The organism is Massilia sp. UYP32, assembly GCF_050434365.1.
Lineage (GTDB): Bacteria > Pseudomonadota > Gammaproteobacteria > Burkholderiales > Burkholderiaceae_D > Telluria > Telluria timonae.
Genome location: NZ_JBNDIK010000035.1, coordinates 1 through 57,671, shown reverse-complemented (window position 1 = coordinate 57,671; position 57,671 = coordinate 1). Strand labels below are relative to the sequence as shown.

Annotated in this window: 42 protein-coding genes (1 of these 42 running past the window's edge); 31 read left to right on the top strand and 11 right to left on the bottom strand. The window is 68.0% G+C overall.

Translation table 11 applies throughout. From position 1 onward, the window contains the following. Both ABIB42_RS23580 and ABIB42_RS23575 read left to right on the top strand, forming a co-directional pair. Positions 1 to 862, top strand: the 3' portion of a protein-coding gene (locus ABIB42_RS23580) for a hypothetical protein (protein ID WP_429249070.1). The gene continues 443 nt to the left of window position 1, outside the view; the window shows 862 of its 1,305 coding nt (coding positions 444-1,305); its start codon lies beyond the left edge, outside the window; the stop codon is at positions 860 to 862. Positions 863 to 983: 121 nt separating this feature from the next. Further along, on the top strand, positions 984 to 3,176 hold the full coding sequence (locus ABIB42_RS23575) for a TonB-dependent receptor (RefSeq protein WP_429249069.1): 2,193 nt from the start codon (positions 984 to 986) through the stop codon (positions 3,174 to 3,176). A 13-nt stretch (positions 3,177 to 3,189) separates the two neighbouring features. Here the strand turns inward: ABIB42_RS23575 and ABIB42_RS23570 are convergent, their stop codons facing one another. Both ABIB42_RS23570 and ABIB42_RS23565 read right to left on the bottom strand, forming a co-directional pair. Further along, on the bottom strand, positions 3,190 to 4,857 hold the full coding sequence (locus tag ABIB42_RS23570; RefSeq protein WP_051205080.1) for a response regulator: 1,668 nt from the start codon (positions 4,855 to 4,857) through the stop codon (positions 3,190 to 3,192). Positions 4,858 to 4,873: 16 nt separating this feature from the next. Then, entirely contained in the window at positions 4,874 to 6,361 is a 1,488-nt protein-coding gene (locus ABIB42_RS23565; protein ID WP_429249068.1) for an ATPase domain-containing protein, read from the bottom strand. A 224-nt stretch (positions 6,362 to 6,585) separates the two neighbouring features. Here ABIB42_RS23565 and ABIB42_RS23560 point away from each other — a divergent pair, with 224 nt between their 5' ends. Next, a complete protein-coding gene (locus tag ABIB42_RS23560; protein WP_429249067.1) occupies positions 6,586 to 6,825 on the top strand; it encodes a hypothetical protein in 240 nt (79 codons plus the stop codon). A gap of 96 nt (positions 6,826 to 6,921) precedes the next feature. Next, a complete protein-coding gene (locus ABIB42_RS23555) occupies positions 6,922 to 8,280 on the top strand; it encodes an FG-GAP repeat domain-containing protein (protein ID WP_184238857.1) in 1,359 nt (452 codons plus the stop codon). Between the two features lie 3 nt (positions 8,281 to 8,283). Here ABIB42_RS23555 and ABIB42_RS23550 read toward each other — a convergent pair whose 3' ends face one another. Then, positions 8,284 to 9,411 carry a metallophosphoesterase gene (locus ABIB42_RS23550; protein WP_429249066.1) on the bottom strand — a complete coding sequence of 376 codons (1,128 nt, stop codon included), beginning with the start codon at positions 9,409 to 9,411 and terminating at the stop codon, positions 8,284 to 8,286. Between the two features lie 343 nt (positions 9,412 to 9,754). Between ABIB42_RS23550 and ABIB42_RS23545 the strand changes: the two genes are divergently transcribed. The 8 genes from ABIB42_RS23545 (at position 9,755) to ABIB42_RS23510 (ending at position 26,203) form a co-directional block, all read left to right on the top strand. Next, positions 9,755 to 12,940: a TonB-dependent receptor gene (locus ABIB42_RS23545; RefSeq protein ID WP_005667100.1), complete on the top strand. Its 3,186-nt coding sequence runs from the start codon at positions 9,755 to 9,757 to the stop codon at positions 12,938 to 12,940. 125 nt (positions 12,941 to 13,065) lie between these two features. Next, positions 13,066 to 15,699 carry a beta-mannosidase gene (locus tag ABIB42_RS23540; RefSeq protein WP_429249065.1) on the top strand — a complete coding sequence of 878 codons (2,634 nt, stop codon included), beginning with the start codon at positions 13,066 to 13,068 and terminating at the stop codon, positions 15,697 to 15,699. Positions 15,700 to 15,713: 14 nt separating this feature from the next. Further along, positions 15,714 to 19,052, top strand: coding sequence for a GH92 family glycosyl hydrolase (locus ABIB42_RS23535; protein ID WP_429249064.1), 3,339 nt, complete (start codon positions 15,714 to 15,716; stop codon positions 19,050 to 19,052). A gap of 230 nt (positions 19,053 to 19,282) precedes the next feature. Further along, positions 19,283 to 20,269: a LacI family DNA-binding transcriptional regulator gene (locus ABIB42_RS23530; protein WP_040776233.1), complete on the top strand. Its 987-nt coding sequence runs from the start codon at positions 19,283 to 19,285 to the stop codon at positions 20,267 to 20,269. 21 nt (positions 20,270 to 20,290) lie between these two features. Further along, positions 20,291 to 21,508 carry an AGE family epimerase/isomerase gene (locus ABIB42_RS23525; protein ID WP_005667108.1) on the top strand — a complete coding sequence of 406 codons (1,218 nt, stop codon included), beginning with the start codon at positions 20,291 to 20,293 and terminating at the stop codon, positions 21,506 to 21,508. A gap of 10 nt (positions 21,509 to 21,518) precedes the next feature. Further along, positions 21,519 to 22,427, top strand: a complete 909-nt coding sequence (locus ABIB42_RS23520; protein WP_005667110.1) for a carbohydrate kinase family protein — start codon at positions 21,519 to 21,521, stop codon at positions 22,425 to 22,427. Next, on the top strand, positions 22,424 to 24,895 hold the full coding sequence (locus ABIB42_RS23515; protein WP_429249063.1) for a GH92 family glycosyl hydrolase: 2,472 nt from the start codon (positions 22,424 to 22,426) through the stop codon (positions 24,893 to 24,895). The genes ABIB42_RS23520 and ABIB42_RS23515 overlap by 4 nt, the downstream gene beginning before the upstream one ends. Positions 24,896 to 24,937: 42 nt before the next feature. Further along, positions 24,938 to 26,203: a sugar MFS transporter gene (locus ABIB42_RS23510; RefSeq protein ID WP_218918206.1), complete on the top strand. Its 1,266-nt coding sequence runs from the start codon at positions 24,938 to 24,940 to the stop codon at positions 26,201 to 26,203. 27 nt (positions 26,204 to 26,230) lie between these two features. Here the strand turns inward: ABIB42_RS23510 and ABIB42_RS23505 are convergent, their stop codons facing one another. Both ABIB42_RS23505 and ABIB42_RS23500 read right to left on the bottom strand, forming a co-directional pair. Then, a complete protein-coding gene (locus ABIB42_RS23505; RefSeq protein ID WP_005667116.1) occupies positions 26,231 to 26,593 on the bottom strand; it encodes a hypothetical protein in 363 nt (120 codons plus the stop codon). A 19-nt stretch (positions 26,594 to 26,612) separates the two neighbouring features. Further along, complete coding sequence (locus ABIB42_RS23500; protein ID WP_429249062.1) at positions 26,613 to 29,381, bottom strand: TonB-dependent receptor; 2,769 nt, start codon at positions 29,379 to 29,381, stop codon at positions 26,613 to 26,615. Positions 29,382 to 29,629: 248 nt separating this feature from the next. Here ABIB42_RS23500 and ABIB42_RS23495 point away from each other — a divergent pair, with 248 nt between their 5' ends. The 5 genes from ABIB42_RS23495 to ABIB42_RS23475 all read left to right on the top strand — a co-directional run bounded on the left by ABIB42_RS23495 (position 29,630) and on the right by ABIB42_RS23475 (position 34,551). Then, positions 29,630 to 30,556: a pyridoxamine 5'-phosphate oxidase family protein gene (locus ABIB42_RS23495; protein ID WP_312486752.1), complete on the top strand. Its 927-nt coding sequence runs from the start codon at positions 29,630 to 29,632 to the stop codon at positions 30,554 to 30,556. 3 nt (positions 30,557 to 30,559) lie between these two features. Beyond that, a complete protein-coding gene (locus tag ABIB42_RS23490; RefSeq protein ID WP_429249061.1) occupies positions 30,560 to 31,507 on the top strand; it encodes a PDR/VanB family oxidoreductase in 948 nt (315 codons plus the stop codon). A gap of 36 nt (positions 31,508 to 31,543) precedes the next feature. Next, on the top strand, positions 31,544 to 32,023 hold the full coding sequence (locus ABIB42_RS23485) for a DUF1348 family protein (RefSeq protein ID WP_429249060.1): 480 nt from the start codon (positions 31,544 to 31,546) through the stop codon (positions 32,021 to 32,023). A 46-nt stretch (positions 32,024 to 32,069) separates the two neighbouring features. Then, complete coding sequence (locus tag ABIB42_RS23480; RefSeq protein ID WP_071362288.1) at positions 32,070 to 32,969, top strand: LysR family transcriptional regulator; 900 nt, start codon at positions 32,070 to 32,072, stop codon at positions 32,967 to 32,969. Positions 32,970 to 33,216: 247 nt separating this feature from the next. After that, a complete protein-coding gene (locus tag ABIB42_RS23475; RefSeq protein WP_229410158.1) occupies positions 33,217 to 34,551 on the top strand; it encodes an MFS transporter in 1,335 nt (444 codons plus the stop codon). A gap of 11 nt (positions 34,552 to 34,562) precedes the next feature. Here the strand turns inward: ABIB42_RS23475 and ABIB42_RS23470 are convergent, their stop codons facing one another. Then, positions 34,563 to 35,717 (bottom strand): sugar diacid recognition domain-containing protein, encoded by a 1,155-nt coding sequence (locus tag ABIB42_RS23470; protein WP_429249059.1) that lies wholly within the window; start codon positions 35,715 to 35,717, stop codon positions 34,563 to 34,565. Between the two features lie 214 nt (positions 35,718 to 35,931). Between ABIB42_RS23470 and ABIB42_RS23465 the strand changes: the two genes are divergently transcribed. Continuing rightward, positions 35,932 to 37,266 (top strand): MFS transporter, encoded by a 1,335-nt coding sequence (locus ABIB42_RS23465; protein WP_429249058.1) that lies wholly within the window; start codon positions 35,932 to 35,934, stop codon positions 37,264 to 37,266. A gap of 11 nt (positions 37,267 to 37,277) precedes the next feature. Then, positions 37,278 to 38,423 carry a glycerate kinase gene (locus tag ABIB42_RS23460; RefSeq protein WP_005667128.1) on the top strand — a complete coding sequence of 382 codons (1,146 nt, stop codon included), beginning with the start codon at positions 37,278 to 37,280 and terminating at the stop codon, positions 38,421 to 38,423. Here ABIB42_RS23460 and ABIB42_RS23455 read toward each other — a convergent pair. Beyond that, positions 38,420 to 38,896, bottom strand: coding sequence for an Lrp/AsnC family transcriptional regulator (locus ABIB42_RS23455; RefSeq protein WP_071362292.1), 477 nt, complete (start codon positions 38,894 to 38,896; stop codon positions 38,420 to 38,422). The genes ABIB42_RS23460 and ABIB42_RS23455 overlap by 4 nt on opposite strands. A gap of 86 nt (positions 38,897 to 38,982) precedes the next feature. On the opposite strand from ABIB42_RS23455, the gene ilvB reads away from it, so the two are divergent. From ilvB to ABIB42_RS23410, 9 genes are all read left to right on the top strand, one after another. After that, a complete protein-coding gene (ilvB, locus tag ABIB42_RS23450; protein ID WP_219864457.1) occupies positions 38,983 to 40,749 on the top strand; it encodes a biosynthetic-type acetolactate synthase large subunit in 1,767 nt (588 codons plus the stop codon). 127 nt (positions 40,750 to 40,876) lie between these two features. Then, the gene (locus ABIB42_RS23445) at positions 40,877 to 41,527 is read left to right on the top strand and encodes a TonB-dependent siderophore receptor (RefSeq protein ID WP_429249057.1); all 651 of its coding nucleotides are present in this window, start codon (positions 40,877 to 40,879) and stop codon (positions 41,525 to 41,527) included. Then, on the top strand, positions 41,524 to 42,918 hold the full coding sequence (locus ABIB42_RS23440; protein ID WP_313634254.1) for a TonB-dependent siderophore receptor: 1,395 nt from the start codon (positions 41,524 to 41,526) through the stop codon (positions 42,916 to 42,918). The genes ABIB42_RS23445 and ABIB42_RS23440 overlap by 4 nt, the downstream gene beginning before the upstream one ends. Beyond that, a complete protein-coding gene (locus tag ABIB42_RS23435; RefSeq protein WP_313634253.1) occupies positions 42,915 to 45,317 on the top strand; it encodes a sulfite reductase flavoprotein subunit alpha in 2,403 nt (800 codons plus the stop codon). Before ABIB42_RS23440 ends, ABIB42_RS23435 begins: the two co-directional genes overlap by 4 nt. Before the next feature lie 62 nt (positions 45,318 to 45,379). Continuing rightward, on the top strand, positions 45,380 to 45,970 hold the full coding sequence (locus ABIB42_RS23430; protein WP_429249056.1) for a nitroreductase family protein: 591 nt from the start codon (positions 45,380 to 45,382) through the stop codon (positions 45,968 to 45,970). Positions 45,971 to 46,242: 272 nt separating this feature from the next. Beyond that, positions 46,243 to 46,923 (top strand): Crp/Fnr family transcriptional regulator, encoded by a 681-nt coding sequence (locus ABIB42_RS23425; RefSeq protein WP_051205115.1) that lies wholly within the window; start codon positions 46,243 to 46,245, stop codon positions 46,921 to 46,923. A 36-nt stretch (positions 46,924 to 46,959) separates the two neighbouring features. Next, positions 46,960 to 47,454, top strand: coding sequence for an RrF2 family transcriptional regulator (locus ABIB42_RS23420; protein ID WP_273035883.1), 495 nt, complete (start codon positions 46,960 to 46,962; stop codon positions 47,452 to 47,454). Positions 47,455 to 47,603: 149 nt separating this feature from the next. Further along, on the top strand, positions 47,604 to 49,805 hold the full coding sequence (locus ABIB42_RS23415; protein WP_429249055.1) for an NADP-dependent malic enzyme: 2,202 nt from the start codon (positions 47,604 to 47,606) through the stop codon (positions 49,803 to 49,805). Positions 49,806 to 49,868: 63 nt separating this feature from the next. Then, a complete protein-coding gene (locus ABIB42_RS23410) occupies positions 49,869 to 50,645 on the top strand; it encodes a sulfite exporter TauE/SafE family protein (protein ID WP_005667142.1) in 777 nt (258 codons plus the stop codon). Here ABIB42_RS23410 and ABIB42_RS23405 read toward each other — a convergent pair. Further along, positions 50,642 to 51,271, bottom strand: coding sequence for a PEP-CTERM sorting domain-containing protein (locus ABIB42_RS23405; protein WP_005667143.1), 630 nt, complete (start codon positions 51,269 to 51,271; stop codon positions 50,642 to 50,644). The genes ABIB42_RS23410 and ABIB42_RS23405 overlap by 4 nt on opposite strands. A gap of 139 nt (positions 51,272 to 51,410) precedes the next feature. Beyond that, a complete protein-coding gene (locus tag ABIB42_RS23400; RefSeq protein ID WP_005667144.1) occupies positions 51,411 to 52,322 on the bottom strand; it encodes a LysR substrate-binding domain-containing protein in 912 nt (303 codons plus the stop codon). Between the two features lie 95 nt (positions 52,323 to 52,417). On the opposite strand from ABIB42_RS23400, the gene ABIB42_RS23395 reads away from it, so the two are divergent. After that, entirely contained in the window at positions 52,418 to 53,584 is a 1,167-nt protein-coding gene (locus ABIB42_RS23395; RefSeq protein ID WP_005667145.1) for a mandelate racemase/muconate lactonizing enzyme family protein, read from the top strand. A 3-nt stretch (positions 53,585 to 53,587) separates the two neighbouring features. On the opposite strand, the gene ABIB42_RS23390 is transcribed toward ABIB42_RS23395, so the two are convergent. Both ABIB42_RS23390 and ABIB42_RS23385 read right to left on the bottom strand, forming a co-directional pair. Then, complete coding sequence (locus tag ABIB42_RS23390) at positions 53,588 to 54,409, bottom strand: SDR family NAD(P)-dependent oxidoreductase (protein WP_005667146.1); 822 nt, start codon at positions 54,407 to 54,409, stop codon at positions 53,588 to 53,590. A 79-nt stretch (positions 54,410 to 54,488) separates the two neighbouring features. Further along, positions 54,489 to 55,571: a tartrate dehydrogenase gene (locus ABIB42_RS23385; RefSeq protein WP_005667147.1), complete on the bottom strand. Its 1,083-nt coding sequence runs from the start codon at positions 55,569 to 55,571 to the stop codon at positions 54,489 to 54,491. Between the two features lie 96 nt (positions 55,572 to 55,667). Between ABIB42_RS23385 and ABIB42_RS23380 the strand changes: the two genes are divergently transcribed. Then, a complete protein-coding gene (locus ABIB42_RS23380) occupies positions 55,668 to 56,573 on the top strand; it encodes a LysR substrate-binding domain-containing protein (RefSeq protein ID WP_005667149.1) in 906 nt (301 codons plus the stop codon). A 344-nt stretch (positions 56,574 to 56,917) separates the two neighbouring features. Beyond that, positions 56,918 to 57,568: a YitT family protein gene (locus ABIB42_RS23375; protein WP_229409792.1), complete on the top strand. Its 651-nt coding sequence runs from the start codon at positions 56,918 to 56,920 to the stop codon at positions 57,566 to 57,568. Positions 57,569 to 57,671 lie beyond the last annotated feature (103 nt).

Sequence of the window (57,671 nt, the reverse complement as noted above, 5' to 3'; positions counted from 1 at the left end):
GGACAGCAATCCCTTCGGCCTCCTGCCGTTCGCCTCGAACAACTTCTACGAGTCGATCGCCTTCTACGCCGGCTTCGAAGACAAGTACGACCTCGGCGTGAAATACATCAGCCGTCCCGGTCCGGTCGAATGGCAGCTGGCCTTCTTCCCGCGCGATGGCGGTTCCTACGGCGGCGGCAGCAATACGGCCGGCGCCTCGAACCGGTATTCCTACAATATCGTCAAGGATGACGACGAGCAAGGCTACGGCACCGGCCAGACCGACAGCGAGCGCAACACCCTGGTCGGACGCGTGGTATGGAACCTGGGGCCGGAGGGCCGCCACGAGTTCGGCTTTTCCGGCCTGACCGGCGAGATCGACAACGGCCGCGGAACTGACACCCGCCGGTACGCCGGGGCGGTCCACTATCGCGGCAACTATGGCCGCGTCAACGTGATGCTGCAATCGATGCGCTACCGCTACCGCACCGCGCACGGCCCCGAACAGACGTATGGCGGACTGGACCCGAACAGCTTCGTCCTGGTCGGCGGCTTCGGTTATCCATTCCCCGTCGCCTCCGCGGGCGACATCCATATCGCCAACGTCAGCTACGACATCCCCGGCAGGATCGGCCCGTTCAGCCAGTTCAAGGTCTACAACGACTACAGCGTGCTGAAAAAGCGCAGTGGCGCCTACCGCGACTCGGTGCAGAACGTGACCGGGATGAGCTTCGCGGCAGGGAAGTGGTCGTTCTATGCCGACCTGATGATCGGCAAGCACCACCCTTACATCTCGCCCGATCTCGGCGGCCTGGCCGCGACCTCGTCCGAGCATCAGGGCTTCACGCGCCGAATCAACCTGCAGGCTGGCTATTATTTCTAACGCCATCGGCTGAGGGTGACCCACGGCGCGACCCGCGCGGCATCCAGTCGTTGTGAGCATTAATGCAAATGAGTATAATTCTCATTTGCATCTACTGAACTCACACTGACTGGACCCGCTCATGACCAAGCTGCGCCGCTCGCCTTCCATCCTGACCACCCGCCAACCGACCCTGTCGCTGCTGTCCAGGCGCGCCTGGGGCGCCGCGTTCGCGGCGGCGCCCGTCGCCCTGCTGGCCGGCGCCGTGCACGCCCAGGACAGCGGGGCGCCGCAGATCGAGCAGGTGCTGGTGACCGGCGCCCGCACGCTCGACGAGGCGCCGTACATGAACGGCGGGGTGGCGCGTCGCGGCGGCCTCGGCGTGCTGGGCGCGGGCGACATCATGGACACGCCGTTCAGCACCACCAACTACACCTCGCAGCTGCTGGAAGACCAGCAGGCGCGCACGCTGGCCGACGCGGTCGTCAACGAAGCCTCGGTGCGCGTGCAGACCTCGACCTCGGGCTTCAGCGAAGACTTCCAGATCCGCGGTTTCAGCGTGGCCAGCGGCGACGTCGGCGTGAACGGCCTGTACGGGCTCAGTTCCGGCAACCGCATGCCGGCCGCGATGATGGAACGCGTCGAAGTGCTGAAAGGCCCGGGCACGCTCATGTATGGCATCAGCCCTGGCGGCAGCATCGGCGGCAACATCAATATCGTCACCAAGCGCGCGGGCGACGCGCCGCTGACCCGCGTCACCGGCACTTTCGAGAGCAAGTCGATCTTCGGCGCCCACGTGGACGTCGGCCGCCGCTTCGGCGACGCCGGCGAATGGGGCGTGCGCTTCAATGGCGTCTACCGCAAGGGCGACAACACGCTCGACGCCAGCCAGACCGAATTCGGCCTGGCCGCGCTGGCGCTCGACTACCGTTCCTCGACGCTGCGCTGGGTGGTCGACGCCTATGCCCAGCGCGAGGACACCGACGGCTTTCGCGGCCAGTCCAGCTTCCGGCCCAACGTGACGCGCATTCCGGCCGCGCCGTCGGGCCGGCGCGCGATGTATCCGGGCGTCGAACTCACGATGCGCGATTCGACCGTCTCGTCGCGGATCGAATACGACCTCGCCCCGAACCTGATGCTGTACGCCGCCGCCGGCTACCACTACGGCGCCAGCGAGCAGGACTTTCCATCCGCGCGCGGCCAGGATGCGATCGACATGGCGGGCAATCTGCGCATCAGCAACGCCTGGTACGATGCCGCCACCCGCAACAAGACCGCCGAGGTGGGCGCCCGCGCCACCGTCGAAGGGCTGGGCGTGAAGCACCTGTTCACCGTCTCGGCCTCGCGCCTGGAGCAGGAAACCGGCAGCTTCTACTTGTCGGCGCCGGCCGCCACGGCGGTGAATTCGAACATCTATCATCCGGTTGCGCTGCCGGTCATGCGCGGCGAACGCCAGTCGCCCACCAAGACCTCGGGCACCGAGCTGTCCAGCGTCGCGCTCACCGATACCTTGTCCTTCCTCGACGACCGCCTGCTCGTGACCGGCGGCGTGCGCAAGCAGAAGGTGGTCGCCAGGAACTTCACGCCGGCCGGCGTCGGCACCACCTCGTACGACGAGAGCGCGACCTCGTCGCTGGTCGGCATCGTCGTCAAGCCCATGGCCAACGTGTCGGTGTACGGCAACTTCACCTCGGGGCTGACCCGCGGCAGCACGGCGCCGCTCGGCACGGCGAACGTGGGCGAGGTGTTCGCTCCGTATAAATCGAAGCAGTACGAGGCCGGCGTGAAGCTCGAGCAGGGCAAGCTCCTGAGCGGCATCTCCGTGTTCCAGATCGATCGTCCGAACGCCGTCACCGATCCGGTCACCACGATCTACAGCATGGACGGCAACCAGCGTAACCGCGGCCTGGAACTGTCGGTCATGGGCGAGGTCGTGCGCAACCTGCGCCTGATGGCCAGCGCGACCTTCTATGACGCCGAACTGCAGAAAACCGCGGGCGGCGTAAACGAGGGCAACGACGCCAACGGCGTGCCGAAGCGCGCCCTCAGCGCCGGCCTCGACTGGGATCTGGACGGGGTGCCGGGCCTGAGCTTCAATGCCCGCGCCATCCATACCTCGGACATCCCGTTCAATGCCGCCAACACGCTGCACCTGCCGTCGTGGACCCGCTTCGATATCGGCGCGCGCTATCGCACCAGCGTGATGGGCAAGCCGGCCATCCTGCGCGCCAGCGTCGAGAACGTCGCCGACAAGGCGTACTGGCTGGCCAACGGCACCTTCGCCACCGCGGCCGCGGCGCGCACGGCGCTGGTGTCGGCGCAGTTCGATTTCTAGGCGCGTCAGCGGGTCAGCGCCGCTGGCGCTCCCCGCGGCGGCCGTCGTCGCTGAAATTGCGCTTGCGCAGCGCGGTGACGAAGGCGTCATTGATGGCGCCGAGCGAAGAAGGCTTGCGCACGAACTGCACCTTCAGGTCCTGCAGCCGTTCGGGCGACAGCATGTAGCCGCTGGTGAGCACCACCGGCAGCGCCGGATGGCGCTCGGCCAGCCAGCGCGCCAGCTCGATGCCGTCCATCTCTCCCGGCATCATCACGTCCGAGAACACCAGGTCGACCTCCGCCAGGTCGCAAGCGATCGCGGCAGCGGCGCCCGTGACCAGGCGCACTTCGACGCCCAGCGACTGCAGCAGCGCGCCGGTCGCGTCGGCCACGTCGGGGTCATCCTCGACGTACAGCACGCGCAGGCCGCTCAGGCCGTCGGCGCGCAGGGCGGATGGATCGATGCCGGGGGGCGCGGCCTGCTCCTCGCTGCGCGGCAGCAGGATGCCGATCGTGGTGCCGACCGGATCGCGCCGGATGAAGGCCAGGCCCTGGCTCTGGATGGCGAAGCCGTAGACCTGCGACAGTCCGAGCCCGGTGCCCTTGCCCATCGGCTTGGTGGTGAAGAAGGGCTCGAAGGCCTGGCGCGCCGTCTCCTCGCTCATGCCGTGGCCGTCGTCGCTGACGAGCAGGCCGACGAAGTCGCCGGCCAGGTGGCCGCCTTCCGGCAGCGCGGGGTCGGGCAGGGTCCAGTTGCGCGCCGCCAGCGTCAGCACGCCGCCGTCCGGCATGGCGTCGCGCGCATTGCCGGCGACGTTCAGCACTGCCGCGTCGAGTTGGGCCGGATCGACCACCACGCGCCACAGGCCGGGCGCGACGTCGCTGCGCAGCTCGATGCCAGGGCCCAGCGTGCGCAGGATCATGTCCGAGGTGGCGCGCAGCTGCGCGCGCAGGTCGACCGCGACGCTGGCCAGCGGCTGGCGGCGGGCATAGGCCAGCAGCTGCTGGGTCAGCGACGAGCCGTGGCCGGCGGCGCGCCGGATGCCGTCCAGCGCGCGCGTCACGCGCGCGTCGAGGCTGTTCGCCAGCAGCATGCGCAGCAGGGTTTCGCTGCCGGCCACCACCTGCAGGATGTTGTTGAAGTCATGGGCGATGCCGCCCGTGAGCTTGCCGAGCGATTCCAGCCGGCGCGCCTCGGCCAGCGCCTGTTCGACCCGGCGCCGCTCGAGCACCTCGCGCTCGAGCGAAGCGGTGCGCCGCGCCACCGTCGCCTCGAGTTCGCCGGCATGGCCGGCCAGCTGCGCCAGCTGGTCGCGCACGGCGAACTGCAGGCGCCGCGTGCGCAGCGCCGAACGCAGCGCCATCGCCAGCGCCAGGCGCGCGGTGGGACGGATGAGCAAGGTCACGTTGCCGAGTTCGCCGAGGCGCCGGAAGCGGCCGTCGTCGACCTCGCGGCTGTCGGCGTCGGCCAGCACCAGGATCGGCAGGTCGGACCACGCCGGCTGGCGGCGCAGCCGGTCCGCCAGGTCCTGCAGCGCGCAGCGCGCCAGGCCTTCTTCGGTGATGACGACGGCGAGCGCGCCGTCGCCCAGCGCGGCGTAGAATTCAAGAGCGTCGGCGCAGGTCCTGGCCGCCACGCCCTCGTGCTCGACGATCGCGCGCAGGGCGGCGGCGTCGCCCGCCAGCGGGGCGAACACCACGACCGCTTGTGTCGCCTCAGGCGCCAAGGGCCGCCACCCCGATGTCGTCGTCCTTGCTCTGCACCCGATCACCGATGCGGATGCCGTCGTCGGTCAGCTCGAGCTCGCGGATCTCGTGCACGTGCGGTCCCTGGCGCTTCTTGAGCACGCACAGCGCCTTGCACACCACGTGGTCGCGCTCGTAGTAGCGCAGCGAGATGATGTTGTCGGTGATGATGCTGACAGCGTCCGGCTCCTTCGAGGTGTCCAGCCGCTGCGAATGGGCGCCGACGACGATCGACGACACGCTCATATTGCTCAGGTAAGAGAACAGCTCGTTCATCTGCGGCAGCAGCGACTTCTCTTGCCGGATCACGTCCAGGTAGGAATTGATGCTGTCGATGATCACCAGCTTGACGTCGTGGTCTTCGACCAGGCGCCGCACGCTCCAGATGAATTCGCCGGGCGAGATGCGCGATGGATTGACGCGGCGCAGGAAGAAGCGGCGGTTGTCGTCCGGATCCGCGGCATCGCCGGCGCCGGCGTCGCCGGTGTCGAGGTCGCGCACCGGCCCTTCGCCCATGTCCGCGACCAGGCGCGAACGCAGCGTCGATTCGGATTCGTCGAAATTGAAGTAGGCGACCCGCAGGCCCGACCTGACCGCCGACCGCGCATACTGCAGCGCCAGCGTGGTCTTGCCCACGCCGGACGGCCCCAGCACCATCGTCGAGCTGCCGGTGACCAGCGGGCCGCCGGCCAGTTCGTCGAGGGTCGCGATGCCGCTCACGATGTCGTTGCGCTGCGGCGGCCGGTGATGTTCCTGCGCGATCAGGCTGGGAAAGACCAGGATCTCGCCGGGAAGGATCTTGTAGTCGTGCCAGCCGCTCTGGAAGCTGCCGCCCCGCATCTTGACGACGTGCAGGCGGCGGCGCGCGGCGCCGAAGCTGCGTTCGACGTATTCCAGCGAAATCACGCCATGCACGGCGCTTTGCAGCTCGTATTCGCGGCCATCCGAAGTGATGTCGTCGAGCAGCAGAACAGTCGCGCCGATGCGGCTGAGGCGCTCGCGCAGGGCGATGATCTGGCGCCGGTAGTGGGCGCTGTCGCGCGCCAGCAGCCGGATCTCGACCATCGAATCGATCACCACGCGCGCGGGACGCGCCTGCTCGACGCGGTCGGCGATGCGGTTGACCAGCTCGGCCAGCTCGCTGTCGGTCGGCAGCAGGATGCTCTGCGGCGCCGGCTGCGGCGGCAGCGGGATCATGTCGACGATCTCGACCCCGTCCAGGTTCCAGCCGTGGTTGGCCGCGGTGGCGCGCAGTTCGTCCTCCGCTTCGGACAGGCTCAAATACAGGCCGGCGTCGTCGCTGGCCACGCCCTCGATCAGGTAGCGCAGGCCGAGCGTGGTCTTGCCGGTGCCCGGCCGGCCTTCGATCAGGTGGATGCGGTTGCGCAGCAGGCCGCCGTGCAGCACTGCATCGAGTTCCGGGATTCCAGTGACAACGCGTTGCGGGCAATGGGTCATGTCGGTTTCGTTGATGGCTCAAAGGCCTGCCACGTCGCGGGCAGGACCGGGATTATGATGAAAATATGATAACAATCTTGACTGAACAGCGGCGCAAGATTGGAACTCCCTGGCGTTTATTGGCGTGAGGCAATGTTCTCTGATGATGGCGGGACTACCATCGGGTAGCGGCCGGGGCGCCGCGCCGGTCCCATCGAGGAGGTGACACTGCCATGGTTCATGACATGAAATCCGTCAGGGAAGTCGCGGCCGAACTGCGGCAAGTGTGGCGCGCGGCGTCCGGACTCCTGCTCAGCATCGAGCTGTGGCTGATGGTGCTGGTGGCTGCCAGCATGGTCGCCGGGTTCTGGCTGGCCTTCATGGGCCAGCCTTGCTGCCTGCTGGCTTTCGGCGTCGCGCTCGGCTACCCGGCGCTGCGCATCGTGCTGCACCTCAAGGGGCGTCTCGCCTGGCCGTTCTTCTGAGGCTCTCGGCGGGCGTCCGGCTGGATTGCCAGGTCTGCTATGCTGCCCGCTTGCCGCTCAATCGCCGCTCAATCGCCGCTCATGGAGAACACATCGATGACGTTTGACCCTTGCGCCAAGCCGCGCAGCGCCTGTTCGATCCGGCTCGCCACGGCCGTCGCGCTGGCCCTCGGGACGGTGGGCGGCAGCGCCGCCCAATCCGTCCGCGACCCCGCCTATGACGCCTTTGCGTTGATCCCCGAGGCGCCGGGTTCCGCCTGGATCGACGCGACCCTGCCCAAGGTCCCGGTCGCGCCGGCCCTGCACGCGACCGACTCCGTGTTCATCGACGTCGACCACGACGGTGACCTGGATGTCGTGGTCTCGGTGGAACACGGCGTCAACCGTCTGTACCGCAACGACGGCGGCGGCAAGCTGACCTACGTCCCGGACGCATTCGGCGCCCGCATGCACGACAGCGAACACGTGCGCGCCGCCGATGTCGACCGCGACGGCCATATGGACGTGGTGTTCGTGGCCGAGGCCGACGAAGTTCACCAGCTCTACCTGGGCGACGGCAAGGGCGGCTTCGTCGACGCCAGCGCGCGCCTGCCGGCCCACAGCCAGGGCAATGCTCTGGCGCTCGGCGACGTCGATGGCGACGGCCTGCCCGACATCTTCATCGGCAGCACCGGCGAGGCGGGCGGCGGCAAGGAGGTGGCGGCGAAGAACCTGCTGTTCCTCGGTGACCCCAAGCGGCCCGGCTACTTCGTCGATGCCTCCGCCACCCACCTGCCGCAGGGGAACGACCAGACCGAGGGCGCGGCGCTGGCCGACATGGATGGCGACGGTGACCTCGACCTGCTGCTGGCCAGTCCCAGCCAGCCGAACCGGCTCCTGATCAACGACGGCAAGGGCCGGTTCAAGGACGAGTCGCACCGGCTCGAGCTGAAGGCGCCGATGGAAACGCGCGAAGTGCAGGTGCTGGACGCGAACGGCGACGGCAAGCTCGACATCGTGTTCTTCAACATCACCAGCAACAACGCCGGCTGGGACAAGGATCCGCAAACCCGCTTGCTGGTCAACGACGGCAAGGGACGCTACCGCGACGAGACTGCAAAGCGCCTGCCGGCCCACACCTTCTCGAGCTGGGCCGGCACGGTGGTCGATTTCAACGGCGACGGCGCGCCGGACCTGCTGGTGGGCGCGATCCAGGTGCCGGGCTTCGTGCCGCTGCAGCCGCGCGCCTGGCAGAACGACGGCAAGGGCCATTTCAAGGACGTGACCCTGGCGGTGCTGCCGGGCGTGACCGTCGGCCGCAGCTGGAGCATGGGCAAGGGCGACCTCGATGGCGACGGCAAGACCGACGTCTTCATCGGCGGCTGGGGCACCCAGGCGCGACTGCTGCTGAGCGACATCGAGAAGCACCGGGCGTCGCTGCCGCCGGTGCCGAAGCTCGAGAAGAAGGCGCGCTGAGGGTCAGCGCGCCGGCCTGAGGATGAATTCCGTGATTTCGGCCGGCACCCCGAGCCGGATCGGGAAGCCGTTCCACAGGCCGGTGCCGTTGCTGACGTACAGCTGCATGCCGCCAATGCGGTAGCTGCCCGAGACGTAGCCGCCATTCGCGCGTTTCACGACCTGGTCGACGCCCCGGATCATGCCGCCATGGGTATGGCCCGACAACTGCACGTCGATCCCCGCCCCGGCATTGGCATCGACGCCGATCGGCTGGTGGCTGAGCAGCACGACCGGCGCGTCCGGCGCGGCGCCTTCGAGCGCGCGGCGCGTGCTTGGTCCCTCCATGCCGAAGCGCGGCGCCACCCGGTCGGTGACGCCGGCGATCGTCAGGCGGCCGCCCTCGTGGTCGATCGTGGCGTGGCGGTTGACCAGCACGCGCATCCCCAGCCCTTCGAAGGTGCGCGTCCAGCGCTCGGCGCCGAAATAATATTCGTGGTTGCCGAGGCTGGCGATCACGCCGTGCCGGGCCGCCAGGTCGGCCAGCGGCCGCACGTCGCCCGCGCGCGCCTGCGGCGAACCGTCGATCAGGTCACCGGTGATGACGACCAGGTCGGGGCGCAGCGCATTGCTGCGCTCGACCACCTCGCGCACCCAGTCGCCGTGCATCAGGCGGCTGATGTGCAGGTCGGTCAGCTGCACCATCCGGAAGCCATCCAGGGCCGGGGGCAGGTCGCGGATCGCCAGCTCGACCCGGCGCACTTCGGGCGCCTGGATCGCCTGGCCCACGCCGACGGCCGACAGCAGCGTGCCGACCGTGACGACGGCATAGCGCAGGCGCTTTGTGACGCGCGCATCGATGGCGCGCCCGCGGCGCAGCGCCCAGGCGGCCAGCAGGGCCAGGTCAGCCAGCAACTGCAGCAGGAGCACCAGCAGGAAGCTGCAGTACAGCCAGCCCAGCAGGACGATGAAGACGCGCGGGATCTCGGGCGAGAACATCGTGCCGAACACCCATTTCTGGATCATGTGGTGCTGGCAGACCAGCAGCAGGGCCAGGCCCAGGCCGATCCGGGTGAAGCGGTGCAGGGGGAGGGGAACGATCAGGCGCAGTACGAGGTACAGATAGGCTAGATACACATAGGGGAAAAACACAGCGGCAACACTCTTGTCTCTGGTTAAGTTGTCGCGATCATATCGCACCCGGCGCCAGGAAACGGGGCTGCGCACGGTTTATCGGCGTTTACTAAACTTCGCTAAACTTCGCCCTTTCGGCGAAAGACTGTTGAGTGCAAGTTCTTTCCTTTGTATAAATTCGCTTGTTGTTACACGAAGACCTCTGCTATGCACGCGGCATCACTGTCGTTTAGTAAATCCCTGTGAACGCTATCATTCCCGCGTTCCGAACCCCGGGGAGAGCACGGCACGCCGCTCGATGGAGCCCGCAAGGTTCCGCCTAAAAGAAAGCCCGCCACAGGGCACGACCAGGAGACACACGATGACTTCAAGAACCCAAGCCGCTTCCCGGCAGCTGCGCTGCCGCGTCACGCCCATCGCCACGGCGGTCGGGATTGCGCTGCTGTCCCTTTCCAACGCCTATGCGCAGAGCGAGGCCGCGCCGGCGCCATCGGCCGACCAGCCGGTCCAGCCCGCGGCGCAGTCGCCGGCAGGCTCGGCGCTGCCGACGCCGGCCCAGCAAAACGCCGCCAGCCCGGCGGCAACGGTCAAGGTGACCGGCTTCCGCTACGCGATCGAGAAAAGCCTCGACCAGAAACGCGACGCCAACTCGATCGTCGAGGTGGTCACCGCCGAAGACGTCGGCAAGTTCCCGGACAAGAACGTGGCCGACGCGCTGCAGCGCGTGCCGGGCGTGGTCGTCACCCGCAGCGGCGGCGAGGGCAAGAACGTCAGCGTGCGCGGCCTGTCGTCCGACCTGACCCTGACCCAGCTGAACGGCAACTACGTCGCCACCGCCGAATCGAACGGCGATCCGACCCGCTCGTTCAACTACATGCTGATGCCGTCGAATATGCTGGCCAGCGCGGAGCTGTACAAGACGTCCGAGGCGCGCTTCGACGAGGGCGGCATCGGCGGCACCGTGATCCTGCGCACCCGCCGTCCGCTGGACGTCAAGTCGGGTTCCGGCTTCGTCAACGTCGAAGGCACCTGGGCCGACACCACCAAGAAGACCGACCCGCAATATTCGGGCCAGTACGCCTGGCACGACGAGAGCAACCGCTTCGGCGTCCTGGTCGGCTTCACCAAGCAGAAGCGCACCACCCGCACCATGGGCGCCAGCACCGAGAACTGGCAGTGGTATGCCGACGACTACGACGCGCAGCCGCCGGTCGACGTTAACGGCAATCCATCGGGCCTGAATTCGTTCTGGTGGGGCGAGTCGGGTTTCTACGACCAGTCGGGCAAGTACTACAGCAAGTTCGCGATGCCGACCTCGGTCAATATGGACGTGCGCGAGACCGAGCGCGAACGCAAGGGCGGCCAGATCACCCTGCAGTTCAAGCCGCTGCGCAACCTGAACATGACGGCCAACTACTTCCGCTTCGACCTGCAGCAGAACTCCCAGCTGAACCAGCTGAAGGTCCCGGAATGGAATATCGCGCGCTATGACGGCGACGGCAACTGGCCGGGCGGACGCCTGCTCGACGGCCTCACCTTCGACCCGAGCGGCACGGTCGTCACCGGCGCCCAGTACAGCGCGCATCCTGGCAAGGCCTATTACTGCAACAGCGCCCAGGCCGGCGCGGGCGGCCTGGCCAACACCGGCGGCTTCGGTCCGGACGACTGCACCATCCCGACCCCGCAGATCACCGGCAGCTACAGCCGCGAGAAGGCGCTGTCGCAGACCGCCGACTTCGAAGTCGAATGGAAGGGCGATGCGGTCGACGCCAGCTTCAAGGCCGGCCGCACCTGGGCCAAGGGCGGTCCCGAGCTGCAGTTCGGGATGCCGATCAAGCCGCGCGTGCAGAACGCCGACGGCAGCTGGACCCTCGGCAACACCGCGACCTCGTGGGACGTGTCGGGCACGCCGACCATGACCTTCGCGCCGGAACTGATGCAGAACCTGCGCAATGGCATCGGCGAGATCGACCTCGGCTCGACCTCGTCCTCGTGGACCCGCAACAGCACCGAGCAGAATTACGCCCAGACCGACCTGACCTGGCACGCCGACAGCAGCTGGCTCGATTCGATCCAGTTCGGCGCCAAGTACCGCGACGGCGGCACCAGCCGCAGCACCGGCAACAACTACTGGGTGTGCCAGGGCACCGACCCGGGCGACTACGACAACCGCTACCAGAACGGCTGCGACGCCAACGCCAACAAGTTCCGCCCTGAGTTCCTGTACAACGAATCGCTGGGCAACCTGACCAACGGCCTCAAGGCCAGCGCCTTCCCCGGCATTAACTATCCGGCCTACATCGCGTACCTGAACCAGACCTACGGCGACATGCAGACCCGTAACGAGGACAACTTCATCTACAACGTGGACGAGAAGATCACCTCGATGTACCTGCAGGCCAACATCAAGACCGACCGCCTGCGCGGCAACTTCGGCGTGCGCGTGGTGCGCACCAGGCAGCATGCCGATTCGACCGACAAGGTCGACTACTACAACGACTACTTCTTCGACGGTCCTGACGGCACGCCGGCGCCATGCCAGGCCGGCGGCCTGCCGGCGGCCGGCGCGCCCGCGGGTTCGGGCTGCACCAGCGGCTTCACCGTGGTGCCGGACAGCCAGACCAATCCGGCCACCGGCCACGTGTCGACCTATGTGGTCAGCTCGCTCGACCGCAAGTACACCGACGTGCTGCCGAGCCTGAACATCGCGTATGACCTGACCGACACCCTGCTGCTGCGCGCGGCGGCCTCGAAGGTGGTGGCGCGTCCAAGCTACAACGACATCGGCGCGCCGGGCGCACTGAACTACTACAGCCAGGAATACGTCGAGGACCGCCGCCTGATCGGCGGCGGCGACCGCCAGGGCTGGTATGGTTCGGGCAGCAACAAGGACCTGGAACCGTACCAGGCGACCCAGTACGACGTCGGCCTGGAGTGGTACTTCCACCGTGGCTCGGTGCTCGGCATGGGCCTGTTCCGCAAGAATGTGCAGAACTTCGCGGTGCCGGTGGTGCGCGACGTGACCCTGAACATCGGCGGCGACGCGATCGCGGTCCAGAACTACGCGACCAGCGCCGGCGGACGCGATGCGGTGTCGAAGGGGATCGAGCTGTATGGCCAGCACACCTTCGACAACGGTTTCGGCATCCAGGCCAACTACACGTACAACAAGACCAACCAGGCCGCGATCACGCTGGCGGACGGCACCGAGATCGGCACCTCGCCGCTGGTCGGCAGCGCGAAGAACCAGGCCAACCTGACGGTGTTCTACTCGAACGACAAGCTGATGCTGCGCGCCTCGTACAACCGCCGCGGCGAAGTGGTCAACGGCCTGATGAACGGCTTGAACGTGTACGAGGAACCGTACAGCCAGGTCGACCTGAACGCTTCCTACAACTTCACGCCGGAGCTGAGCCTGACGGCGTCGGTGCTGAACCTGACCGAGGAAGAGTCGCGCTCGCACCTGGGTAACGACACCAAGCAGCGCTTCTACTCCAACAACTACGCCGGCCGTGTCGCGTACATGGGCCTGAACTACAAGTTCTGAGCCCCGTTCCGTCCTCCCCGCGCCGCTCGGCCCGGGGAGGATTTTCTCATTCTGGACAAGCCATGAACATGCACGAACATGCCCGCGCTGCCGGGCCTTGGCCGGGGCGGTGGAGCGCGCGCTTTGTGTCGGGATTGATCCTGGCCCTGGCCGCGGGCATGGCGGCGACGCCGGCTGCGGCCTCCCGGCTCGTGATCGACAAGGATTGGACCTTCCGTTTGCTGCCCGGCCATGCCCAGGGCAACACCCATGTGGAAGCGCTGCCGTCGCGCGCCGCGACCGTCCCGGGCACCGTGCATACCGACCTGCTCGCGCACGGCGTGATCCCGGACCCTTATGTCGGCGCGCCCGAAGGCGGCCTGCAGTGGATCGGCCTGGCCGACTGGGAATACCGCACCAGCTTCGACGTCCCGGCCGCCACCGTGCGCGCCGCGCGCAGCGACCTGGTGTTCGCGGGCCTCGACACCTTCGCCGAGGTCTGGCTCAACGGCGTCAGGTTGTTCGAGGCCGACAATGCCTTCCGCACCTGGCGCGTGCCGGTCGAGGGCCGGCTGCGCGCGGAGGGCAACATCCTGCGCGTCGTGCTGCGCTCGCCGATCGCGAAGATGCTGCCGCAGGTGGCCGCGATGCCGCACAAGATCGCCGGCAACTATCCGTCTCCGTACGGCGACGAGCCGCAGGACGCCATGACCGGAAACTTCGTGCGCAAGCCAGGCTACTACTACGGCTGGGACTGGGGTCCGCGCTACGTCAGCGCCGGGATCACGAAACCGGTGGTGCTGCAAAGCTGGGATGTGGTGCGCATCGACGACCTGCAGCTGCGGCAGGACCGCGTGGATGCCGCGCGCGCCGAGGTCAGCGCGATCGCCGCGCTCGACGTCGTGCGCGCCAAACGCGCCGAGTTGCGCCTGTGGCAGACGGCCCCCGACGGCAAGCGCACACTGGCCGCTTCCAGGCGCGTCGACCTGGCCGCCGGCGCCAACCGGATCGCGCTGCCGGTGCGGGTCGATTATCCGCAGCGCTGGTTCCCCAACGGGTATGGCGCGCAGCCGCTGTACCGCTACGAGCTCGAGGTCCGCGACGGCAGGGAGACCCTGGCCACGCATGCCGCGCGCACCGGCCTGCGCAGCGTCGAGCTGCGGCGCGACCCGGATGCGCGCGGCAGCAGCTTCCACTTCGTCGTCAACGGCATCCCGGTGTTCGCCAAGGGCGCCAACTCCATCCCCTTCGACATGTTCCAGCCGCGCGTGAGCCGCGAACAGCTGCGCCGCGTGCTTGAGTCGGCCAGGAACGCCAATATGAACATGCTGCGCAGCTGGGGCGGCGGTTATTACGAGGGCGAGGATTACTACGACCTGGCCGACGAGCTGGGATTGATGGTGTGGCAGGACTTCATGTTCGGCGGCGGCATGCAGCCGGCCTACGACGAGGCCTTCCGCGCCAGCGTGGTGCACGAGGCGCGCGACCAGGTGCGGCGCCTGCGCAACCGCCCCAGCGTCGTCCTCTGGTGCGGCAATAACGAGGAAGAGATCGCGTGGAAGTACTGGGGCCACCGCAAGACCCTGGAAAAGGCCGACCCGGCGTTCGCCGACCGGGTGTGGAAGGGCTATGTGCAGCTGTTCGGCGTCGACCTGCGCAAGGTGGTGGAGCAAGAGGGCGGCGGCATCGGCTACTGGTCCAGCTCTCCCGGCAACGACCTGCAGGAAGTCGCCAACACCCCGGCCGCCGGCGACATGCACTACTGGGAAGTGTGGGGCAATCCGGCCCATCCGGTGTCGACCTACTTGGACGTCACGCCGCGCTTCATGTCCGAGTACGGCCTGCAGGCCTGGCCGGACCAGCGCACCATCGACGCTTTTGCCCGCCGTGACCAGCAGCGCATCGACCATCCGGTGATCGAGGCGCACCAGAAGTTCATGGCCGGCAAGGGCAATGCGCGCCTGCTGAAATACGTGCGCGACGAATTCGGCGAACCGGCCGATTTTGCGGGCTTCGCCTACCTGAGCCAGGCGATGCAGGCCGAGGGCATCGAACTGGCCGCGCTGCACCACCGGCGCAGCCGTCCGAACACGATGGGTTCGCTGTACTGGCAACTCAACGACGTGTGGCCGGGGGCGTCATGGTCGGGCATCGACTGGTTCGGCCGGCCCAAGGCGCTGCAGTTCCATGCGCGGCGCTTCTTCGCGCCGGTCGCGCTGGCGGCGCTGCGCGACGCCGCCGGCAATACGAAAGTCAGCCTGCTCAACGACCGCACGCACGCCGTGCAAGGCGAACTGCGCACACGCGTCATGACATTGGACGGCAAGCTGCTGCGCGACGAGCGCAAGGCGGTCGAGATCGCGCCGCTGTCGGCGTTCGAGGCAGCTGGCTACGTCGACGCCGACCTGCTCGGCGGCGCGGATCCGGCGTCCACCGTCGCCGTGTTCGAGTTGCACGCTGAAGGTGAAGCGCCATCACGCGGCGTCGTGTACTTCAAGCCGGCGAAGGAGATCACCTGGCATCAGGCCGGTCTGCGCGCCGAACTGCGCCGCGACGGCGATGGCTACGTCGTCGAGATCGAGGCCGCCCGGCTCGCACGCGCGGTCTCGATCGATTTCGGCGCGCTGGACGCCGAGCTGTCGGACAACGCCCTGACGGTGCTGCCGGGCGAGCGCGTCCAGCTGCGCTTGAACTCCACCGCCAATGAAGACGCCCTGCGCGCCGCCATGAACATCCGCTCGCTGTCTGACGCCGTGCGGGCCATTACAACAACACCATAGGAGACCGTCTTTACATGAAGAAGACGCACACCATATCCGCTGCTGTGACTCTGCTGCTGGCGGCCAGCGCTGCCGGCGCCGCCGAGCCCCGCTTCTCGACTTCCTTCGAATCCGGCCAGCCGGCGCCGGCCACGTTGACGGGCGAGGGCGTGAAGGTGGCGCTGGGCGCCGGCCCGGAACGCCCGTACGCCGCCAGGAAGAAGGCCGGCTATACCGGCGCCCAGGCCTTGCACTACCATGCCGAAGGCCAGGGCGGCCGCCTGCAGCTGTACGCGATCGATATCGAGGTCAAGCCCGATACCGTGCTGTCGTGGATGGTCTTGCCCGAGATCGTCGACGGCGACATCGACACGTCGACCCACGTCTCGCTCGACCTGGTGCTGGATGACGGCCGCCGCGTGTCGAGCCTCGACTTGCGCGATCACCATGGCGTGCGCCTGGGCGCCAGCGCCCAGGGCCAGTCGAAGACCTTGTATCCGCAGCAATGGGCGCACAAGGCGGTACGGCTGGGCAGCCTGAAAGGACGCCGCATCAAGGCGATCGAACTGGAGCTGCGCCCCACCGCCAAGGGCGGCGCCAGCGGCTGGATCGACGACGTCGCGGTGGGTGAACAGGCAATCGCGCAGGTCGCGCGCCTGTCCGACCACGTGCTGACCACGCGCGGCACCCAGGCCAACGGCACTTTCTCGCGCGGTAACAACATCCCGGCCGCCGCCGTGCCGCACGGCTTCAATTTCTGGACCCCGGCCACCGACGCCGGCACCCTGAGCTGGCTGTATCGCTGGAACGAGCAGAACGACGCGAATAATCGCCCGCGCCTGCAGGCGTTGTCGCTCAGCCACCAGCCCAGCCCGTGGATGGCCGACCGCCAGACCTTCCAGATCATGCCCTCGGCCGCACAGGGCCGTCCCGACGCCGACCGCCAGCGCCGCGCGCTGCCGTTCGCGCACGACGGGGAACTCGCGCGTCCCTACACCTACCGCGTCGATTTCGACAACGGCATCCGCGCCGAGCTGGCGCCGACCTCGCGCGCCGCGATCTTCCGTTTCCGCTTCCCGGAGAACGGCGACGCCAACCTGCTGTTCGATAACGTCGACGACCGCGGCGGCTTAACCCTGGACGCGGCGACCCAGACCCTGCGCGGCTATACCGACACCCGCAGCGGCCTGTCGAACGGCGCCACGCGCATGTTCGTGTTCGCGCGCTTCGACCAGCGCTGGCAGGACAGCGGCGCGATCGAGACCGGCCGTCCGACCGGTTTCATCAAGTTCGCGGCGGACAAGGGCGAGGTGCGGATGCGCATCGCCACCTCGCTGATCTCGGTCGAGCAGGCGCAGCGCAACCTGGACCTGGAGATCGGCGACGCCGGCTTCGATGCCGTGCGCGAACGCGCGCAGGCGGCGTGGGATGCGGAACTGGGCCGGGTCAAGGTCGATGGCGCCAGCGAAGACCAGCTGACCACCGTCTATTCGAACCTGTATCGCCTGTTCCTGTATCCGAACGTCGCCCACGAGAACGTCGGCACCGCCGCCAAGCCCGACTGGCGCCACGCCGACCAGAGCGGCTGGTCGAAGGACAAGACCGGCGGCGATGCGCTGCGCACGTCGGCGCCGGTGGTTCCCGGCCAGGTCTATGTCAACAACGGCTTCTGGGACACCTTCCGCACCACCTGGCCGGCGTATGCGCTGTTTGCGCCGAAGCGCGCCGGCGAGATGGTCGACGGCTTCCTGCAGCAGTACCGCGACGGCGGCTGGGTGGCGCGCTGGTCGTCGCCGGGCTACGCCGACCTGATGGTCGGCACCAGCTCCGACGTGGCCTTCACCGACGCCTGGCTCAAGGGCGTGCGCGGCTTCGACGCGCACCAGGCCTACGAGGCGGCGCTGAAGAACGCGACCGCCGTCCCGCCGGTCTCGAACGTCGGCCGCAAGGGCCTGGCGCAGTCGATGTACCGCGGCTATGCCGACACCTCGGTCCACGAAGGCATGTCGTGGACGCTGGAAGGCGCGCTGAACGATTTCGGCCTGGCGCAGCTGGCCGCCGCCCTGGGCGCTGAAGAAGGCGAGGGTGGCAACGACAGCGCGCGCGGCCGCCGCTACCGCGAGGAGGCCGCCTACTTCCGCGCCCGGGCCGCCGATTATCCCCATGTCTACGACCCGGCGACCAGGTTCTTCCGCGGCCGCGACGCCAAGGGCGGGTGGCGCGTGCCGGCGAAGGACTTCGATCCGCGCCGCTGGGGCGGCGATTACACCGAGGCCAACGCCTGGACCTTCGCCTTCACCGCGCCGCACGACGCGGAAGGGCTGGCGAGCCTGATGGGCGGCCGCCAGGTGCTGGCCAGCCGTCTCGACGAATTCTTCGCCACGCAAGAGACGGCGGAAGCGAAGTATTCCGGCAGCTACCGCCAGGTGATCCACGAGATGACCGAGGCGCGCGACGTCCGCATGGGCATGTACGCCCACAGTAACCAGCCTGCCCACCACATCCCCTGGATGTACGTCGCCGCCGGCCAGCCGTGGAAGACGCAGCAGATCACCCGCGAGATCATGCGCCGCCTGTACCTCGGCAGCGAGATCGGCCAGGGCTATGCGGGCGACGAGGACAATGGCGAGATGTCGGCCTGGTACACCTTCGCCATGCTGGGCATGTATCCGCTGCGGATGGGCTCTCCCGAGTACGTGATCGGCTCGCCGGCCTTCGCGCGCAGCGAGGTCACGCTCGAGAACGGCCGCACGCTCACCGTGATCGCCCATGGCAACAGCCAGGACAACGTCTACGTGCAGTCGCTGAAGGTCAACGGCAAGCCGTGGAACCAGCCCTGGATCCGCCACGCCGACATCGCCGCCGGCGCTACGCTGGAGTTCGCGATGGGCAGCAAGCCCTCGACCTGGGGCAGCGATCCGGACACCTTGCCGGCATCGATGACCGCCGCCGGGCAGCGTCCCGCCGGCCTGGTCGACCGCGGCAAGGGCGCCACTGTCACGCTGGATGGCAAGCGTGTCGACGCCGCGCTGGTCGACGACGATGCGATGACGGCCACGGAAGTCCCGGCCAGGGCCGCCATCGGCTTCGCTTTCGCCAAGCCGACGACGATCAGCCACTACACCATCACCGGCGGCAAGGCGGCGCTGGGCAAGGTGACGTGGACGCTCGAAGGGCGCGACGGCAAGGGCGCGTGGGTGGCGCTGGACGCACGCGAGGACGAGGTGTTTGCCTGGGAGCGCCAGCTGCGGCCGTTCGGCATCGCCAAGCCGGGCGCCTACCGCGAGTATCGCCTGCGCTTCGCCCAGGGCGCGACGTTCGAGCTGGCCGAGCTGGAGCTGCTGCAGGCCGGCGCGGTGGCGGCGCCGAAATAAGGATGCGCGACGAGGCAGGTAAATACCCGTGTTTACAGTGAGCAACCGTTGTTTACTAAAAAAAGCTAAAACACACCGTGTGCTACCTGCCTTTGTTGACGCTGCCGAAACGCGGCTGCTATAAATTCAAGTACAAGACGCGACAACAAGCGTTTATTAAACCAATCAATGGAGACGATCATGTATATGGTCACGCAGATGAGTCCGATGGCGGGACGGAGGGCTGCGCCGTGAGCCAGGTCACGCTGCGCGACATCGCGAGCGAGACCGGGCTGTCGATCGGCACCGTCTCGCGCGCGCTCAAGAACCAGGGCGGCATGACCGAGGCGACCCGCGGCGTGGTGCGCGAGGCCGCCATCCGCCTGGGCTACGATTTCTCCCTGCTGAAGAAGGGCCGCATCCGCCGCATCGCCTTCCTGCTGCACAGCCAGCACAACACGCTCACCTCCAGTCCGTTCTTCACGCCGGTGCTGCACGGCGCCGAGGAAGCCTGCCGGCGCGAGGGCATCGCGCTGTCGCTGATCGTGGTCGGCCCGGCCGAGCCGGTGCTGGAACAGATCCGCCTGCACCAGCCCGACGCGATCCTGTGCGCCGGCTTCTTCGAGCCCGAAGTCCTGAGCGCGCTGCGGCAGACCGGCAAGCCGATGGTGCTGGTGGACATGCACCGGCGCGGCTTCACCTCGATCAATCCGGACAATATGAGCGGCGGCTACCTCGCCACCCAGCACCTGCTGCGCTGCGGCCGCAAGCGCATCGCCATGCTGTCCGGCTCCCTGGCCCACTACAGCATCCAGCAGCGCAACCGGGGCTTCCGGCAGGCGCTGTTCGACGCCAAGGTGCATGCCGATCCCAGCCTGGAAGTCATCGTGCCCACCATGGGCGAGGGCGAGGAGGGCGTGATCGAGGCGATGCGCAGCCTGCTGGCCCTGCCGAAACGCCCGGACGCGCTGTTCTGCTACAACGACAGCACCGCCCTGGTCGCCATGAAGACCTGCCTGGCCGAAGGGCTCAAGATCCCCTACGACCTCGCGATCGTCGGTTTCGACGATATCGCCGCCTCGGCCGCCGCCATCCCACCGCTGTCCACCGTCCATGTGGACAAGGAAGCGCTGGGGCGGACCGGAGTCGACTCCCTGCTGCACAAACCCGACGAAAACCCATCCCAGATAACCCTGCCAGTCGAGATGATCGTGCGCGAGAGCAGCTACGACGACTAGCGCACACCACCCCTAGCCACCATGACCACTTTCCCGAACTTTCGCAGCCCGGACGTGCTGCTCGACCACGCGCGCCACACGATGCGCTTCTACCACCCGCGCGCGATCGATCCCGCCGGCGGCATGTACCACTATTTCAAGGACGATGGCGAGGTCTACGACGCAAGCCACCGTCACCTGGTCAGCAGCACTCGCTTCGTGTTCACCTATGCCATGGCTTACCGCCACTTCGAGGATCCGGCCTATCGCGAAGGCCTGGAGCACGCGGTGCGCTTCCTGCGCGAGGCGCACCGCGCGCCGGATGGCGACGGCTATGCCTGGATGCTGGACGGCCGCGCGATCGAGGACGGCACCCAGCACGCGTATGGCGAGGCCTTCGTGCTGCTGGCCTATGCGCATGCGACGATGGCCGGCATGGAGGAAGCGCGGCCCTGGATCGGCGAAGCCTTCGACCTGATGGAAAAGCGCTTCTGGAACGCGGCGGATGGGCTGTATGCCGACGAGGCGAGCCAGGACTGGAGGGAGCTGTCGACCTACCGCGGCCAGAACGCGAACATGCACGCCTGCGAGGCGCTGCTGGCGGCGCATGCCGCGACCGGCGAGCGGCGCTACATCGAGCGCGCGTACACGGTGGCCTACAACGTCACCCAGCGCCAGGCCGAGCGCTGCGGTGGCCTGATCTGGGAACACTACGACACGCACTGGCAACCCGACTGGAAGTTCAATATCGACGACCCGGAAAACCTGTTCCGTCCCTGGGGCTACCAGCCGGGCCATTTCACGGAGTGGGCCAAGCTGCTGTTGCAGCTGGAAGCGCGCGGCAAGGACGTGCTGGAGCACGACCTGGGCTGGCTGCTGCCGACCGCCGAAATGCTGTTCAAGGTGGCGGTGCAGAAGGGCTGGGATCCGGAACATGGCGGCCTGTGCTACTCGCTGGCGCCGGACCTGAGCGTGTGCGACTTCCACAAGTATTTCTGGGTCCAGGCCGAGAGCGCCGCGGCGGCGGCCATGCTGGCCGCGCGCACCGGCAATGCCGACTACTGGACCTGGTACGACCGCCTGTGGCAATACAGCTGGACCCATTTCGTCGACCACGAGCACGGCGCCTGGTACCGCATCCTCGACCGCGAGAACCGCAAGCTCAGCGACGAGAAGAGCCCGGCCGGCAAGGTCGACTACCACACCATGGGCGCCGTCTACGACATCGTGGCGGTGCTGAAGGGCGGCGCGCGTGCTTAATCCTCCCCGCATGCTGTGCGCCGGCGAGGCGCTGACCGACATGATCCACCAGGGCGACGAACAGTGGGTGAGCCGCGTGGGCGGCTCGACCTGGAACGTGGCGCGCGCGCTGGCGGCGCTGGGCGAACCGACCGCCTTCGCCGGCGCCATCAGCCTGGACAGCTTCGGCGACGCGCTGTGGAGCGCGAGCGAAGCCGTCGGCCTGGACACGCGGCTGCTGCAGCGGGTCGACCGTTCGCCGCTGCTGGCCGTGGTGGAACAGGGCGAGCCGCCGCGCTACTTCTTCATCGGTGACGACTCCGCCGACCTGCACTTCGAGCCGGCGCTGTTCCCGGCCGGCTGGGCCGAGGGCCTGCGCTGGGCCCACTTCGGCGGCATCAGCCTGGCGCGCGAGCCGCTTGCCTCCAAGCTGACCGCGCTGGCGCGTGAGCTCAAGGCGCAGGGCGTGGCGATCAGCTACGACCCCAACTACCGCAACCTGATGGACGAGCGCTATGCGCCGACCCTGGCGGCGATGGCCTCGATCGCCGACCTGGTGAAAGTGTCGGACGACGACTTGCGCGGCCTGTTCCCCGGCGTCGCGCTGGACGAAGCGCTGGCGCGCCTGCGCGCCTTCAATCCGGCGGCGTATTGCCTGCTGACGCGCGGCGGTGAGGGCGCGAGCCTGTTTCACGGCGCCGAGCGCTGCGATGCGCGGGCGCCGAAAGTCACGGTGGTGGACACGGTCGGCGCCGGCGACGCCAGCGCCGCCGGCCTCTTGACCAGCCTGACGCGCCACCCGCAGCGCCGCCTGCAATCGCACCTGCACGCGGCGCTGGCCGCCGGTTCCGCCGCCTGCCTGCAGGCCGGCGCCACGCCGCCGCCGCCCGCGGCCATGCAACAACTATTCGAACAGCTCGAAGGAGACGCAGCGCGATGAATCAAGCCCGCACCAACCCGTTCCAGCCCGCGATCCGAGGAATCTGCTTCGCACTGGCCGCCTGCCTGCTGCCGCTGTCCGCGCTTGACGCGACCGCGGCGGGCGCAGCAGCCAAGGCGACGATCGCGGCCGGCGCCATGCCGGTCAACACCTTCATCGGCACCCAGGACGAAGGCAATACCTTCCCCGGCGCCTCGGCCCCCTTCGGCATGATCCAGGTCAGCCCGATCGCCGACCACTACGCCGGCTACCGCTACACCGACAAGAAGATCCGCGGCTTCGGCCACTCCTTCATTTCCGGCGCCGGCTGCTGGGAGCAGGGCGGACAGCTGTCGGTGCTGCCGGTGACGGGCGCCATCGGCCCCGGCGGCGACTTCGACACCAGCAAGAAGGGCGCGTTCGACCACAAGAAATACGCCGCCGACTACACGCATGACGGCGAAGTCGGCGAGGCCGGCTACTACAAGGTCAAGCTGACCAGCTATGGCGGCATCACGGCCGAGGCCACCGCGCTGACGCGCGCCGCCGCCGAGCGCTATACCTACGCGCCGGGGACCAAGACCGGCCACGTGCTGCTCAACCTCGGCCAGGCCAACGAGCGCCATTCCGTCATCGGCAGCGAAGTGAAGATCGTGGGCGACCGCAGCGTCGAGGGCCGGATCGTCACCCGCAGCTTCTGCGGCGGCGCCAAGTACACGACCTGGTTCCGCATGGAGTTCGACCAGCCCTTCGCCAGGCGCGGCATCTGGGACGACCGCGCCGGCTGGCCGGACGTCGACGGCCCGAGCCAGCAGGGCGAGGCCAAGCCGCACGGCGTGTGGCTGAGCTTTGACCTCGAGGCTGGCCAGGCGGTGACCGCGGTCAGCGCGATCTCGCACGTCGACGCCGAAGGGGCCCGCATCAACCTGAAGGCCGAGGGCATGGAAGGCGGCAAGCCAATGAGCTTCGACGCCATGAAGGCCAAAGCGCAAGCGAACTGGCAGCGCGAGCTGGCCAGCGTGCGCATCGAGGGCGGCAACAAGGACGACCGTACCGTGTTCTATACCGCGCTCTACCACACCCTGCTGCAGCCGCTGACCGGCAACGACGCCGATGGCCGCTACCGCGGCTACGACGACGCGATCCACACGGCGAAGGACTGGACCTATTACGAATTCTTCTCGCTGTGGGACACCTACCGCGCCCAGAACCAGATGCTGGCGCTGCTGCGCCCGGAACGCGCGAGCGACATCGCGACCTCGGTGCTCAGGATCCGCGAACAGGGCGGCTGGCTGCCGCGCTGGGGCTATGCCAACTTCGAGACCAACATCATGACCGGCGACCCGGTGACGCCGTTCCTGGTCGACCTGTGGCGCTTCGGCGCATTGAAGGGGCGCGAGGCCGAGGCCTATGCCGCGCTGCGCGAGAACGCCTTCGGCGTGCCGGCCCACGGCATCCGTCCGCAAGGCCGTTCGGGCAACCCGAGCTACCTCAAGCAAGGCTTTGTGCAGTACGACCGCAGCTTCGTCTCGAAGGGCATGGACACCGACCCGCACCACGGCGCGTCGGCGACGCTCGAATACGCGGCGGCCGACGGCGCGCTGGCCGGCATGGCCCAGGCGCTCGGCCATCCAGATGATGCGAAGGCGCTGGCGCAGCGCGCCCTGAACTGGAAGGCGATCTGGGACCCGAGCGTGGTCGACGCCGAGACCGGCCAGAAAGGTTTCCCGCGTCCGCGCCTGCTGGACGGCAGCTGGTTCGGCGACGTCGGCAGCGGCTACGATCCGCGCGGCGACCACGGCTTCCATGAAGGCACGGCGTGGCAATACCAGTGGCTGGTGCCACAGGACGTGCCGGGCCTGGCCGCCGCGATGGGCGGCGTAGCGCCGGCGCTGGGTCGCCTGGACCAGTTCTTCGACTATCCGGCCGTGCTGGCGGACCCGAACGCGGTGCGCAAGTCGTGGGTGGTGGGGCCGTACAGCTACTACGCCCAGTTCCGCTACAACCCGAACAACGAGCCCGACCTGCACGCGCCATGGATGTACACCCTGATGGGCCAGCCGTGGAAGACCACCACCGTGGTGCGCGCGGCCGAGACGCTGTTCACCAACGGTCCCGGCGGCGTGACCGGCAACGACGACCTGGGCACGATGTCGTCCTGGTACCTGTTCAGCGCGCTGGGCATCTACCCGGACATGCCGGGCAGCGGCCGCTTCCTGCTGCATGCGCCGCGCTTCGCCAGGGCCGAGATCGACCTGCCGCAAGGCCGCATCCTGCGCATCGAGGCGCCGGGCGCCAGGCCGGGCGAGCGCCGCTTCGTCAAGTCGGTGAACCATGGCGGCCGCGCGGTCGAGCGCGTGTGGCTGGACTGGGAACAGCTGCAGTCGGGCGGCGCCCTGAAGTACCAGCTGACGACCCAGCCGGACACGCAAGGCTGGGGCACGCGCGGGCGTGACCTGCCGCGCCCGCCGGCCGGCCTGGCGCACTAAGCGCCGCATAAAAAAACGATATCAGGAGACAGCATGGCCAATATGCCATACAAGGCGGCGCCTGCCGCCCACAACGGGGGCGCGGCGACGCAGCTCGACAGCAATACGAGCGCGCTCGTCATCGTGACGATCCTGTTCTTCATGTGGGGCCTGATCACGTCGCTCAACGACGTCCTGATCCCGCACCTGAAGGCGGTGTATACCCTGACCTATGTGCAGGCCATGCTGGTGCAGTTCTGCTTCTTCGGGGCGTATGCCATCGTGTCGCTGCCGGCCGGCGCGTTGATCCGCCGCATCGGCTACCAGAAGGGGGCGGTGGCCGGCCTGCTGGTGGCCGCCGCCGGCTGCACGCTGTTCTATCCGGCCTCGTTCGGCGGTTATGGCCTGTTCCTGCTGGCGCTGTTCGTGCTGGCCTCGGGCATCACGGTGCTGCAGGTGGCGGCCAATCCCTACGTCGCGGTGCTCGGCCCGGCGCGCACGGCCTCGAGCCGCCTGACCCTGACCCAGGCCTTCAATTCGCTCGGCACCACGATCGGGCCGGCCGTCGGCGGCCTCTTGATCCTGTCGGCCGCGGGGGCGGTCGCAGTGGCGGGAACCGATGCCGCGGCCGAAGCGGCATCGGTGCGCGGCCCCTACCTGGTGCTGGCCGGCGTGCTGGTCGCGCTGGCGGTGCTGTTCCGGCTGGCGCGCCTGCCGGCGATCGCCGACAGCGACGACGCGCCGCTGGCGGGAGAAAGCCAAGGATCGGCGCTGGCGTACCGCCACCTGGTGCTGGGCGCGATCGGCATCTTCCTGTACGTGGGGGCGGAAGTGAGCATCGGCAGCTTCCTGATCAACTTCATCGGCGAGCCGCACATCGCCGGCCTGTCGCATGCCGACGCCGCCCACTACGTCAGCATCTACTGGGGCGGGGCGATGGTGGGGCGCTTCATCGGCTTCGCCGTGATGCGCGTCGTCAGCCCCGGCAAGACGCTGGCCTTCAACTCGCTGGCGGCGATCGCGCTGGTGCTGGTAGGGACGTTTGCCCAGGGCGGCCTGGCGATGTGGGCGATCCTGGCCGTCGGCCTGTGCAATTCCATCATGTTCCCGACCATCTTCAGCATGGCGCTGCATGGGCTGGGCCGGCATACGGGCCAGGCGTCGGGGATCCTGTGCATGGCGATCGTGGGTGGCGCGCTGGTGCCGTTCGCGCAAGGAGCGCTGGCGGATGCCTTCAATGTGCAGGTGTCGTTCCTGCTGCCGGCGGCATGCTATGGCTTCGTCCTGTATTTCGGCGCGAGGTACGCGTCGATGTACACGGCTAAATAAACATTCAGCCGTGCCGGTTGCCGACTGCTAGTCGACGATCGGCACGACGATGTCGTTCCTCGGGATGGCGACCCATTTGCCCTTGATCTCGATCCAGGCTTCTTCGTAGTCCAGCCGTATCCGGACCTTGCTGCCGGGGCAACCCGCTCCGGCATTCAGGACGGCCTCGGTCTTGCGGCCCTTGACACCCGTGAGCGTGCCGAATTCCGGCTTGCCGTCGGTGAAGCACTGAAAGAAGAATTGCTGACCCTCCGCCGTCGCCGTCACGATCAGGTTGAACATGCCGTCCGGCGACGCGCTGCGGGCGCTGCTGAACGTCCCCGAGACCGGCGGGTCGGAGGCCTGGGCCAGGGACGACATGAACAATATGAGCAATCCCAGCTGTTTCATGCGTCCTCCATCAGGCGGTCTAGTTGAACGAATAGTTCACGCTGGCATAGAACCGCCGCCCGCGCGGATCGGTATAGCTCGGATCGTACCCGGACAGGAAGAAATAGGCCTGGTTCGAATACGGCGGGCTCTCGTCGAACAGGTTCTGCATGCCGGCGCGCAGCTTCAGGCGCGGCGTCGCCTGATACGCCGCCGACAGGTCCCACAGCGAGTACGACTTGACCTTGTTGGCCGCCACCACCGAACCGTCGTCGATATTGATCGCCGTGTTCTGGTCGTCGTAGCCGCTCGACCAGGTGTTCTGCAGGCTGGCCGAGACCGGCCCGCGCTCCCAGTCGAAGCTCACCGTATGGCGCCAGCGCTGCACCACGCCGTCGGTCACGAACTTGTTCAGGTTGCTCACAAAAGCATCGCCCGGCGCGTTCTGGATTTCCGACGACAGCACATAGGTGCCGTTCAGGCGTCCGCCAAAGCGACCGATGGCGGTGTCGACGCCGCGCACCGTGACCGCCAGGTCCAGGCCCTTGGCTACCTGGGCGCCGCGGTTTTCCTTGCGCAGCTCGATGTAGTCGATCACGTCGTCTTCATCGCGGTGCACCAGGTCGCCGTACTTGGCCAGGTTGCCCAGGATGATGTCGTCGCCGATCTCGCTGATCAAGTCGGTGCGCTTGATGTTCCAGTAGTCGAGCGAGGCGCTCACGTTGCGGCCGGCCGCGAACACGGCGCCGAACGAGAACTGGCGGCTGCGCTCCGGCTGCAGGTCGGCATTGCTGTAGCGGCGCGTATCCCAGTTGTCGGCGCAGTCGGCGTAGTTGTTGTCGACGGTGGCGCAATACACCGGATCGGGCAGGGTCGCGGTGCTGCTGTAGACGGTGGGGCGGAACAGCTCCGTCATGGTCGGCGCGCGGAAGCCGCGGCCGGCCGAGGCGCGCAGCAGCAGCGCATCCGTCGGACGGTAGGAGAGGCCGATCTTGGGGCTGGCCGCGCCGCCGACCTGCTCGTAATGGTCGTAGCGGGCCGACAGCTGCGCCTCCCACTGCTGCGCGAACGGCACCAGCAGTTCGCCGTACAGGCCGGCGACGTCGCGCTTGTCGCTGGTGGTGCGGCCGCCTTCCGGCGCCGCGTCGTTGTTGATGTTGTCGGAGAGGAGCAGGGCGGAAGGCGTGAAATTGTTCTTCTCGCGCCGCACCTCGCCGCCGATGGCGACGGCCAGCTCGCCGCCCGCCAGCGGCATGAGCGCGCGCGAGAACTTGAAGTCGACCGAGTCGAGCGTGCCGCGCGCGCGGCGCACGACGTCGTCGACCTGGATGCTGTCGAGCAGGGCAAGGCCCTCCGGGCTGGACGGACCGAACGGGTTGATGCGGCCGTCCAGGATCCCTTCCATCAGCTCGTTGTACAGCACGTAGCCGTTGGTGTCGCGGTCCTTGACCGTGTTGACGCTGTGGTTATACGCGGTGTCGTAGTCCCAGCCGCCCACGGTGCCGCTCACGCCGACCACGAAGCGCATGCCTTCGCTGGTCAGTTCGCTGGTGCGCTGGCCGGCCTCGGACAGGCGCATGCGCAGCTCCAGTTCGCCCGGATAGTCGTCGTCCAGTTCTTCCAGGCCGGTGCCCACCAGTTGCGGCACCAGTCGGTAGTCGATATAGCCGGTGACGCGCGCCGACGAGCCGGTGTAGTACGACTTCGAGCGGCTGAGCGCGACTTCGGCATAGGCCTGGTGGCCGCCGCCGAGCTTCAACACGCCGCGGCTGAGCAGGCTGGCTTTCTCGGTCTTCGGATAGAGCTCGGTGTCGCCCATGTAGTTATAGGTGCAGGCATCGACGCCGCCGGTGCCGTCGGGCAGGTAGACGTTGGCCGGCGGCGCGCAATCGGGCGCCGACAGGTTGATCAGGCGGTTGGTGATCGGGCGGCCGTTGATGGTGAAGCCGAGTTCCTGCAGGTGGTCGCGCTGGTTCGAGGTCAGGCGGATATTCGCCGGGCCGGTATAGCCCGACAGCAGGTGGCCCAGGCGCTCCTCGACCCGCAGGCCGGGGATGAAGCTGCGCTGCGAGGTATTGAGCGCATTGGTGCGCTGGAAGTCGGCCACCGCGAACACATTGTAGCCGTCGCGTTCGAGGTCGCCCTTGCCGGCGCTGATGCTGGCGGTGCGCTTGCCGGCGCCGCCTTCGTCGGTGGTGCTGCCGTAGGCGTTCAGTTCCAGGCCCTGGAAGTCCTTGCGGGTGATGAAGTTGATGACGCCGCCGATCGCGTCGGTGCCGTACAGCGCCGAGGCGCCATCCAGCAGCACCTCGACCCGCTCCAGCGCGGCGGCCGGGATGTTGTTCAGGTCGACGCCGCTGTCGTCGCCGGGCGAGGCGAAGTTGGCCATGCGCCGGCCATTGAGCAGGACCAGGGTCGACGAGGTGCCGATGCCGCGCAGGTTGGCGCTGTTGAAGCCGCGCTGGTCGCCGCCGACATTGATGCTGGCGCCGTCGGTCAGGCCGTTGACGTTGCTCGATACCCGGGCCAGCAGCTCGGAGGCGGTGGTCACGCCGGCCTTTTCGATCTCGGCGCGCGAGACGATCTGCACCGGCAGGGCGGTCTCGGACTGCACCCGCCGGATGGCGGAGCCGGTGACCTCGACCTTCGGCATCGCGGCCGGCGCCGGCGCGGCTGCCGGCGCAACGTCGGTCGTCACCGGCGGCGTTTCCTGCGCCAGCGCGCTGCCCGCCGCCCCTGCCGCCATCCAGGCGCCCGCCAGCAGCGCACCGCGCACGGCGCGCGCCGCCGCCTTCAACTTCATATTCATCAATTGTCCCTATGAAACCACGTAAATATCGAGGAGTGTAATCGCGCGGCGAGCAGTAATGACAACTATTGGCGCGGGAAACGAGGGATGTTGCGAATCTGATACGCGGACGATGGCAATCCGGCCCGGCATTCCTTTTGGAGAAATAATGAATTGCGGATTGCGCCGATTCCCTGCCTTTGCATAATTCATGAGAATGGTGCCACGATGAACGCGGCCAGCGCGCCGCCAGCCCGGGAGAGCGCAGCATGACGACTTCGGTTTACCACGACGGCGAACGCGCCGTGCAGCACAGCGCCGGCGAGGCCGCCATCGCCGAGCGCAACGGCGTGGTCATCGCCGACTCCATCCTGGGCGGCGCCCGGCCCTTCATCGGCAAGCAGTCGATGGTGGTGCTGGCGAGCGTCGACCCGGAGGGTGCGCCCTGGTCCACGGTCCTGTTCGGGCAGCCCGGCTTCGCCCATGCCGACAGCGCGACGCAGGTCACCGTCGACCTGCCGGCGGCGCTGCGCGATCCTGACGAGCCATTCTGGCGCAACGTCGCCGCCAATCCGGCGATCGGCAGCCTGTTCATCGAGCTCGGCTCGCGCCGCCGCTACCGCATCAATGGCGCCCTGGCGCTCCTGGACGACGGGGGCTTCGACCTGGCGGTGCGCGAGGCCTACCCGAACTGCCCCAAATACATCCAGCGCCGCCAGCTGCGCCGCATCGATGGCGAGTCGGCGCCGGCCCTGCTGGGCGAAGGGCGCGCGCTCGACCAGGCCGCGCGCGCCATCGTGCGCCGCGCCGACACCGTCTTCGTGGCCAGCAACCACCAGGAGCGCGGCGCCGACGCCTCGCACCGCGGCGGCAGCCCCGGCTTCGTCCAGGTGGTGGACGACACGCTGCTGCGCATTCCCGACTACGCCGGCAACAGCCTGTTCAACACCTTCGGCAACCTGACGGTCGACCCGCGCGTGGGCCTGTGCATTCCCGACTTCGACGGCCAGCGCCTGTTGCAGCTGAGCGGCCGCGCATGCATCCTGCATGGCCAGGACGATCCGCACGGCCTGAGCGGCGGCACCGGACGCTTCTGCGAAATCGCGATCGAGCGCTGGCTGCTGCGCCGCGCGCCGCAGCGCCTGGACTGGGAATACCTGGACGCCTCCCCGTTCAATCCGGCGGTAGAGGCCTGAGTCATGGCTGACGTCATGATGTATCTGATCGACGCCATCATCCGCCACGGCCCCGTGGTCAGGGAATTCCGCCTGGCGCCGGAAGGCGGCGCGCCGCTGCCGCCGTGGCAGCCCGGAGCCCACGTCGAACTCGCATTCACTTCGCGCGCCGGCGCCCGCCACCGCAACGCCTATTCGGTGGTGGGCGAGGAGGGCGGAATGCTGCGCATCGCGGTCCAGCGCGAGGAAGGCGGGCGTGGCGGCTCGCGCGTGCTGCATGACGAATTCGAGCCGGGCATGGCGCTCGAGGTCAGCCTGCCGCTGAACGGATTCACGCTGCACCCGGGGAGCACCCGCACCGTGCTGATCGCGGGCGGCATCGGCATCACGCCGATGCTGCCGATGGCGCGCGCGCTCGAGACGGCCGGCGCCAGCTACCAATTGCACTACCTGGCGCGCGATAGCGCGCGGCTGGTGCTGGCCGCCGATTGGCAGGCCCTCGGCGAGGACCGCGTGCGCACCTATGCCACCGCAAGCGAAGGGCGCCCCGACCTGGGCCGGATGATCGGCCCGTGGCAGCCGGGCTGCGAGCTGCATGCCTGCGGCCCTTCGGTCCTGCTCGAGGCAATCCGCGCCGCCGCGACGGCGCAGGGCTGGCCGCAGCGGCACGTGCGCGTCGAAAGCTTCGGCGCGCGCGCCCACGACGAGGACCGGCCGCTGCGGGTGGTCTTACGGCAAAGCGGCATGACGCTCGACGTCGCGCCGGGCAAGTCGATCCTCGAGGCGATGATCGAGGCCGACGTGTTCGTTTCCTACGAGTGCAAGCGTGGTGAATGCGGCAACTGCTATGCTGGCGTGGTGTCGGGCGAGCCGCTGCATCGCGACGTGTGCCTGAACGCCCGGCAGCGGACCATCGGCATGACGCCCTGCGTCTCCTGGGCCAGGGGCCCGCTGCTGGAACTCGATCTGTAAGCTGTCTTCCACCACCACCAATCGAAAGGTCTCACGATGACAACGCCCACCGCAGTGCGTCCGCCGCTGCCGCCATTCACCCGCGAATCCGCGATCGAAAAAGTGCGCCTGGCCGAAGACGGCTGGAACACGCGCGACGCCGCCAAGGTGGCGCTGGCCTACAGCCTGGACACGCGCTGGCGCAACCGCGCCGAATTCGTCAACGGCCGTGACGAGGCGCGCGCCTTCCTCGAGCGCAAATGGAAGAAGGAGCTCGAGTACCGCCTGATCAAGGAGCTGTGGGCCTTCACCGACAACCGCATCGCGGTGCGCTATGCCTACGAGAGCCGCGACGACTCGGGCAACTGGTACCGCTCCTATGGCAACGAGAACTGGGAATTCGGCCCGGACGGCCTGATGGTCAACCGCTACGCCAGCATCAACGACATGCCGATCGAGGAAGAAGAGCGCAAGTTCCGCTGGCCGCTGGGACGCCGCCCCGACGACCATCCGGGGCTGTCCGACCTGGGGCTGTGAGCGCGACGGCGCGCAACGCAAGTCATCATTTCGCAGGGAGTACCGGGTGGACCAGATCCATTTGATGCACGTCTTCGTGGCGGTCGGCGAAGAAGAGGGCTTCGCCGCGGCGGCGCGGCGCCTGGACCTGTCGCCGGCCGCCGTCACGCGCGCCATTGCCGGTCTCGAGGAGCGGCTGGGCGTCAAGCTGCTGCTGCGCACCACGCGCAACGTGCGCCTGACGGAAGCGGGGCGGCGCTACCTGGACGACACGCGTGCCATCCTGGCCAGCATCGATGAAGCCAACGAGGCGGCGGCCGGCGTCAACGCGGCGCCGAAGGGCAACCTGTCGGTGACGGCCCCGGTCCTGTTCGGCAAGACCTTCGTCATGCCCTGCATCGTGCAGTTCCTGAACGAGTATCCCGAAGTCGAGGTGTCGGCGCTGTTCCTCGACCGCATCGTGAACCTGGTCGACGAAGGCGTCGACGTCGCCGTGCGCATCGGCCACCTGCCCGATTCGAGCCTCAGGGCGCTGCGCGTTGGCCAGGTGCGGCGCGTGCTGTGCGCCGCGCCCGACTATCTGGCCAGGCACCCCTTGCCGCAGCATCCGGCCGACCTGCTGCGCCATACGATCATCGCCGCCACCGGCGTCTCGCCGCGGGTCGAGTGGAAGTTCGGCGCGGTCGACGATCCGGCCATGGTGCGCCTGCGGCCGCGCCTGACGGTGACCAGCAACGACGCCGCCATCGAGGCCGCCTGCGCCGGGCTGGGCATCTGCCGGCTGCTGTCCTACCAGATCGCCGACCAGCTGACCGACGGCCGCCTCAAGATCGTCCTGTCCGAGCATGAGGAAGCGCCATGGCCGGTGCACCTGGTGCACCGCGAGAACAAGTTCGGCTCGTCCAAGGTGCGCAACTTCATCGACCTGCTGGCTGACCAGCTGCGCGCGAATCCTCATCTCCACTGAGAAACCCCTGCGTTTCGTTTGACGCAATAATGTATTGTCTTCGGCCTGATGGTTCTTGGCGGTCGAGCTTCCTGGAATGGGGTCATTCGCTGCCCGGCGCGGCGAACACCACCGCGCAGATCGCGGCCGACGGCCATACCGTGTTCACCTTCTGAACGGGCGCCGGGGCGCGCCGTGCACGTCGCCCCCCTGTTGTCTCCGGTTCAGACGATAATGTCAGGGTTATTCTAAAAAATTCGGAGACAGCATGTTCGACACCGCAAGCCGGCCCGGCGCGTTCGCGGCAGGGACCGGCCCGGCCATTTTGGAAGGGGCATACCGCAAGGCCATCTGGCGCCTGATCCCGTTCATCTTCGTCTGCTATCTGTTCAACTACCTGGACCGGGTCAACGTCGGTTTCGCCAAGCTCGAGATGCTCGACGCCCTGCAGTTCAGCGAGACCATCTATGGCCTGGGCGCCGGCATCTTCTTCATCGGCTACGTGAGCTTCGGCGTGCCGAGCAACCTGATCCTGCACCGGCTGGGCGCGCGGCGCTGGATCGCCGTCATGATGATGGCCTGGGGCTCGCTGTCGGCCTGCATGCTGTTCGTGACCACGCCGCTGGAGTTCTACCTGCTGCGCTTCTTCACCGGCGTGGCCGAAGCCGGCTTCTTCCCGGGCATGGTCCTGTATTTCACCAAGTGGTTCCCGTCGCACAAGCGCGGCCAGGTGATGGCCTTGTTCATGGCGGCGATTCCCGTCTCGGGCCTGGTCGGCGGCCCGCTCTCGGGCTGGATGCTGAGCCACTTCGCCGACGGCCAGGGCGGCATGGCTGCCTGGCAGTGGCTGTTCCTGCTGCAAGGCCTGCCCACCGTGTTCCTGGGCCTGGCGGCGCTGTTCTACCTGAACGACGGCGTGGCCCAGGCCAGCTGGCTCGGCGCCCATGAGAAGGCGGCCTTGCAGGAGGAGCTCGCGCGCGACGAGCGCGAACGACCGCCCGGCGCCAGCGCCGTGCACTCGCTGCGCGCGCTGCTGCTCGACCGCCATGTGTGGATGCTCGGCTTTATCTATTTCAGCATCAAGATGGGGGCGTACGCGATCAATTTCTGGCTGCCGTCGATCATCCGCGAGCTCGGCTTCGAGGACCTCGGCACGGTCGGCTGGCTGAGCGCGATTCCCTACCTGTTCGCCTGCGTGTTCATGGTGCTGGTGGGCCGTTCGGCCGACCGCCGGCGCGAGCGCCGCTGGCACCTGTCGGCGCCGCTCCTGATGGCGCTGGCGGGCCTGGCGATGGCCGCGCACTTCTCGGACAACGCCGTCGTCGCCATGATAGGCCTGTGCCTGGCGACGATGGGCGCGCTCGCCGGCCTGCCGATGTTCTGGCCGCTGCCGGCGGCCTTCCTCAGCAGCGCCGCCGCGGCCGGCGGCCTGGCCCTGATCAATTCGATGGGGCAGGTGGCCGGCTTCGCCAGCCCCTTCCTGGTCGGCTGGATCAAGGACCTCACCGGCAGCACCGACGTCGCGCTGTACATCCTGTCGAGCGTGATGCTGGTCGGGGCCTTGCTGGTGCTGACCGTGCCGGCGCGGCTGGTCGATCGCTGACCGCCACGGGATCAGGCGCTTGCGGGGCTGAGCAGCGCCGACACGTACAGCAGCAGCTTGTCCTCGCTGCGCGCCAGGTCCAGCCCCGTCAGTTCGCCGATGCGGCGCAGGCGGTAGTCGAGCGTGTTGCGGTGGATGCCGAGACTGGCCGCAGTGGCGGCCGAGTTCTCGTCCTGGGCGAACCAGGTGTCGAGCGTGGCGCGCAGCATGGCGCGGCTCTTGTCGCCCGCCAGGCGCGCGATCGGCATGCGCAGCTGGTGCGCCTGCCAGCCGCTGTCGAGTCCTGATAGCAGCACCGGCAGCGCCAGGTCGTAATAGCTGAACACCTGCTGCTGCGGCATGCGCAGGCGCCCCAGCCGGCTAGCGCTGCGCGCGCTCTGGTACGAGACGGCGGCGCCTTCCAGGCCGGGCAGGGCGATGCCCATCGCCAGCGTGAAAGGCAGCTCGCATTCCTCGCGCACCAGCTGGGCCAGCAAGTCCAGGCGCCGCTGCGGCGGCGTCTCGTAGCCCTTGCGCGCCGGGTCCCAGGAATCGAGCAGCACCATCTCGGACGGGCCGACGGTGGCGGTGAGCGCATCCTCGCGCCGCGCCAGCAGGCGCATCTGCAGGCGCTGGATGTCGTGCAGGGCGGCCCCGGCCTCGGCGCCGTCCGGCTGCAGTTCGAGCAGGAACGCCAGTTGCATGCGCTCGAGGTCCAGGCCCAGGCGCCGCGCCCAGCCTTCGAGCTCGGGCCGCTGCGCCGCCTCGAAGCGGATCAGGTTCAGCACGAAGGCTTCGCGGTAGCGCGAATTGTTCTGCAATTCGTTCGCCAGCGCCGCCTGTTCCAGGATCATCTCGGCCGTCAGGCGCACCAGTTCGCCGAACTGGCGGACCTCGTCCGGCGCGCCGGAGAGGCCCACCGCGCCGCACAGCTGGCCGCCCACGGAGAGAGGCAGGTTGGTGCCCGGCTGGGCGCCATGCAGCTTGCGCGCGGCCGCCGCGTCGATCTCCACGGTCAGCTTCTTGGCCAGCGCCAGCAGGGCGCCCGCATGCAGTTCGCCGATCCGCTCGGGGTTGCCGCTGGCGAGGATCACGCCGTTGGCGTCCATCACATTCACGTTGAACGGGATGATCCGCATGGTGCGGGTGACGATTTCCTGGGCAAGCCGGGTGTCGAGGATATGCATGGGGTAGGGCCTGGAAGGTGGAGCGAACCTTGTGATTATGCACAAAACTTCCTGCGCCGAGGAGGCCGAATCCGGCCGATGATGGTAAATATTGTGAGGTTGCACGAAAAATGCCGGCTATTTCCCGCTCTGGTTTGTGCGTGTCGCCGACGCTGGATATCCCTTGTTTGGCCGATAATCTTGCAGATCACCCTATTAGAAATTCGGAGACAGCATGAGCACCACCGCAAGCACATCCGGCGTCCAGGGCGGCGCCGCCGGCGCGGCCCTGTTGGACGGCGCCTACCGCAAGGCCACCTGGCGCCTGATTCCCTTCATCTTCGTCTGCTACCTGTTCAACTACCTGGACCGCGTCAACGTCGGCTTCGCCAAGCTCGAGATGCTCGACGCGCTCCAGCTCAGCGAAACCGTGTACGGCCTGGGCGCCGGCATCTTCTTCATCGGCTACGTGACGTTCGGCGTGCCGAGCAACCTGATCCTGCACCGGCTGGGCGCGCGGCGCTGGATCGCCATCATGATGATGGCCTGGGGCTCGCTGTCGGCCTGCATGCTGTTCGTGACCACGCCGATGGAATTCTATGTGCTGCGCTTCTTCACCGGCGTGGCCGAAGCCGGCTTCTTCCCCGGCATGGTGCTGTACTTCACCAAGTGGTTCCCGTCGCACAAGCGTGGCCAGGTGATGGCGCTGTTCATGTCGGCGATCCCCGTTTCGGGCCTGATCGGCGGCCCGCTGTCGGGCTGGATGCTGAGCCACTTCGCGCACGGCCAGGGCGGCATGGACGGCTGGCAGTGGCTGTTCCTGCTGCAAGGCCTGCCGACCGTGTTCCTGGGCGTGGCCGTGTTCTTCTACCTGAACGACGGCATCAGGCAGGCCGGCTGGCTGAGCGACGCCGAAAAGGCCGCGATGCAGGACGCGCTCGACCAGGACGAGCAGCAGCGCGCGAAGGGCGTGCACGCGGTGCATTCCTTCGGCGCCGTGCTGCGCGACTGGCATGTGTGGATGCTGGGCTTCATCTACTTCAGCATCCAGATGGGCGTCTACGCGATCAACTTCTGGCTGCCCTCGATCATCAAGTCGCTGGGCTTCGAGAACGCGACCACGGTCGGCTGGCTGAGCGCCATCCCCTACCTGTTCGCCGGCGTGTTCATGGTGCTGGTGGGCCGCTCGGCCGACCGCCGGCGCGAGCGCCGCTGGCACCTGTCGGCGCCATTGCTGATGGCGCTGGTGGGCCTGCTCATGGCCGCCAACTTCTCGGACAACGCGGTGATCGTGCTGGTCGGCCTCTCGCTGGCCACGATGGGCGCGCTGACCGGCCTGCCGATGTTCTGGCCCCTGCCGGCGGCCTTCCTCGGCAGCGCGGCGGCGGCCGGCGGCCTGGCCCTGATCAATTCGATGGGGCAGGTGGCCGGCTTCGTCAGCCCCTTCCTGGTCGGCTGGATCAAGGACGCCACCGGCAGCACCGACGTCGCGCTGTACATCCTGTCCACCGTCCTGTTCATCGGCGCCATGCTGGTGCTGGTCGTGCCTGCCCGTCTGGTCAATCGCTAAAGGAGAGGTCCATGAAAATCGTCATCGCTCCAGATTCGTTCAAGGAAAGCCTGTCGGCCCTCGAAGCCGCCAGCGCCATCGAGGCCGGCTTCCGGGAGATCTTTCCCGACGCCGCCTACGTGAAGGTGCCGGTGGCCGACGGCGGCGAAGGCACGGTCGAGGCCATGGTCGCCGCCACCGGCGGTCGCCAGGTCGTGTTGCAGGCCACCGGCCCGCTGGGCCGGCCGGTCGAGGCTTTCTATGGCTTGAGCGGCGACGAGTCGACCGCCGTGATCGAGATGGCCGCCGCCAGCGGCCTCGAACTGGTGGCGCCCGCCGAACGCGATCCGCTGGTGGCTACCAGCCGCGGCACCGGTGAACTGATCCGCGCCGCGCTCGATCGCGGCGCGCGCCGCTTCATCCTCGGCGTGGGCGGCAGCGCCACCAACGATGGCGGCGCCGGCATGCTGCAGGCGCTCGGCGTCGAACTGCTCGACGCGCAGGGCGCCCAGCTGGCGCCGGGCGGCGCCGCGCTGGCCCTCCTTTCGCGCATCGACGTATCAAGGCTCGACCCGCGCATCGAAGAATGCGTGTTCGAGGTGGCCTGCGACGTCAGCAATCCGCTGGTGGGCCCCAGGGGCGCGTCCGCGATCTTCGGACCGCAGAAGGGCGCCACGCCCGAGATGGTCGAGCGGCTCGACGCCAGCCTGCGCCACTACGCGGGCGTGATCGCGCGCGACCTGGGCCAGGACGTGGCCGATATTCCCGGCGCCGGCGCCGGCGGCGGCATCGCCGCGGCGATGCTGGTGTTCCTGAAGGGGCGCCTGCGTCCCGGCAGCGAGATCGTGGCCGACGCGGTGGGCCTGGACGCCTTCGTGCGCGACGCCGACCTGGTGGTCACGGGCGAGGGGCGCATCGACAGCCAGACCGTCAACGGCAAGACCCCGATCGGCGTCGCGCGCGTGGCCGGGCGCCACGCCAAGCCGGTGATCGCCATCGGCGGCTGCCTGGCGAACGACGCCAGCGCGGTGCACGCGCACGGCATCGCCGCCACCTTCAGCACCGTCATGAAGGCGGGGACGGTGGCCGAGGTGCTGGCCGGCGCGCAGTTCAACCTGCAGTGCACGGCGCGTAATATCGCGGCCGCGCTCAAGCTCGGCATGGATTTGCGGCGCTAGGCCGTCAGCGGCGTATCGACCTTCTTGAGGGTGCGCAGCACGAAGCTCGACTTGCTGTGGCGGATGCCGGGGATCTTGTACAGGCGTTCGCGCAGCAGGCGTTCGTAGTCGCGCGTGTCCTTCACCGCGATGCGCAGGAAATAATCGTAGTCGCCCGAGATCAGCGAGGCTTCCAGCACCTCGGGAATCGATTCGAGCGCGCGCCCGAATTCGTACAGCGTTTCTTCGCTGTGGCTGTCGAGCGTGACCTGCACGATCAGCTGGTCGTGGTAGCCGAGGCTCGGCAGGTCGACCTTGACCGTATAACCCTGCAGGGCTCCGCTATCCGTCATCCGCTTGATGCGGTTCCAGCACGAGGTGGTCGACAGGCCGACCGCGGCGCTGATCTCCTGCAGCGGCGTGCGCGAGTCGCGCAGCAGGATGCCCAGGATGGTCAAGTCGGTCGCATCGAAAGATTTTCTTTCTTGATTCATTGTTGACGAAAATTATTCAGGTAAGGCGGCAATTCTAGCTGAAAATATGAAGCACTTTCATGTCTTTCCTCGATAGACTTCAAGGCATGAAACCACATCCCGAATTCCTCCCGCCAGCCGCCGGCAAGGTCGCCCTGACCGGCGCCGGCCTCTTGCTCGACACCCTGGTCGCCTGCGGCGTCGACACCGTGTTCGGCTATCCCGGCGGCGCCGTGCTGCCCTTGTACGATGCGCTGGCCCAGGATGGGCGGCTGCGCCACGTGCTGGTGCGCCACGAGCAGGCCGCCGTCCATGCGGCGCAAGGCTATGCGCGCTCGACCGGCCGGCTGGGCGTCGTGTTCGTAACCTCCGGGCCGGGCATCGCCAACACCACCTCCGGCCTGCTCGACGCGCTGAGCGATTCGATCCCCATCCTGTGCGTCAGCGGCCAGGTCGCGACCGCCGCCATCGGCACCGACGCGTTTCAGGAGTGCGACGCGCTGGGCATCTCGCGCACGGTCACCAAATGGAACACGCAGGTGCGCGCCACGCGCGACATCGTCGCCACGATCCGGCGCGCGGTGGTTGAAGCGAGCGAGGGCCGGCCCGGCCCGGTGCTGGTGGACGTGCCCAAGGATATCCAGGCGCGCGCCGTGGACGCGGCCGACTTCGGGCGCCAGGTAAAGCCGTCTCCGATGCTGCGCGCCGTGGACGACGACCGGGATGGCCTGGACGCCGCGGCGCTGCTCATCCGCCAGGCGCGGCGCCCGGTGTTCTACGGCGGCGGCGGCTTGATCAACGCGGGGCTGGACGCCTGCGCCGCCTTCACGCGCCTGGTGCGCTGGAAGGACGCGCCATGCACGCTCACCCTGATGGGGCTGGGCGCCTTTCCGGCCTCGGACCGGCGCTGGCTGGGCATGCTCGGCATGCACGGCACGCTGGAAGCGAACCTGGCGATGCATGGCGCCGACCTGGTCGTGTGCGTCGGCGCGCGCTTCGACGACAGGGTGACCGGACGGCTGGCCGACTTCTGTCCAGGCGCGCAGATCGTCCACATCGACATCGATCCGCGCTCGATCGGCAAGGTGGTGGCGGCCGATGTCGGCCTGCGCGGCGATTGCGGCGCGGTGCTGCGCGGCCTGCTGGACCGCCTTGTCGGCCTGCGCGCCGATCCCGCCTTGCTCAGGGATTGGTGGCGCACCATCGACTCCTGGCGCGCCGAGCGCTGCCTCGACTTCGCCGCGCAGGATGCCGCGATCGTCCCGCAGCAGCTGATGTCCACCCTGGCCGGGCGCCTGGCTGGCAGGAATGCGATCGTCTCGACCGACGTCGGCCAGCACCAGATGTGGGCCGCGCAATACCTGGGCTTCGAGGCGCCGCGCCGCTGGCTGACCTCGGGCGGCGCCGGCACCATGGGCTATGGCTTGCCGGCGGCGATCGGGGCCCAGGTCGCGCATCCGGACGCGCTGGTCGTGTGCGTCAGCGGCGATGCCTCGGTGCTGATGAATATCCAGGAGCTGTCGACCGCGGTGCAGCACCGCTGTCCGGTCAAGCTGGTCCTGTCGAACAACGGCTGCATGGGCATGGTGCGCCAGTGGCAGGAGCTGCATCATGGCGGGCGCTATAGCCACAGCTACACCGAAGCCTTGCCCGACTTCGTGGCGCTGGCGCGCGCCTTCGGCTGGGAGGCGAGGAGGGTGGAGCAGGCGGGCGAACTGGAAGCGGCGATGGATGCCTGCCTGGACTCCAGCCGGCCCTTCCTGCTCGATGTGCGGGTGGCGCAGGCCGAGAACTGCTTCCCGATGATGCCTCCCGGGCGAGGACACCACGAGATCATGCTGGGCAAGGATCGCTGGTATCGACACGCTCAGTAGTTGTCCGTATTGAAAATGATTCTCATTCGCGATAGGATGCCGGTTTCCATCATGAATCCTGCATGCCATGCTTCTTGCGCCCCTTCGCCCGCTCCTGATCGTCCTTGCCCTGTCTCAGGCTTTCCCAGTGTTGGCGGCGCCGCAGGAGCTCGATGAACAGGACATGCAGGCGGTGCGCGTCACGGCGACCCGGGCGCAGGGCTTCATGCCGAACACCGTGGAGGCGGGGAGCTTTCGTGGTTCGGACGTCATGGACGTGCCCTCGACCGTCAATGTGATCACGCGCGAGGTGCTCGAGCTGCAGGCCGCCGCCGGCCTGTACGACGCGCTGCGCAACACGGCCGGCGTCACCCGCCAGCAAAATGGGGGCGACACCTGGGACCAGCTGGTCATCCGCGGCATCGCGGTCGAGAACCGCACCAACTACCGCCTCAACGGCTCACTGCCGCTGATGAACTTCGGCCAGGTCGCGATGGAGAATAAAGAGCGGGTCGAGGTGCTCAAGGGCGCCACCGCCCTGTACTACGGCTTCACTTCGCCGGCCGGCGTGGTCAACTTCGTCACCAAGCGCGCCGGCAGCGTGCCGGTCGACACGGTCGGGCTGGCGTTGGACGACAACGGCTCGGCCGTCGCCAGCGCCGACGTGGCGCGCCGCTTCGGGCAGCGCCAGGAATTCGGCGTGCGCGTCAATGCGGCCGGCGGCACGCTCGGCTCGCACCTCGACGGCGTCGGCAACGGCAACCGCGGTTTCGCCTCCGCCGCCTCGACTGGCGCGTGAGCGAGCGCCTGCGCCTGCGCGCCGACCTCGAGTACGACAAGCGCCGCGTGACCGAGCAGGTCGGCGTCAACCTGCCGCCGGTGGCCGGCGGCGCCATCCAGTTGCCGCGTGCCGTCGACCCGCGCCGCCTCGTCGGCCCCGACTGGGCGCGCTTCGAGACGCATGCGCGCAACGTCCAGCTGCGCGCCGACGTCGCGCTGAACCAGGACTGGGCCCTGACCCTGGAGGCCGGCCACGCCGAGACCAAACGCGAGCGCAACCTGCCGATCTTCCGCTTCGATAATGCGGCCAGCGTCGCCACCGGGGCCGGCCGCATCAGCGGCAACTCGCAGTTCGCGGACGTCGATTCGGACATGCTGCGCGCCGAGCTGGCCGGGCGCTTCGCGACCGGCGCGCTGACCCACGACCTGACGCTCGGCGCCAGCGGCACCGACAAGGGCCAGGCGCCGGTCTACCAGTCCAACTACACGATCCCGTTTCAAAACCTGTACGACCCGGTCCCGATCCGCAACGCCGGCTTCGGCGCCGTGCCGACGCAGCCGACCACCGCCGCGCTGGAAAGCCGCGACAAGGGCCTGTACCTGGTCGACCGTATCCAGCTGGGCCAGTGGCAGCTGATCGGTGGCGTGCGCCGGGTCGACTACGCGAGCCGCCAGGGCGCCAACCGCTACGACGTGAGCGAAACCACCCCGCTGGCGGCCGTGACCTGGCGCGCCCGCGCCGACTTCTCGCTGTATGCCTCGATGGCCGAAGGGCTGGAGGAAGGCGAGGCGGCGCCGGCCGGCAGCGCCAACGAGGGCACCCGCCTGGCGCCGGGCGAGAGCAAGCAGAAGGAGGTCGGCGCGCGCTGGCGCACCGGCGGCGGCTTCCTGACCCAGCTGGCGCTGTTCGACATCGACCGTCCCGGCTACTACACCAATGCCGCCAACGTGTTCACCGCCGACGGCGAGCAGCGCTATCGCGGCGTCGAGCTGTCGGCGCAAGGGCGCGTCACGCGCCGCCTGTCCTGGCAGGGTTCGGCCCAGGTGCTCGATCCCGAGTTCCGCGACATCGGCGCCGCCTACGACGGCAAGCTGCCCGAGAACGCGGCGCGCCGCACCGCCAGCAGCTTCCTGGCCTACGAGCTCGATGCGGTGCCCGGCCTGTCGCTGACCCTGGGCGCGTATTACACGGGCAGGCGCCCGGTGAATGACCTGAACCAGGCCTGGCTGGGCGGCACGACCCTGTTCAGCGTGGGCGGGCGCTATGCCACGCAGGCCTTCGGCAAGCGCACCACCTGGCAGCTCAACATCGACAACGCGGGCGACAAGCAGTACTGGGCCGGCGCCGGCACGCGCCTCTCGGCCGGCCTGCCGCGCCTGGTCAAGCTGTCGGTGAAGGTGGACCTGTGAAGGCGGCGCCGGATTCGCCATGGCGCTGGCGCCTGCCGACCGTGCGCGAGGTCTGGTTCCAGCTGCACTGGTTCGTCGGTATCACGGCCGGCACCTTGCTGGCCGTGATCGGCCTCACCGGCGCCATCCTCGCGTTCGAGGACGAGATCGTGGAAAGCATCAATCCCGGCGTGTTCGCCGTGCCGGTGCAGGAGCGGACGCGCCTGGAGCCGGAACAGATCCTGCGCGCGGCGCGCCAGGCCCATCCCGGCGAACGGGTCGCCAGCATCTCGATCGCGGCGCAGCCCGGCAGCACCGTCGGCGTACGCTTCGCCCCGCCGCCCGGGGAGCGGCGTGGCGTGGAAATCCGCATCCACCCCTATGACGGCAGCGTGCTGCCCGCCGTGCGTGGCGCGGCCTTTTTCGAGTTCGTCGATGCGCTGCACCGTTGGCTCTTGCTGCCGCGCGCGCCGGGCCGCATCGTGCTCGGCATCCTGGCCCTGTGCCTGGTGGGCCTGGCGCTCAGCGGCCTGTATCTGCGCTGGCCGCGCAAGAAGGACTGGCGCAGCTGGCTGACCTTCAACACGTCGCTGCGTGGCCGATCCTTCCTGTGGGCGCTGCACGCGATCGCCGGCACCTGGGCCCTGGTCGCCTACCTGGTGGTGGCAGGCACCGGACTTTACTGGAGTTTCGACATCGTACGCGGCGCCTTGCAGGACTGGGCCGGCGCACCAATGGCGCAGCCGCGCGAAGGCAGATCCGCCGCCGCGCCGCGTGGCGCGGGAGGCCTGGCGCCGGCCTGGAATACCTTCGTGTCGACCGCGCCCGGCTGGTCGAGCGCGACCATCCGCTTGCCGGAGCGCGCGAGCGGCGCCTACCAGCTGACCTGGCTCGCGCAGGATGCGCCGCACGACCGCGCGCGCAACCGCATGACCGTCGGCGGCGGCGGCGCGGTGCGCCACGACGAGCGCCATGCCGACAAGAGCGTCGGGCAGCGCGCCCTGACCACCATCCGTCCGCTGCACACGGGGACCTATTTCGGATTGCCGGGGCGGATCGTCATGATGTTGGCCAGCCTGGCCTTGCCTGGCTTCGCGATCACCGGCTGGATGCTCTACCTTGGCCGGCGGCGCCAGAAGCGTGCGCTAGCGCGCGAGCGCAGCCTGGCGGCGCGGGCCGAGGTGAACACCGACGTGGTCGCGACGGGTGCGCCGGTCCTGGTGGCCTTCGCGACCCAGGGCGGCCAGGCCGAACGGATCGCGCTGCACAGCGCCGGGGCGCTGCGTGCGGGCGGCCGCGCGGTCGACCTGCGTCCCGTGTCGGCGCTGGCGCCGGGCGACCTGGCCGGCTACGGGCAGGCGCTGTTCGTGGCCAGCACTTTCGGCGAAGGCGAGGCGCCCGATTCCGCGCGGCGCTTCAGCCGCGAGCTGGAAGCGTGGCATTCGATGTTCGACAGTTGCCGCTTCGCGGTGCTGGCGCTGGGCGACCGCAACTACGCGCGTTTCTGCGGCTACGGCCACGCGCTCGAGCGCCGCCTGCAGGCGCTGGGCGGCAAGCCGCTGTTCCCGCTGATCGAAGTGGACCAGGGCGACGCAACGGCGCTGGGACGCTGGATGCATGCGCTGGGCGGGCTTGGCGCCGCGGCGGGAGAGCTGCCGCCCGGCGCCGCGGCCGCACCGTTTTCCGACTGGGTGCTGCATTCGCGGCGCCTGCTCAACCCCGGCAGCCTGGGCGCGCCGATGTACGAGATCGCCTTGCGCCCAAGCCTGGAGGCCGGCTGGCAGCCGGGCGACCTGCTCGAGGTCGCCGTCCCCGAGGCGCCTGCGGCGCCGCGCCGCTATTCGATCGCCAGCGTGCAGGCGGACGGCGCGCTGGAGCTGCTGGTGCGCCAGCAGCGCCACGCGCATGGCCTCGGCCTGGCCTCCGGCTGGCTGACCGAGCGCCTGGCCATCGGTGGATCGGTGCGTGCGCGCCTGGTCGCCAATCCGGGCTTTCACGCGCCGGACGACGACCGTCCGTGCATCTATATCGGCAACGGCTCGGGCATGGCCGGCTTGCGCGGCCACCTGCGCAGCCGCGCCGGCATGGGACGGGGCCGCAACTGGCTGCTGTTCGGCGAGCGCCAGCGCGCCTTCGACAGCCTGTGCGCCGCCGAGCTCGCGGTTCTGCAGTCGGCGGGCATGTTGCCCGAACTCGACCTGGCGTTCTCGCGCGACCCGCAGCCCGAATACGTCCAGGACCGCCTGCATGCGCGCGCCGACCTGCTGCGACGCTGGATCGACGACGGCGCCACGATCCACGTCTGCGGCAGCCTGCAGGGCATGGCCGGGGCGGTGCACGAGGCGCTGGCCGCTATCCTGGGGCAGGCCCGGCTCGAGCAGCTGATGGAGACCGGCCGTTACCGGCGCGACGTCTACTGAGCCGCGTTCATTGCGATCGTACGGCGCCTGCAGGGTGGCGCCGCTCTCGTTATACTGCGCGCATGAACATTTCCCCATCCGACGCCGACGGCGATTTCCAGGCCCTCGTGGCGGCGCGCCGCAATTTCACGCTGCGGCGACTGCACGCGCCCGGACCCGATGCCCAGGCGCTTGCCCGCATCGTCGAAGCGGCCGCGCATGCGCCCGACCACGGCCTGCTGCGGCCGTGGCGCTTCGTGCTCATCCCGCAGGAGCGGCGCGCCGACCTGGGCGAGGTGTTTGCCGAGGCCCTGGCCGAGCGCGATCCCGGCTGCGGCGAAGACGCGCTGGCCACCGCGCGCGAGAAGGCGCAGCGCGCGCCCTGCCTGCTGGTGGCGGTGCTGCGCGACGATCCCGCGGCCAAGGCGATTCCGGTGGCCGAGAAGCTGGTCTCGCTCGGCTGTGCATTGCAGAACCTGTTGCTCGCGGCCGGCGTCGCCGGCTTCGCGACCGGCCTGGCCAGCGGCGCCGCGATGGACGTCCCGGGCATGCGCCGCCTGCTGCGCCTCGCGCCGCACGAGCGCGCGATCTGCTTCATCGGCCTGGGCACGGCGGCGCTGGAAAAACCGCCGCGCCCAAGGCCGGACGCGGCGGATTACCTGAGCAGCATCTAGCACGCGCTCGATCGGTCCCAGCCCGGTTGCGCCCCCCAGCCCCACGTCCCGAACGGCGGCAGTCGCCATGACGAGCTTCGGCTGCCAGGCCGAATTCACAATTTCAACGGTTAGCTCGGCCGTTTTTGATCCACATCAAGTTTTTATTTAGTCAACGAATTGTAGGATGCGGCATGCGCAATCGCCGCTTTCACGCGAATGCGCTTCCCGGTGCGCCGCACTGTTCCCGGCGCCCCTGTTTCGTTCGTTTCCACGGGCCTCGCCCTGAATGTATCGTGAGCCGACATCGCATCGCACCCCGCCAGTTCCTGGCAACCCTGCCCCTGTTCGCCGACCTCTCGCCCGAGCAGCTCGACCTGCTCGCGCAAGCGACCACCGAGCTGCACGTGCCGCGCGGCCGCGTGGTCGTCGAGCGCGGCGAATCCTGCAGCGGCCTGCACGCCGTGATCTACGGCGACGTCAAGCTCTCCATCGTCTCGAGCGAAGGCGACGAGAAGGTGGTCGAACTGATCGGCCCCGGCCAGAGCTTCGGCGAGGCGCCGCTGTTCATGGAGCGTCCCTACATGACCCAGGCCGAGACGCTGGCCGACAGCATGCTGCTGCACATCGCGAAGCACGCGATCTACGCCCAGATCGAACGCAATCCCGGCTTCGCCCGGCGCCTGCTGGCGTCCATGAGCCGGCGCCTGCACGGCCTGATCTCGGACGTCGAGTCCTATACGCTACGCAGCGGCAGCCAGCGCATCGTCAGCTACCTGCTCAAGGACGATCCGCCGCAGGGCGCGCAGGTGACGCTGGCGGCGCGCAAGAAGATGATCGCGTCGCGCCTGTCGCTGTCGCCCGAATACTTTTCGCGCGTGCTGCACGACATGGCCCACCGCGGCATGGTCGGCATCGCCGGGCGCAGCATCACCATCCTCGACATCGAGCGCCTGCGCGCCTACGAAGGCTGACGCCGCGCCGTCATCAACCATCCACGGAGGCGTTTCATGTACATGCACCTGACCGAATTCACCGACAACGCCCTGCGGCTGCTGGTCTACCTGGGCAACCACCGCGAGCGGGTCGCGACTATTAACGAGATCGCCGAGCGCTACGGCATTTCGCGCCACCACCTGGCCAAGGTGTCCTGCGTGCTGTCCGCGTCCGGGCTGATCGAGACCTCGCGCGGCCGCCTGGGCGGGATGCGCCTGGCCGGCGCGCCGCGCGACATCCGCCTGGGCGAAGTCGTGCGCTGCACCGAGCGCGGCCTGGCGCGCGGCGCGCGCGGCGGCGCGGATGGCGAGCGGCCGCCATGCGGCCAGCCTGACGACCGCCTGCAGCAGTCGCTGGCGGTGGCCACCGCCGCCTATCTGGCCGAACTCAATCGCGTGACCCTGGCCGACCTGATTCCCGGCAGCGGCGAGGCGCACGGCGACGTGCCGGGCTGGCTGGCCACGAACGCCTGGCGCTGGCGGCACTCGGCGCTGGAAGAGGGGGCGTGACATGGCGCCGGCGCTTCGCCGGCCTGTCCAGAAAAGCGCACGACCGTGCGCAACCGCTTCCGCACGCGATGGTGTCGCTTCGGCTAGAATGTTTGCCCATGAATGGAAGGCCGCCTTCCACGCCGCGACACCCAAGTTATAGGAAGACCATGAGTACCGATAGTAATCTGAACGAAGCCCAGAACACCCAATTGCGCATCGACGCGCTCGAATACCACCGCAGCCCGACCCGCGGCAAGATCGAAGTGGTGGCCACCAAGCCGCTGTCGAACCAGCGCGACCTGTCGCTGGCCTACTCGCCGGGCGTGGCCTACGCCTGCGAGGAAATCGCCGCCGACCCGGCGACCGCCTTCGACTACACCTCGCGCGGCAACCTGGTGGCCGTGATCTCGAACGGCACCGCGGTGCTGGGCCTCGGTAATATCGGCCCGCTGGCGTCGAAGCCGGTCATGGAAGGCAAGGGCTGCCTGTTCAAGAAGTTCGCCGGCGTCGACGTGTTCGACCTGGAGCTGGACGAGCTGGATCCGGACAAGCTGGTCGACGCCATCGCCATGCTCGAGCCGACCGTGGGCGGCATCAACCTCGAAGACATCAAGGCGCCGGAATGCTTCTACATCGAGAAGAAGCTGCGCGAGCGCATGAACATCCCGGTCTTCCACGACGACCAGCACGGCACCGCCATCATCTCGACCGCCGCGCTGCTCAACGCGCTGAAGGTGGTCGGCAAGGACATCGGCCAGATCAAGCTGGTCTGCTCGGGCGCCGGCGCGGCGGCCATCGCCTGCCTCGACATGATGGTGCTGCTGGGCGTGAAGCAGTCGAACATCTACGTCACCGACTCGAAGGGCGTGATCTGGCAGGGCCGCGAAGCGAACATGGAAGCCAACAAGGCGCGCTATGCGCAGGCGACCGATGCCCGCACCTTGGGCGACATCGTCAAGGATGCCGACGTGTTCCTGGGCTGCTCGACCGCCGGCGTGCTCACCGCCGAGATGGTCAAGACCATGGTCGACAAGCCGGTGATCCTGGCCCTGGCCAACCCGGAACCCGAGATCCGTCCAGAAGTGGCGAAGGCCGCGCGTCCGGACGTCATCATCGCCACCGGCCGTTCGGACTATCCGAACCAGGTCAACAACGTGCTGTGCTTCCCTTACATCTTCCGTGGCGCGCTGGACTGCGGCGCGACCCGCATCACCGACGAGATGAAGCTGGCCTGCGTGACCGCGATCGCCGAACTGGCCGAAGCCGAGGCGAGCGACGTTGTGGCGCTGGCCTACGAAGGCCAGGACCTGACCTTCGGCCCCGAATACATCATCCCGAAGCCGTTCGATCCGCGCCTGCTGGCGGCGATCGCGCCGCGCGTGGCCGAGGCGGCCGCCGCATCGGGCGTGGCGACCCGTCCGATCGCGGACATGGACGCCTACCGCGACCAGCTGGGCCAGATGATCTACCACACCGGTTTCTTCATGAAGCCGGTGTTCAACAAGGCGCGCGCCAACCTGCGCAAGGTGGCCTACGCCGAAGCGGGCGAGCCGCGCGTGCTGCGCGCGGTGCAGACGGTGGTGGACGAGGGCATCGCCCAGCCGGTGCTGATCGGCGACGAGGGCGCGATCGCGCGCGCCGTCAAGCAGGCCGGCCTGCGCCTGCAGGCGGGCGTGGACTACACGGTCATCGCGGCGGAAAGCGACACGACGCTGCAGGGCACGCGCCTGCTCAAGTCGGGCCAGGTCGACGCCCTGATCTGCGGCATGACCGGCAGCTACGACAGCCACCTGGAACACGTCCGGAACGAGATCGGCGTGGCGCCGGGCGCCGAAGTGCTGGCCGCGATGAACGCGCTGGTGCTCGACAAGCTGACCCTGTTCATCACCGACACCTACGTCAACGAGACCCCGAGCGCCCAGGAACTGGCGGCGATCACCCGCCTGGCGGCCGACGCCATGCAGCACTTCGGCCTGGAGCCGAAGGCGGCGCTGCTGTCGCACTCGTCGCAGGGCTCGTCCGAGCGTCCGTCGGCGCGCCGCATGCGTGAAGCCCGCGCCCTGCTGGCGGAACAGGCCCCAGAGCTGGCGGTGATCGGCGAGATCCACGGCGACGCCGCGCTGTCGCAGGAAATCCGCGACATCTACAACATCGACGCCGGCTACGCGGGCAGCGCCAACCTGCTGGTGATGCCGTCGCTGGACGCGGCCAACATCCTGTTCAACGTGCTCAAGGTCGCCAGCGGCAAGGGCGTGACGGTGGGCCCGATCCTGCTGGGCGCGGCCAAGTCGGTGCACATCCTGAGCCCGAGCGCCACCGTGCGCCGCATCGTCAACATGACGGCGCTGGCTGCCGCGCAAGTCGTTTAATGCGCTAACCCTCCCCATCCGGCGGCCCCTTGCGAGGGGCCGTCGCGTTTTTTGGCTTTCTCCATGATTTCCGTGATCGACCTCGCATTGAACTTCGGCCTGGGCGCCTCGCTCGGCATCGCCGGCGGCATGCTGGGCATCGGCGGCGGCCTGATCGCCATTCCGGTGCTGGGCCTGTTGTACGGCATGAACCAGCACCTGGCCCAGGGCACGGCGCTGGTGATGATCGCGCCGAACGTGGCGATCGGCTTCTGGCGCTATCACCAGAAGCATCCGGTCGACCTGCGCTCGGTCGGCGTGGCCGGCCTGTGCTCGATCGGGACCGCCTGGCTGGCGGCGCGCTTCGCGGTGGCGATCGACGCCGAGGTGCTGCACTACGCCTTCGCGCTGTTTCTGCTCGCGCTGGCGCTGTACTTCGGCTGGCCGTCGCGGCGCAAGACCGGCGCGCCACCCCCGCCCGTGAAGGAAGTGCCGGGCCGGTTGATGCCGGCGATCGGCATCGCCAGCGGCGCGGTGTCGGGCTTCTTCACGATCGGCGGCGGCATGGTGGTGGTGCCGGCGCTGGTGAGCCTGTTCAAGATGCCGCAGACGCGCGCCCAGGGCATGGCGCTGGCGCTGGTGGTGCCGGGCGCCTTCGTGGCGCTGGCCACCTATGGCCACAGCGGCGCGGTCGACTGGCAGGTCGGCCTGCCGCTGGCGCTGGGCGGCGTGCTGACCGTGTCGTGGGGCGTGCACCTGGCGCATACCTTGCCGGCACGCCTGTTGCGGGTGGCGTTCAGCACGGTGCTGCTGGCGGCCGCCGTCACCATGCTGGTGACCGGCGGCGCTGCGGCGGGCTAAACCGCGCGGGCGCGGCGACGGCGCAATGTCAGTCCCGTCGCGCCGATTGCGAGCAGGGCCAGCGTGGCCGGTTCCGGCACCTCGTTTGGCCCCACGTAGCGCGGGACGATGCGGGACACGTGTTCTTGGTAGCCGCCGTTAAAATCGAGCCACTGCTCATACCCGGGGTCCAGGGACCCTGCGGAGACGGTGCCTCGGTGGGCGCCTGCGAAGTCGTAGAAGCCGGGGCCATCCTCCGTAACCCGGTATATCGAAGTCGTGTAATGGGCAGTGTAATAGAGGATGCCCGATGGGTCGGATGCGAACCTGATGCTGAACGATGTGTACTGGTCGCCGCCAAAGTTGCTGTAGATGCGGAAATTGGTCGGGCCGTCGCGCAAGAAATGGGTGCTCACTTCGGTGATCTGGGTACTGCCTTCGGAATGCTCCGGTGATATGCGCATTTCGAACGGCTGGCCGACTCCCTGGATCGGTAGTCCGAACCTGAAATCGGCAATGGACCCATCGGTATCGTGCTGCACGAAGTACCCGGTTAGCGGGCCCTTGAAATTATATTGCACGTATCCCGCCCATGCTGGCAGCGCACACAGCAGCCCTGCAACGAGCCCAATTACTTTCTTGATCATGTTGTCTCTCCCTGGTTAAATGAAAACCGGGCAGGGAGCAAGTAACGTGCCAAAAAATCAAAAATTATTGCAATCAAGGACTTGGCGTTTCATCTATGCGATTTTGTCGGACGCCTGTAATGCCGGCCGACAGCAAAAATCAGTTGGCGATGCCGTCGTCGTCACCGAACCGGTCGAGCAAGAACGCGATGAAGGCGCGCGCCCGCGCCGACTGGTGCTGGCGATTGGGGTAATACAGATACAGGTCGGCTCCTGGCTGCATGTAGCCGGGCATGACGATCCTCAGGCGTCCGCTCTCCACATACTTCTTCAGGTCCCATTCCGAGCGCACCAGAATGCCGTGTCCGTCCAGCGCCCAACCCAAGGCGATGTCGCCGTCGTTGCTCGACAGCGCGCCCTCAACTTTCACCGAGACGCTGCGTCCCTCGTGCACCAGGCGCCAGACGCCGTACGCATCGTCGTTCTGGCGGTGGACAATGCAGCGGTGCGCCGCCAGCTCGTCGAGGGTCGTCGGCTCTCCATGCCGTTCGAGGTAGCGCGGCGAGGCGCACAGGAAGCGCCGGTTCGACATGATGCGGCGCGCCACCAGGCGCTGGTCGGGCAGTTCGCCGAAGCGGATCGCCAGGTCGATGCCGCCCGCGACCAGGTCGACCGGGCGGTCGGTGACGTCGAGCTGCACCTCGACCTGCGGATAGCGCTGGGCGAAGCTCGATACCAGCGGCGCGATCGCCGTGCGTCCGAAGCCCAGCGACGCGTTCACCTTCAAGAGGCCGCGCGGCACCGAGCGCGTGCCGGACACCGCTTCTTCCATCTCGCGCAGCTCGGCCAGGATCCGGGTCGCGTAGTGCAGATAGGTTTCGCCTTCGGGCGTCAGGCTGCTGGTGCGGGTGGTACGGTTCACCAGGCGCACGCCCAGGTGTTCTTCGAGCTGGGCCAGGCGCTTGGTGGCGGCCGGCGGGGTCAGGTCCAGTTCGCGGGCGGCCGCCGACAGGTTGCCGTGGCGCGCCAGCAGGACGAAGAATTCGAGGTGGGAAGCGAGCTCGTTTTTCACCGCAGGTTAAGAATCTAGTGAATCCGGCTCAATCATAACCGCCTTTGGAGCGAATAATCTGGTGGCTCGTACAACCGCAAGCGAAGGAACACCAGATGAGAATCGTCGAGATCCGCGAAAAAACCGTCCCGATCAGCTCCCCGATCCGCAACGCCTACATCGACTTCAGCAAGATGACGCTGAGCGTGGTCGCCGTCGTCACGGACGTCATGCGCGACGGGAAGCCGGTGATCGGCTACGGCTTCAATTCCAACGGCCGCTACGGCCAGGGCACGCTGATGCGCGAGCGCTTCATCCCGCGCATCCTCGAGGCCGATCCGGCGTCGCTGCTCGATGCCGACGGCGACAACCTGGATCCGCACAAGGTGTGGCAGGCGATGTTCACCAACGAGAAACCGGGCGGGCATGGCGAGCGCTCGGTGGCCATCGGCACCATCGACATGGCGGTGTGGGACGCGACCGCCAAGATCGCCGGCAAGCCGCTGTTCCAGCTGCTGGCCGAGCGGTATGGCAACGGCGAGCCGGATCGTACAGTGTTCGTCTACGCGGCCGGCGGCTATTATTATCCGGGCCAGGACCACGGCAAGCTGAAGGACGAGATGCGCAGCTACCTGGATCGCGGCTACACGGTGGTCAAGAAAAAGATCGGCGGCGCTTCGCTTGACGAAGACCTGCGCCGCATCGATTCGATCCTGAGCGTGCTGGGGGATGGCCAGAAGCTGGCGGTGGACGCCAACGGCCGCTTCGACCTGGACACCGCGATCCGCTACGCCAAGGCGCTGTCGCAGTACGACCTGTTCTGGTACGAGGAAGCCGGCGACCCGCTCGACTACGAACTGCAGGCCACCTTGCGCAACTACTACGACAAGCCGATGGCCACCGGCGAGAACCTGTTCTCGATGCAGGACGCGCGCAACCTGATCCGCCACGGCGGCATGCGTCCGGACCGCGACTGGCTGCAGTTCGATTGCGCGCTGAGCTATGGCCTGGTGGAGTACCTGCGCACGCTCGACATGCTGCGCCAGCACGGCTGGTCGGCCAGCCGCTGCATTCCGCATGGCGGCCACCAGATGTCCCTGAACATCGCGGCCGGACTGGGGCTGGGCGGCAACGAGTCCTATCCCGACCTGTTCCAGCCGTATGGCGGCTTCCCGGACGGGGTGAAGGTCGAGAATGGATACATCACGATGCCCGACCTGCCGGGGATCGGCTTCGAAGGGAAGGCCGACCTGATCGCCGAAATGCGGCGCTTGACCGATTGACAGTCAGTCTTTCAGGCCTGACCCGGGCCTGGCCTGGGCCGCGTGCAGGTCGGCCTTGACGGTATCGGGCGCCAGGTTGTTGACGACGTTGCCGATGAATTTGCTGCTGGCAAGGCCCGCGACGATGCGGTCCTTGCCTTCCTTGAGCGCCGCGTAGCCTTCGGCGGCCACCTTCGCCGGCGACGCCTTTTCTCCCACGCCGAGTTTATTGGTCAGCATGTCGGCGCGCGGCCAGAAATTGGTGTCGACCTGGCCCGGCATCAAGAGCGTGATGGTAATGCCTTCGATGCCGCTGTCCTTGAGCTCGGACTTGACCGCTTCGGCGAACGACACCAGGAAGGCCTTGGTCGCGCCATACACCGCCTCGTACGCCGTCGGCATGGTGCCCGAGATCGAGGCGGTGAACAGCAGCTTGCCGGCGCCTTGCTCGACCATGTCGGGCAGGATGCGCTTGGTCAGGTGGACTTGCGAGATCGTGTTCAGCTGGATCATCGCGATCTCTCGTTGCAGGTCGGTGCCGCCGACGAAGCGGCCGCCCAGGCCGACGCCGGCGTTGAGGGCGGCGGCGGCCAGCGGGCGGCCCGCGGCGCGCACCGCCGCGTACAGGGTTTCGACGCCGTCGAAGTCGGTAAGGTCGGCCACCACAGTGGCAACTTGCGCGCCGCGGCTTTTCAGCTCGTCGGCCGCGGCGTCCAGGCCGGCCTGCGTGGTGGCGGTGATGATGAGGTCATGGCCGTCGGCCGCGAACTGGTGGGCCAGTTCGTAGCCGATGCCGCTGGAGGCGCCGGTGATCAGCGCCAGGGGACGATGGGTTTGCTCTGTCATTGCTGGCTCCTTCGATTGATCGTTGGGGCCAGCGTAGCATGCTGAAAAAATTGCCCTCGTCCGGCTGGGCAAATCGCTTCTAGGCGTCTAGATAGCGCGCGACCGCCTGTCCCACTTGGGTGGTGTTGGCGGCGCCGCCCATGTCCGGCGTGCGCGGGCCCTCGACCAGGCATTTCTCGATGGCGGCCAGCATGGCGTCGTGCGCCGCGGTGTAGGTGGCGTCGCCCTGGCCCAGGAACTCGAGCATCATCGCGCCGGACCAGATCATCGCGATCGGGTTGGCGATGTTCTTGCCGTAGATGTCGGGCGCCGAGCCGTGCACCGGTTCGAACAGCGAAGGGAAGGTCCGTTCCGGATTCAGGTTGGCCGATGGCGCGATGCCGATGGTGCCGGTGCAGGCCGGGCCGAGGTCGGACAGGATGTCGCCGAACAGGTTCGAGGCCACCACCACGTCGAAGCGCTCGGGCGAGATCACGAAGCGCGCGCACAGGATGTCGATGTGGTACTTGTCCCATTTGACGTCGCCATACTGCTGGCCGATGGCGGCCACGCGCTCGTCCCAGTAGGGCATCGAGATCGAGATGCCGTTCGACTTGGTGGCGGCGGTCAGGTGTTTCCTGGGGCGGCGCTGGGCCAGGTCAAAAGCGTACTTGAGGATGCGGTCGGTGCCGTGGCGAGTGAAGACCGATTCCTGCAACACGAATTCGCGCTCGGTCCCTTCGAACATCTTGCCGCCCACCGAGGAGTATTCGCCTTCGGTGTTTTCGCGCACCACGTAGAAGTCGATGTCGCCCGGCTTCTTGTTCGCCAGCGGGCAGGGCACGCCGGGCATCAGGCGCACCGGGCGCAGGTTGACGTACTGGTCGAACTCGCGCCGGAACTTGAGCAGCGAGCCCCACAGCGAAATATGGTCGGGCACCGTCTCGGGCCAGCCGACGGCGCCGAAATAGATGGCTTCGAAACCGTCCAGTTGCTGGCGCCAGTCGTCCGGCATCATCTTGCCGTGCTGCGCATAGTAGTCGCAGTCGGCCCAGGCGAAGGTGGTGAATTCGAAGCCGATGCCGAAGCGGCGGGCAGCCACCTCGAGGGCGCGCAGGCCCTCGGGCATGACTTCCTTGCCGATGCCGTCGCCGGCGATGACTGCGATCTTGTGGGTTTTCATGGGGCGTGGCTCCTGAGTGCTGGATGAGTGTGGTGAGCATAATCCGAAACACTCTGTTTATAATATGGCCTTTCGTAGTATCAAGGAACACGTAGCGTGAATAATCTGCTGGAGAATGCCGACCTGCGTGTGTTCGTGACCGTCGTGCGCAAGGGTTCGTTCGCCCAGGCCGCCGCCGAGCTGGGGATGTCGGCGGCCTATGTCAGCAAGCGCATCGGCGTGCTCGAAGAAGCGCTGGGCGTGCGGCTGTTCCAGCGCACCACGCGCCGCATCGTCATTACCGAAGAGGGCGAGCAGGCCTTCGGGCGGGCCCAGGCGATCCTGGACAGCCTGGACGACCTGGTCGACGAGGTGTCCGAGCGGCGCCGCGAGCCCAGTGGCCGGGTGCGCATCTGCAGCAGCTTCGGCTTCGGGCGCAATGTGGTAGCGCCGGCCATCGCCAAGCTGGTGCGCGCTTATCCGGCGCTGCAGATCCGGTTCGAGGTGTTCGACCGCCTGGTCGATCCGGTGGCCGAAGGTTTCGACCTCGACGTGCGCATCGGCGACGAGATCGCGCCGCAGCTGATCGCGCGCCGCCTGATGGCGAACCACCGCATCCTGTGCGCGGCGCCGGACTACCTCGCGCAGCATGGCGCGCCGCGCTCGCTGCAGGAGCTGTCCGGGCACCAGTGCCTGGTGATCAAGGAGCGCGACCACCCGTTCGGCGTGTGGCGGCTGCGCGCGCGCGGCGGCGAGGAAACGGTGAAGGTCTCGGGCGCGCTGTCGACCAACCACGGCGAGATCGCGCTGCGCTGGGCGCTCGACGGCGCCGGCATCATCCTGCGCTCGCGCTGGCATGCCCAGCCCCATCTCGATGCCGGGCGGCTGGTGCAACTGCTGCCCGACTTCACCCAGGAAGCCAATGTCTGGGCGGTGTATCCGCAGCGGCTGGGCAATTCGGCGAAGGTGCGGGTGTGCGTCGAGTTCCTGGAGCGCGAGCTGGCGATGCAGGCACCGGAATAGGGATTCTCGTGGTCGAAACCGCACCGGAATAGTAGCTGCGCGCACCGCGATAGTGCGCTGCACAAGGGTGTTCCCTCGGGTGTTTCTCATCTGGTACGCATCGATGCGTGGCGTATCGACATTGCGCCGCAACATGAGCGATAATAGCGACCCGAAGCACACCATACCCCGTGCGTTTCGTGCATTTGCGCCCACCCGGCGCGCCGCCATCCCTGTTACTACCATATCGCAAGGAACATGAACTTCAGCTCGTCGCTTGTCGCTACCCCCTGCACGGCCACCCGGCGGACCCTGTCCGTTCGCGTGGCGATCGCTTTCATCATCGTCGATGCAGCGGTGCGCTGATGAGCCAATCTGTCATGTTTCCGGGTCCGGCATCGCCGGCCCAGCGTGCTGTCGTGGTCAAGCCGCATTCGCCGCTCGATGACGTCTACGGCATCGCCGTCGGCGTGCTGTTCGTCGTGATCGGCATCGTGCTGCTGCAGGCGGCGCAACTGATCACCGGCGGCGTGGCCGGCATCGCGCTGCTGACGTCCTACGTGAGCGGGATGTCGGTGGGCACGCTGTTCATGATGATCAACGTGCCGTTCTTCCTGTTCGGCTACCTGTTCATGGGGCCGCTCTTCACCTTCAAGTCGCTGGCCGGCAGCGCGCTGGTGATGGGCCTGCTCAAGCTGATGCCCTACGTGCTGGTGATCGACCACATCCACCCCGTGGCGGCGGCGCTGGGCGGCGGCACCTTCTGCGGCATGGGCATCCTGGCCATGGCGCGCCACGGCGCGGGCGTCGGCGGCACCGGCATCGTCACCCTGTGGCTGCAAAAGAAACACGGCATCAACGCCGGCCGCACCCAGGTCATGATCGACGGCGTCATCCTGCTGCTGGCCCTGGGCCTGGTGGCTCCGCACCTGGTCGGCTGGTCCGCGCTGAGCGCGATCGCCATGAGCAGCATGGTCATGGCCTGGCACCGCGCCGGCCGCTACTTCGGCAGCTAACCCTCAACGAGGGTCAGATACCGTCTTGGATTGCAAGGTTTTTGTGAAGGTAATTGGCGTCAAATGGCTTGCCGGTTCGAACGACGCCGTAGATCAGATGCGC

Coding starts and splice junctions, on each gene's coding strand:
- ilvB (WP_219864457.1), top strand. CDS start 38,983: ATGAAACCACATCCCGAATTCCTCCCGCCAGCCGCCGGCAAGGTCGCC.
- ABIB42_RS23560 (WP_429249067.1), top strand. CDS start 6,586: ATGAAATCCGTCAGGGAAGTCGCGGCCGAACTGCGGCAAGTGTGGCGC.
- ABIB42_RS23485 (WP_429249060.1), top strand. CDS start 31,544: ATGACAACGCCCACCGCAGTGCGTCCGCCGCTGCCGCCATTCACCCGC.
- ABIB42_RS23465 (WP_429249058.1), top strand. CDS start 35,932: ATGAGCACCACCGCAAGCACATCCGGCGTCCAGGGCGGCGCCGCCGGC.
- ABIB42_RS23545 (WP_005667100.1), top strand. CDS start 9,755: ATGACTTCAAGAACCCAAGCCGCTTCCCGGCAGCTGCGCTGCCGCGTC.
- ABIB42_RS23415 (WP_429249055.1), top strand. CDS start 47,604: ATGAGTACCGATAGTAATCTGAACGAAGCCCAGAACACCCAATTGCGC.
- ABIB42_RS23575 (WP_429249069.1), top strand. CDS start 984: ATGACCAAGCTGCGCCGCTCGCCTTCCATCCTGACCACCCGCCAACCG.
- ABIB42_RS23455 (WP_071362292.1), bottom strand. CDS start 38,896: ATGAATCAAGAAAGAAAATCTTTCGATGCGACCGACTTGACCATCCTG.
- ABIB42_RS23470 (WP_429249059.1), bottom strand. CDS start 35,717: ATGCATATCCTCGACACCCGGCTTGCCCAGGAAATCGTCACCCGCACC.
- ABIB42_RS23390 (WP_005667146.1), bottom strand. CDS start 54,409: ATGACAGAGCAAACCCATCGTCCCCTGGCGCTGATCACCGGCGCCTCC.
- ABIB42_RS23375 (WP_229409792.1), top strand. CDS start 56,918: ATGAGCCAATCTGTCATGTTTCCGGGTCCGGCATCGCCGGCCCAGCGT.
- ABIB42_RS23405 (WP_005667143.1), bottom strand. CDS start 51,271: ATGATCAAGAAAGTAATTGGGCTCGTTGCAGGGCTGCTGTGTGCGCTG.
- ABIB42_RS23420 (WP_273035883.1), top strand. CDS start 46,960: ATGTACATGCACCTGACCGAATTCACCGACAACGCCCTGCGGCTGCTG.
- ABIB42_RS23430 (WP_429249056.1), top strand. CDS start 45,380: ATGAACATTTCCCCATCCGACGCCGACGGCGATTTCCAGGCCCTCGTG.
- ABIB42_RS23410 (WP_005667142.1), top strand. CDS start 49,869: ATGATTTCCGTGATCGACCTCGCATTGAACTTCGGCCTGGGCGCCTCG.
- ABIB42_RS23505 (WP_005667116.1), bottom strand. CDS start 26,593: ATGAAACAGCTGGGATTGCTCATATTGTTCATGTCGTCCCTGGCCCAG.
- ABIB42_RS23495 (WP_312486752.1), top strand. CDS start 29,630: ATGACGACTTCGGTTTACCACGACGGCGAACGCGCCGTGCAGCACAGC.
- ABIB42_RS23515 (WP_429249063.1), top strand. CDS start 22,424: ATGAATCAAGCCCGCACCAACCCGTTCCAGCCCGCGATCCGAGGAATC.
- ABIB42_RS23385 (WP_005667147.1), bottom strand. CDS start 55,571: ATGAAAACCCACAAGATCGCAGTCATCGCCGGCGACGGCATCGGCAAG.
- ABIB42_RS23490 (WP_429249061.1), top strand. CDS start 30,560: ATGGCTGACGTCATGATGTATCTGATCGACGCCATCATCCGCCACGGC.
- ABIB42_RS23565 (WP_429249068.1), bottom strand. CDS start 6,361: ATGACCCATTGCCCGCAACGCGTTGTCACTGGAATCCCGGAACTCGAT.
- ABIB42_RS23510 (WP_218918206.1), top strand. CDS start 24,938: ATGCCATACAAGGCGGCGCCTGCCGCCCACAACGGGGGCGCGGCGACG.
- ABIB42_RS23395 (WP_005667145.1), top strand. CDS start 52,418: ATGAGAATCGTCGAGATCCGCGAAAAAACCGTCCCGATCAGCTCCCCG.
- ABIB42_RS23475 (WP_229410158.1), top strand. CDS start 33,217: ATGTTCGACACCGCAAGCCGGCCCGGCGCGTTCGCGGCAGGGACCGGC.
- ABIB42_RS23520 (WP_005667110.1), top strand. CDS start 21,519: ATGCTGTGCGCCGGCGAGGCGCTGACCGACATGATCCACCAGGGCGAC.
- ABIB42_RS23500 (WP_429249062.1), bottom strand. CDS start 29,381: ATGAATATGAAGTTGAAGGCGGCGGCGCGCGCCGTGCGCGGTGCGCTG.
- ABIB42_RS23525 (WP_005667108.1), top strand. CDS start 20,291: ATGACCACTTTCCCGAACTTTCGCAGCCCGGACGTGCTGCTCGACCAC.
- ABIB42_RS23555 (WP_184238857.1), top strand. CDS start 6,922: ATGACGTTTGACCCTTGCGCCAAGCCGCGCAGCGCCTGTTCGATCCGG.
- ABIB42_RS23460 (WP_005667128.1), top strand. CDS start 37,278: ATGAAAATCGTCATCGCTCCAGATTCGTTCAAGGAAAGCCTGTCGGCC.
- ABIB42_RS23535 (WP_429249064.1), top strand. CDS start 15,714: ATGAAGAAGACGCACACCATATCCGCTGCTGTGACTCTGCTGCTGGCG.